Here is a 56,715-nt window from a genome sequence, read left to right on the forward strand (position 1 = left end):
ACCCACGTAACTACACCGATCCTGAAGGTGGTAAAGGTAACGTCAATGGTCATATTATCCGCTTTAAAGAAGAGAATACTGCAGCAACATCATTTGAATGGGATATCTATCTATTTGGTGCTGAAGCAAGTATGGATCCGACAATTAACCTTTCTAATTTAAGCGATGCAAACGACTTCTCAAGTCCAGATGGTATGTGGTTTGACCCACGTGGTGTTCTTTGGATTCAAACAGATGATGGCGCATATACAGATGTTACAAACTGTATGATGTTAGCAGCACTACCTGGTCAAGTTGGTGATGGCGGTGTTGTAAAAACTGTTGGTGATCAAAGTACAATTGCTGGTGCTCAAGTCACCGATAAAAACTTACGTCGCTTCCTTGTTGGGCCAAAAGAATGTGAAATTACAGGTGTAACCATGACACCTGACTACAAAGCAATCTTTATTAACGTTCAGCACCCAGGTGAAGATTCAAAGAGTTTTGATGCGCCAAGCAGCCATTGGCCTGCAACACAAACTGACATGAACAATAAAACTGCACGTCCTCGTTCAGCAACGGTTGTCATCACCCGTAAAGACGGCAAAGCAATTGCTGGATAACATCCATAAATTAAAAATGCCGACATCACGTCGGCATTTTTTATGCCTCAATGTTCAACTGTTGCTGCACAATATCTCCCTTTTGCTCACCATATTGTGTTTTTTCCAGCCATGTAAATTGCTGCGCCTGCATACGTAAAAAATTGGAACAACGTGTACCGTAAAGTGGACTTTGAATAAAAGTCGATGACAACAACGCTTCCATCTCCAATGAAATCCCTGTTTGCGGTAACAATTCAGATGCAACTTTGCGTTCATCTTGCAAAATATCCCACGCCGCAGCATTTAGCTCTGCCGTTGCAAGATCAGGCAATTGCAGCATCGGTAAAAACTCCTGCGTAAAGCGTTTGCGTAAGCGTGCAGTTTTCTCCCAAGGGTCACTCATCAATCCATTCGACACCACATAAACGCCTTTAGCTAAAACCTGCGGCGCTTCTCCACGGTTACTCATGTACACCGCTTGAGTGGTGTCACCCACAAATAAATTAAAACCTGCATATTCACATTGCTGTTTTTCTAAGGCTTGCGCAAAACGGATAGGCGTTTGCTCAGATTCTAAAAAAGCCTGAATAATATGCCCACGTGAAGTTGGATATTCACGAACATCATTCGCATCACGATAATTGGTAATCACAGCCCAGCGTCCCGATGGGGTAATGCCCATCCACGTACCGCCCGATTCTAAATCTTGCCCTGCAACAATTGGACTATCAGACCATGCTGCCAGTGCTGCTGTCGGACGCCGATAGAACTCATCTCGATTTGAAATCAAACACAGTGGTGTGTCTGTCAAGACCTGCCAAGCCAATGCCACAATACACATAATTTAAACTCTTGATCTTTACACATTGAATGTACAACATTTTTCATCACATTCAGCTAAAATCTGTGCAAAACAGAATCACAAGGAACAGGAATGCTCACCTATCCAAATATTGACCCCGTTGCTATTTCGCTCGGGCCTTTACAAGTCCATTGGTATGGCTTGATGTATTTACTGGCATTTTTATTTGCATGGGGTTTGGCAACTTACCGTGCCAAACAACGTGGCTGGACACCAGACATGGTTTCCGACCTGATTTTTTACGGCGCTTTGGGCGTGGTGATTGGTGGACGTGTCGGTTATGTGTTTTTCTACGGCTTTGAACAATTTTTGGAAAATCCACTGTGGTTATTCCAAGTCTGGACAGGCGGCATGAGTTTCCATGGCGGCTTTCTGGGCGTGATTTTAGCCATGCTGTTCTGGTGTAAAAAATACAAAATGACGTGGTTTCAAACTTTGGATTTTATTGCCCCATGTGTACCTACAGGTCTAATGTTTGGTCGTATTGGTAACTTTATTGGTGGTGAATTATATGGTCGCCCTGTGACCGATCCGAATTTTGCTTTGGGGATGATTTTCCCGACCGATCCTTTACAATTGGTACGTCATCCATCGCAATTGTATCAAGCCTTATGTGAAGGTCTAATCCTGTTTATTGTACTGTGGTGGTTTAGTTCAAAGCCACGTCCACGCATGGCAGTGTCTGCCCTATTCCTGATTGGTTATGGTTTGGCGCGCTTTGTTGTCGAATTTTTCCGCGAACCCGATCATGGTCAGCTCTTTATTGCATGGATGAGTAAGGGACAATTCCTGAGCTTACCAATGATTTTGGTCGGTTTCTGGATGATGTGGTATGCCTATCAAAAGAAAATTTATGATTGGGGGCCGCAAAAAAACAGCTAAGCTACTACCCATTTAAATGCAGGTTTCATCCATTCAGGCGAAGTCAATCTTCGCCTTTTTTATGCTACAGTGCTATCTATTACTTACACTTTTCAGACATCAATATCTCACATGCTTGAATTTTGGTTTAACCCACAGGTTGCGGTCACAAAGAAAATTGCCCTGCTGATGGTGATCGCGCTGGTCACTGCAGCGGTATACTTCTTAGAACCCTTAAAGCTCGATGCGATTTTAATGTTTCTGGCCACAGGTATTGTTTTTTTAATTTGTCGTTACTGCAAAATTCATTTTACTGCACAACATCCCACAGGTTGGTTGGCACGACTATTGACTTGGATTCCACTGGCGTTGTTACTCGCAATAATTTTCATGCAGATTCAACACGGTGAAATTTTACTGTCGGGCGCTCAAGGCATTGGCTTTACCGCTTTGGCTATTTGCCTGTTTTCGCCGTTGGCTTTACTGCATCAACATCACGCTTCCGACACACAATAAAGTCACAACTTTAAAAACTCTGCTATTATTCTTTCTGATTTACTGGGCATCGAATTGCCCAAACAAAAAATATTTCTTTTGCTTGACCAGAGAACGCTATGCGCCAGTATTTAGACCTACTCCAACATATTCTTGACCATGGTGGCGACAAAGGTGACCGTACCGGAACAGGCACACGTTCAGTGTTTGGGCACCAAATGCGTTTTAACCTTGCACAAGGTTTTCCACTGCTGACTACCAAAAAAGTACATTTCCGTTCTATCGTAATTGAGCTGTTATGGTTTTTAAAAGGCGATACCAACGTCAAATATCTACAAGAACATAAAGTCAGTATTTGGGATGAATGGTCTACCGCAGAACAAACCGCGCGCTTTGGTCGTCCTGAAGGTGAACTTGGCCCAGTGTACGGACATCAATGGCGTAATTTTGGTGCAACACAAAAAGCCGATGGTCTGTATGAGCAAGATGGTTTTGACCAAATTGCATGGTTAATCAATGAAATTAAAACCAATCCAAATTCACGTCGTTTAATCGTGTCAGGCTGGAACCCGAAAGAAGCAGGTCAAGTTGCTTTACCGCCTTGCCATACTTTATTCCAGTTTTTTGTGCACAACGGCAAACTCTCATGCCAGCTATATCAACGCAGTGCCGATGTGTTTTTAGGCGTGCCTTTTAATATTGCCAGCTATGCTTTACTAACCCACATGATCGCGCAAGTCTGTGATTTAGAAGTCGGAGATTTTGTCTGGACAGGTGGCGATACGCATTTATATGCCAACCACTTTGAACAGGCACAGTTACAGCTAAGCCGTGAACCACTGGCGTTATGTCAGTTAAAACTCAATCCTGAAATCAAAGATATTTTCGATTTTAAATTTGAAGATATTGAAATTGTAGGCTATGAGTCACATCCTGCAATTAAAGCACCTGTCGCTGTTTAATTGCCTGTTGCTAGATTTATCATCTCAACATTTAAATTGCCCCAACGTCCCCAAAAGATGCTTGGCAGACTAAGAAAATACGAGCCTAATTATGTCATTTCAAAATTTAGAAGTTGTACACGTAGTCGCTATGGATCAACAACGCTGCATTGGTCAGGGTAACCAATTGCCGTGGCATATTTCGGCAGACTTAAAACACTTCAAAGAAATCACCCAAGGTGGCGTGGTGATTATGGGACGCAAAACCTTGGAGTCGATGGGACGCACCCTGCCTAAACGTGTCAATTGGGTGATTACCCGCGACCCAAACTGGGCATTTGAAGGCACAAAAGTGGCGCATAGCATTGAAGATGCCTTGCAACAAGCCGTTGCCGATGTTCAAGCCTCAGAAAAACCAAACACTTTATTTATTATTGGTGGTGGTGAAATTTTTAGCCAAACTATGCCGATTGCTGACCGTTTGGAACTGACGCATATTGAACTAGATGTTCAGGGAGATGCGCATTATCCTGCCATTCCTGCCGAGTTTAAAAAAGTGGCCTCAGAACAGCATGTCGATGAAAAATCAGGGATTGCCTTTGAGTTTGCCCGCTATCAAAAATAATGCTGACAGCCTTGGCAATATTTGATTATGATGACTTAAACGGAATTTAACTTTGCCTCAGGAATGGCGGATGCTGCATTTCATCTTCAGTTTAGGTGTCGTTCTTTCTTCTATTTGGCTCAGTATGGCCTTGTGGATTCATCAGCCTTTGGGTTGGTTAATGAGCCGTGTGCTGATTGGGACTTGGCTAGCCTTCACCCTCAGCATTTTGGGCATTTATATCACTCAGCATTTGCTCAGTCGCAATCAGGATATTTTGGTTTATCTTTTGGGTTTTACCTTGGGGCTGTTTTGGTATTTTGGGATGGATGCCAAGCAAGACCGTGACTGGAACCCTGAAGTAGCCCGTATGCTGCATTATGAACAAGTACAAGATCAGGTCACGCTGCACAATGTCCGCAATTTTGACTGGCATGCCGATGGTCGCTATACCGAACGTTGGGAAACCCGCCAATTTAACCTGAAACAGATTACGGGGGTGAATATCATCACCTCTTACTGGATGGGGCCAAAAATTGCGCATACCTTAGTCAGTTTTGACTTTGCCGATCAAGCGCCACTCACCTTTTCCATTGAAATTCGCAAAGAAAAACACGAAGAGTTTTCTGCGATTGGTGGCTTCTTTCGGCAATATGAACTCAGCCTTGTCGCTGCCGATGAAAAAGATATCATCTACACCCGCAGCAATATTCGGGGTGAGCAAGTTTATTTTTTCCCGATCCAGCTCAATCCACAAGAAGCACAAGCACTGTTTCAGGAATATCTGCATAAAGCCGATGCTTTAGCCGCCAAAGCGCATTGGTATAATACGTTGACCAGTAATTGCACCACGCTGCTGTTTGACATGATTCAGGCAGTATCTCAAAAACGTTTCCCTGCCGACTATCGTCTGTTTGCTTCGGGTTATTTACCCAATTATTTATATGATTTGCATGCGCTGGATCATCGTTGGGATATGCAAACTTGGTATCAACGTGCCCACATTAACCCACGTGTGGAAAACTTAAAAGATATCCACAGCCAAGACTTTTCCGCGCTCATTCGACAAGGCGTGCAGCTCGATTCTTCAGCAAACATCAGCACGCCTTATTCGCATCCGACTTATCAGAACAAAGTGCTGCCCTGACCTATTTTGGTCATTTTGCGCAGATACAATCAATTCAGAGAAAAAACCACACCATATCTTGGAAAAAGTTGCAGCAAACATACAAATTTAACTAGAGCCACGGCGCATAATTTGTTTAGATAGCAACAATTTCAAAAAATTAGAGATCATTCCATGCTAAAAAAATACTTCGGGATCACCTTATTGGGTGCAATGATTGCTTTATCAGGATGTGAAACTATGCCAACTCAAACGAGTGCAAGCCAAATTAGCGCAATCAATCAAGCCAACTTAGTACAACGTACATGGACTGCTACGCAATTGGGCAACAGCATGTTAAAAACAGAAGCAAACCGCCAAAACTTGCCATATTTAAACTTTGATGCCGCCACACAAACAGTCACAGGTTCAGATAGTTGTAACCGACTCAGCGGTAGTTATGTCGCAGGACGTGACACCCTACAATTGGGGCAATTGGCAACCACGCGAATGGCTTGCTTAAATAACAACAACTTAGATCAGAAATTTCATGAAGCCCTAAATAAAGTGACGCATTATCAGGTCTATGGTAAAACCCTGAAATTGCTAGATCGCCATGGAAATTTACTGATTCAATTTGAAACACCAACGGCTGCACGTTAACGGCTAAGCCTAATAATAGACAGGCTTAAAATGGTTTATTCATAAAATATAAGGACAAAATCATGCAACAAGCATTGTTTGGTGGCGGATGTTTCTGGTGTGTCGAAGCCGTATTTTTACAACTGCAAGGCGTAGAAAAAGTCACCAGCGGTTATGCAGGTGGACATACCTTAAACCCAAGCTATGAAGATATTTGCCGTGGCGACAGCGGACATGCAGAAGTCATTTTGATTGATTTTGATGAGCAGCAGATCAGCTATTCACAATTACTTGAGGTGTTTTTTGCCACACACGACCCAACCACATTAAACCGTCAGGGCAATGATGTCGGCACACAATACCGCTCTGTGATTTATTATTTAGATGCTACACAGCAACAAGCTGCCGCCGAGATGATTGCAGCCTTACAAGCTGAAGGTGTGAATGTTGTGACTGAACTCAGTGCAGCACCTGAATTTTACCCTGCAGAAGACTATCATCAGAATTTCTTTGCCAAAAATCCAAATCAGGGCTACTGCAATTTTTCCATTCCACCGAAACTGAATAAATTACGCAGTAAATTTCAGCATTTACTGAAAGTATAACCATTGGATTTAAAAGCAAGTACAAAACGGTGATACTCATCTTTTGATGACATCACCGTTTACACCACTATTTATTTTACAAAAGTCGTCCAGACAAATGCCTGAGTACGTCCTTGTAAGGTCATCTTCAACTGATCGCCCGACTGTAATGCTGCCACCCCTGCAGGTGTACCAGTCATTACCACATCACCAGGTTCTAAACTAAATACTTGGCTAATATCTGCCAACAATGCCGCAATATCAAAAATCAATAAACTGGTATCGCCTTGCTGACGTAATTCATCATTAATGTCCAAACGATATTGCACGTTTTTCCAGTCCTGAATTTCCGATACATCCACCCAATCTGCCAACACACAAGAACCGTCAAACGCTTTGGCTCGTTCCCACGGCTGTCCTTTTTTCTTAAGTTCATCCTGCAATTCACGCAAAGTTAAATCCAAGCCCAAAGTCACTGCACTTACAGCATCCAATACTTTGGTAGGATCTGTGTCTGCATTTAAAGGCTGGTCAATGCGTAAACTCAATTCACATTCATAGTGACAATTGCCCCAGACCTTATTCCACGTAATCCCATCACTTAAACTGCGTAAACTGCTTGGCGGTTTAATAAATAACACAGGATGATCAGGTACAGCATTACCTAATTCTTTGGCATGGTCTGCATAACTGCGACCGACACAGACAATTTTAGATGGACGTGTACTCATGATCATCCTCGAATAACTCGTAAATTGGGAAAATTAGAACTTACTTTTTAAAAGTATTTTCAAAAACCGTTTGTTCTGCAGGCAGATTAAATGCACGTTTCGGTACAATCACCACTGTACGATTTTTTAATTCCAGCATATAGGTGAGTTTACCCACAGCGAAATTTTGCACCTCGTTATAATGAAATACCTGTTTACGACCATTGGCATACAGCTCGGCATAGTCCTGAAATAAATCAATGCCTTGCTCGCTTTTTCCAAATTGGTATTTTACAAACTGGCGTTTAAACATCATTGGCAAAAACCAATAACGCATTAAAGTTTGCAAGATTAAAAAGAAAGCACCGAGTGCAACATAATAGCGACCTACCCCATCGAAGCCCAAATAAAAGCCCCAAGCAATAATCGCCACACTAATCAACGGTGTAATAAAACGGGTAAATTGTTTTTTACCAAAAGTCGCAAGGGCAAAGCCGTCTTGAGATTCTTCTAAATTTAAAAAATAGCGCAAAGACAATGCTGGCTGCGTGTCAGACATAAGCTCATCATCAAGTCATTCAAATTGAGCTAAATCTTACACTAGATTGAGCACTTTCCTTATTTTTTTCGTGTTTATTCGCTCAAAGCCAGACGTAAAACAATGGTCATGCTTTTGACACAAAAATTTCATCATTTTTAGATAGTGTAGATGCAAAAAAACCGCATCAAAAGTGCGGTTTTTTATTTCAAGTTGGTGCGCTCAGAGAGATTCGAACTCCCGACCCCTTAGTTCGTAGCCAAGTGCTCTATCCAGCTGAGCTATGAGCGCGACGACTTGATGGGGTGCATTATACGTGTTTTTTTCTGGCTGTTAAGTATTAATTCATCATTTTGCAATCAAATGCACAGATATTGGACGATTCAAAAGAATTTTAACGTAAAACCATGAGTACGCTATTCTTTTTAATAAACTGATTATTGTTTGAGTTTACTAAATTTCAGGCACAAAAAAGCCGCATTTAAGCGGTTGATTGTTTAAGTTGGTGCGCTCAGAGAGATTCGAACTCCCGACCCCTTAGTTCGTAGCCAAGTGCTCTATCCAGCTGAGCTATGAGCGCATTACTTGTGTGCCAATTTAGGCGATACGTTACTGTTCGGTTTACTTATTGGTGCGCTCAGAGAGATTCGAACTCCCGACCCCTTAGTTCGTAGCCAAGTGCTCTATCCAGCTGAGCTATGAGCGCGACATAAGTAAAGCGTGGCGGTGAGAGAGGGATTCGAACCCTCGATACAGTTACCCGTATGCGTCCTTAGCAGGGACGTGGTTTCAGCCACTCACCCATCTCACCGTAACGTGCCGCCATAATACAAATTAAGTGCTAGCACTGCAAGCTTCGATACCACAATTTTTGCATATTTTTGCTCAATTAAATATTTTTTAAACAATTTTCAGGATTCATCACCAGAATTACGCCTGAACTTTTGGCAATCGCTGCACAAAAACTAGAAACATCGTAAAATAACGACAGAAAACACATTATTGCAATCATTTACGTGCAGTCTTTCCGTACATGACTTATGCTAAACCTATCTTCTGACATGAAGTTTATTCCATGATGAAAAATTGGGTCGATCCTGAAGCGAAAGCTGAAGCCGAACGCTACGAAAATCCTATTCCAAGCCGTACCTTAATCTTAGAAACCATTGAAACCTTGCAAGCGGCACAGTCACATGCAGACTTGGTAGAGCATTTTGCGATTGCCGATCAAAAAAGTATTGATGCCCTGAGCCATCGTTTAATTGCCATGGTACGTGATGGTCAGCTCATGAAAGATGGATTCAAGTTCCAGCTGGCTGCAGAACAACCGACTCATGACGCCACGGTTTACATCAACAGTAAAGGTTTAGGCACAGCCAATATTGCAGGTCATGAAGATATTTTATTGCCTGAACGCGAACTACGTTTGGTGTTTAATGGCGATCAAGTCAAAGTCCGCCAGACATCGGTAGATCGTAAAGGCAAGGCATGGGGGTTTATTACCGAAGTCACCCAGCGTCGTGTCAAACAAATCATTGGTAAATTGTCAGAATACGATGGTGAATATTTTATTCAGCCTGCCCAGCCAAATAGCCATCAACCCATTACCCTTGAAAAAGAATTAATTGAACATGCCCAAGTTAAATTGGGCGATTCTGTGCGCATTGCGATTGACGACTATCCAACCCGCGAAGAATTTGCCACAGGACATATTATTCAGTCGATGGCAGACAAAGCCGAAACTGAAATTATTATTCCGCAAACCATTTTAGAATTTGGTCTGCCGTATGAATTTCCTGAAGATGTCATTCAAGAAGCCGAAAGCTTTCAAGAACCGACAGCCCAAGACCGTGAAGGACGTGTTGATTTACGCGATTTAGCCTTAGTGACTATTGATGGTGAAGATGCCCGCGACTTTGACGATGCGGTATACGCCGAAAAACGTCCAGGCGGTGGTTACCGTGTCGTAGTCGCAATTGCCGATGTCAGCCATTACGTCCGCACAGGCAAACCGTTGGATGATGAAGCTCAGGAACGTGGGACTTCAGTCTATTTCCCGCATTTTGTATTGCCGATGTTGCCTGAAGCTTTATCGAATGGCTTATGTTCGCTGAATCCGCAGGTTGACCGTTTGTGTATGGTCTGCGATTTAAAACTGTCACGCGCAGGTCGTGTCACAGGTTTTGAATTTTATCCATCGGTCATGCATTCCAAAGCACGTTTAACCTATACTCAAGTGGCACAATATTTTGAGGGTGATAGTGCGGCAATTCCTGAAGATCGGGAAATGCGCAAATCATTAAATACCCTGTTCCAACTGTATCAAGTGCTTAAAGGCTTACGTGCCGAACGTCATGCCATGGAATTTGAAACCATTGAAACCTACATGACCTTTGATGAGTTAGGTGGAATTAAAGAAATTTTGCCGCGCAGCCGTAACGATGCGCATAAACTGATTGAAGAATGTATGTTACTCGCCAACGTCGCAGCAGCAGAATATGCACTCAAACATGATGTGCCGATGCTGTACCGTGTGCATGAACCGCCAGAGTTTTCACGTATTCAAAAAGTCCGTGATTTTGTCAAATTACTTGGGCTACATTTTCCAGAACAACCCACTCAGGCCGACTATCAAGCGGTGATTGAAGCCACTAAAGATCGTATTGATGCACCAAGTATTCACGCGGTGTTATTACGCTCAATGATGCAAGCCTATTATGGTGCCAACAATGCAGGACACTTTGGTTTAGCTTATGATGCCTACACGCATTTCACTTCACCAATCCGTCGCTACCCTGACCTATTGTTGCATCGTGCCATTAAAGCGCATTTAAAACAAAAACCATCACCACTTTCGGGCGCAGCTTTAGATGATGCAGGCGAACATTATTCTGCAACTGAACGTCGTGCCGATGAAGCCTCACGCTCTGTCACCACATGGCTAAAATGCCACTATATGCAGCAGCATTTGGGTGGAGAATTTGTGGGCGTAATTTCTGCAGTAGCCGAATTTGGTTTATTTGTTACTCTCAAAGACCTTTATGTCGATGGCATGATTCATGTCAGCCAGTTGGGCGATGACTTCTTTGTATTTGACCAAGCCAGCCAAAGTCTAATTGGACAAGTACGTGGTCAAAGCTTTAGCTTGGGCGATGAAGTTAAAATTAAAGTCGCGGCTGTCAATTTAGAAGATCGCAAAATTGATTTTGAGCTCATGCAGCAACTCACCCATGCAGGTCGTGCTATTCGTATGCGCGCACCGCGCGTGGCAAAACCGTTCAGCCGTGAAGCCACCGAAGAAGTTTTTTCTGAGCGTCCAAGCAAGGCGACTTTAAGTGAAAACGGTGAGCAACCTGTGCCGAAGAAAAAACCAAAAAGCAAACCGAGTTCTTACGGTAAAAAAACCTCAGCGAAGTCGGAAATCAAACCGAAAGACAAAGCCAAAAAAAAGACCAAGGTGAAAAAGAAAAAATCCAATGCCAAAGCAAAGGGTGAGTAAATTTTACTAAATAAAAAAGAGTGCTACGGTGCTCTTTTTCATTTAATATATCTCTATAAAAATAAACCACTTAAAAATCATGACATCACAGAAAATTACTAAATACTATTACCATGAATATGTAATATGCTTAGTCTTTGTACTTAGTATTTCAGCACTGATTGCTCTCTTTTTTATAGACTTCACCCCAACAAATCAAGTCAAAATCACAGCCTTCATTGTTGCAACGTTGATTTATTTGGCTGTTTTGATCTACTTTTATGTTCTGCATAGATACGGACAATGGATCATTCCACGTACATGGACAAATGTACAAAAAAAGCCAAAATTCTATTTTTTACTCCTCTTCCCTATTTTTGTAATTCTGTTTCTTTACTTAAATCTAGTTGTCTATCCTCCTCTGCTTCATACCCTAGTTTTGGGTACACCTACTGTGGTGACATTGGAAGCAAGCGCTGTTAAAAAACATGGTAAAAAAGGAAGTGTCTACTATTCTATTGAAACACCGTATGACTCTACTGGTATGTTTCGAATCAATGTAGATGAATATGAACACTACAAAAATCAAAATCTATTCATAAAATTATCGGTCATTGAGGGGCGCTTTGGCACCTACATCCAAGATATTCAATCTATCCACGGTGAAACAAGAGCGAATAAATAGCACCCAAGGCTTGATTTATCCTTCTAGAAGCCTTACTTCTACAAATAACACAGGAAATAAATCGGCAGACCGACATGACATTAGAAAAGGCAACTTTGCCTGTTCCACAATTTGATCAAATTACCCTGGCAGATTTAAAACAAAAAATTGAGCATGCCATTCAGCAGGGACAAAACTTTTTAAATAATCTGACTGCAGTACCTGAAAATACGACGGCGCAATTAAATGTTTTAGAACAGATTGATCAGCTCGAAAATAACATGAGCGAAGCATGGGGCGTGCTGTCACATTTAAATGCGGTCATGAATAATCCTGAAACCCGCGAAGTGTATCAAGCGCTGTTACCAAGTTTAAGCGACTACTACACTCAATTGGGTCAGCACACGGTGTTGTATCAAAGCTATCAACATATTCACGACGCCAACACCTTTAAAGATTTGCCTGCTGCACAACAAAGCGCAATTCAACTGGCATTGCGCGACTTTAAACTGTCAGGTGTGGCCTTAGAAGGTGAAGCTAAAAAACGCTATGCTGAAATTTCAGCGCGTTTATCGCAACTGTCATCAGACTTTTCCAATCATGTATTGGATGCCACCCAAGCCTATTACAAAGTATTGTCCGAAGATCAGCTCAAAGGTTTACCGCCAAGCAGCGTTGAATTGCTGAAACAATATGGTCAGCAACGCGAATTGGAACAAGCTGTGGCAACACTGGATATTCCTGCCTATTTAGCCATTATGACCTATGCCGATGATCGTGCTTTGCGCGAAACCTTGTATCAGGCATACACTACTCGCGCGTCCGATCAATCAGCCCAGTCTGAATTTGACAACACCCCGATCATGGAAGAAATCTTGCGTTTACGTCAAGAAATGGCGCAATTGCTCGGTTTTAACAACTATGCAGAATTATCCCTTGCCAGCAAAATGGCACCAAGTGTCGAAGCAGTCGATCAATTCCTGCGTGAACTGGCAGAACATGCTCGTGCACCTGCAGAACAAGAAATTGCCGAACTCAAAGCCATTGCCGCCCAAGATGGGATTGATACCTTACAACCGTGGGATACAGGCTACTATTCTGAAAAATTAAAATTACAGCAATTTAACCTTTCACAAGAAATGTTAAAACCATATTTCCCTGCACCGAAAGTGGTTGAAGGTCTATTTAGCATCGTCAAGCGTTTATACGATGTCGATATTATTGAGCGCGCTGCCCCTGTTTGGCATCCTGATGCACGTTATTTTGAACTTGAAGATCAAGGTCAAGTGATTGGTGGTTTTTACTTTGATCTATATGCCCGTACAGGCAAACGCGGCGGCGCATGGATGAGTGGTTTCCGTTCACGCATGCAATTGGCACAAGGTTTACAAAAACCAATTTGCTATATGGTGTGTAACTTTACCCCACCTGTTGCAGACCAACCCGCGCTTTTAACGCATGATGAAGTCATCACCCTATTCCATGAATTTGGACATGGCTTACATCACATGCTAACTGAAGTAGATAATATTGCTGTGGCAGGTACACATGGTGTCGCTTGGGATGCGGTGGAATTACCAAGCCAATTCATGGAATTTTGGACTTGGGATCAAGATAGTTTAGATATGCTGAGTGCGCATATTGAAACCCAAGACACCCTGCCAGAACACCTGCTTAAAGCACTGTTAGATGCACGTTTCTTCCAGTCGGGAATGCAGAGCCTGCGCCAAATTGAATTTGCCCTGTTCGATTTAAGTATTCATCGCAGCAACCCTGCTTTAAATGCGGAACAGATTCAAGCCATGCTAGATGATATTCGTCAAAACTATGCCGTTGCGCCAACTACAGCTTACAACCGCTTCCAGCACAGCTTCAGCCATATTTTCGCAGGCGGCTATGCTGCAGGATATTATTCATACAAATGGGCAGAGGTTTTGGCCAGCGATGCCTTTGATCGCTTTGAAAATGAAGGGCTATTTAACACCGAAACTGGCAAGCAGTTTAGACAGTTTATTCTAGCAGTTGGCGGAAAAGATTCAGCGCTTGACGCATTTATCAATTTCCGCGGACGCGAGCCAAAAATAGACGCACTATTACGTCATCAAGGTTGGACGAACATAGTCAAAAACGCTTAAACTAAGAACTTTAGATGAAGTTAGGGGAGTCGTGATGACCATTAAACGTCGTTTCATTGCAGGCGCAAAATGTCCGAAATGTCAGGCGATGGATCGGGTTGTCATGCTCACCGCTGACGAAGCTGAATGGATCGAATGTATCGAGTGTGATTATACGGAAAACCGTCCAACACATATTGATGAACCTGAAATCCCAGAGGTTTCAGATGAAATTGGGGTGATCCAGTTTAAGCCGCGTCAGTCAAAGTAAAACAATAAGGTTCAACAACGCATGACTGAAGATCAACGACATAACCCTAAGCTTTTATGGGCGATTACGGGTGGGTTAATTATTGTCATTATTGCCGTATTTATCTTTCAATGGATGGGCGATAGCGACAATACTGCGCCTATAGAAACTGCCCCAACTACGGCGTCTGTAGCGAAAGCTGTACCTGCTGAAGCAACGCCATTGCAAGAAGATGAAGCAGCACCAAAACAGTTGGTCACAGAAGATTTACTCAAAGCACCTATATCTGAGAATGCAGCGCTTGCCAAAGAAGAAGTGGCTAAATTAGATGACATTCAAAATCAGCTGAATGATCAACGTGCCTTATTAAAACAGCAACATAACGATGCTGATGAATTGATTAAACTGAAAGAAGAACAAATCAAAATACTGGAAGCCCAACTGGCACAGTAAGCCTCCTCTGCTTCACATCAGTCATTTTAAAATACGATAAAGGGTCAGTGTTGTAGCCAATTTAAGCTAGAATAGCCAGAGGTTATTCTGGCTTTATTTGTATGACATCTTCTGGTTCTGCCCAACAAAATTTGCTCAAAGCAATTATGCTGTTGACCTGCTCTGCCTTTCTGTTTTCACTCATGGGAGTGTGCGTTCGTTACGCCTCAGAAACGGTAGATAATGCCACAGTGGTATTTTTCCGTAATTTCATTGGTTTGTTTATTTTTATCCCGCTCATTTTCAATAAAGGCTTGGGCTTTTTTAAAACTGAAAAGTTATGGATGCACACTTGGCGTTCGGTAGTCGGATTAACCGCCATGTATGGTTTTTTCTACGCGATTGCCAATCTAAAACTGTCCAATGCGATGGTCTTCACCTATTCATCGCCTATTTTTATTCCCTTAATTGCATGGCTATTCCTTAAAGAAAAAATCACCAAACCAATGCTATGGGCTGCGTTCATTGGTTTATTTGGCGTGTTATTTGTCGCCAAACCCGATGCAGGTATGTTTAATAGCATGTCCGCAATTGGACTCAGTGCCAGTTTTTTAGCAGCGATGGCTTTTGTCACGGTACGCGCCCTGACTCAAACCGAACCGCCTGAACGCATTGTGTTTTATTTTTGCATGATTGGGACACTCATTTCTGTTGTACCGATGTTCTGGTCATGGCGTCCTTACAACTTAAAAGAATTGAGTTTTTTAATTGGTGCAGGATTGCTGGCCAATATCAGTCAGATCTTTATGTCCAATGCCTACCGTCTTGCCCCTGCTGGGCAAATTGGCCCTGTCAATTACATTGCGATTATTTTTGCAGGGATTTGGGGCTTTAGCTTTTGGCATGAAACGCCAGACTTATTTAGTTTAATTGGCTTTGCCCTAATTTTGCTTGCCATTATTTTGTGCAGTCCACTGTTACAAAAACACCTGAATCATCACTCCCCGCATTCATAATGCTGCTTTGTATTCCCTGCATATCAACCTATTAAAAAAACACCCCGTAGTGAACCACAGGGTGTTTTTAAATAATAAGATGACAGTGATTAAGTATCCATGTGCTTATTCATACCAGCCGAATAGCTTGAACGCATACGGTGCATAGGCAATAATCAACATCGCAGGAAGCATCACAATCATAGGCAAAATCCAACGCTCATAACGATAATAGAACGATTTATGACGAACTTCTGCATCGGCTGCAGCGACTTCTTCATCTCCAATCGACTGCCTTGCCAATAAGTGATTCAGCGCTACAGGTGGCGTCACATAGCCTAATTCAAAACCAATTAGGGTAATCATCCAGAAATGCGCAGGATGTATCCCATATTGATAAGCTACAGGCGCAACCGTTGCAGAAATTAGAATCACCGCACCGAATGGATCCATAATCATGCCCACAAAAATCATCAAGGCAACAATCAGGCTAATCACAATAAAGATGCTGCTAATGTCGGTTGGGAACGCTTCCATAATTTCAATGCGTTCTAAATAGCCACCTACACTGACTGAAAGCGCCATCAAAATTACCAATGCCCCAATATGTCCCACCGTTTCACTGGTCGATAAATGCAGAGCTTTGAAGAAACCATACTGACGCAATGGTGAATCAGGTGCAGTCAATAATGAGCGCTCAGATGAAGCTGCTGTCTGTTGTGCTACAGGCTTGTGATCTAAAGTCTGATCCCACTGCCCCATCGCTGGAATAGGCGCAGGTTCATGGCGCAATTTATCAAACAACACCATCATCAATAAAATAACCGGCATCATTACAGGTGCAGTAAACTCATTCATATTGGTGTCTAAAGCATATTTATAGAACAACCAAATCAACACAAAAATGAGGATATATGGTAGTACAGGGCCAAAAGCACGTAAGGACAATGGCGCAGCTATGTTCGGTGCAGCAATGCGGAATTTATTTTCAGCAAAGAACAACGAAATCACTAAAAATAGGGTTGAAGTCAGTAGGAACACATACAAACCATAGTGATACAGCATGTCCGTTGTGACTTCTTTATTCAGCGATGCCACCACAACAATCAATAGGCATGGACGAAGCACGACCCCCATTGAACCCGACATAGCTGTTGCCGCCAGTGCAAACTGACGTCGTCCACCCGCATTCCAAACTTCTTTATAAATGATCGCACCTGCAGCAATGACAAAAATCCCCGATGCACCGGTATAAGCCGTTGGTAATGCAGCAGCAATCAGAATCAGCCAGGTTAAAGTTTCAGGTGCCAAATTCCACGGACGCAGAATATTCAGGAACAAATCCACAATTCGGGTTTGTTTGAGCAACATCCCCGCCCAAATAAACAAAGCCAAGTTCAAGAAAATACTAGAGAATTCGACCAGTTGCCCTAGGTAAATCCCTTGCCCCATTGGATAATCCATCAGGAAGGTAAAAGAGAAACCCGTACTAATTGCCATATAGGCATACAAAGGTACGCTCAGGAAAGCAAGACCTAAACTACCGCCTTCACGGGTCGGTGCAGGTGGCTTAATAAGCTGGAATAAACTAATTAAAGTCAGAGTTGCAAACAGAATCATCCACATCCAGTAAATGATTTGCGTTTCACCACTCATCGGTACGCCTGAATTGAGTACTGAACGATATTGACTGATACTTGACGAGGTTAAGAAACCATTCGCCACCACCATTAAGGTCGAATACACCTTGAAGTCAATTTTGGTCGCAGGGCCACGTAAACCAATGTGATGGGTCTTTAAAGTGGCACTAATTGCAGCAAAGACCACCATCAATACCAATAAAATGGCACGGTTTTCAGTACCAAATTTAAAAATACCAAAAAAAGAGGTTTCAATGGTTCGATACATTTTCAAGCTTGGATGGGCTTGAATATGCTGAATCGCCTGATCATGAAATTGAAATTTTTCTTCACAAATTTGTTTGGCTGCTAAAATGGAAGCGCGGACATCTGATTCAGAGGCAGTACCAAAAATATCGGCAAACTCATCAGCAGCATTGGCTTGCATTTGGGCATGTACTTGTGCATCGATATCGGGGTTGCGTTCGCAGTCAGGTGCAGTGGGTTCGGCACGCAAAAATGAATACTGCATACCCGTTGCAGGGTCACCGTATAGGCGTTCACCCATGCGCAACAACTGACCATGTACCATTTCACCTGTACCAATAATAAGTGTCAGTAGCAACAAGATCAAAATAACGAATGTAGAAATCCATTCTGTCCATATATGTCTGAGCAAAGCCAAGCCAGACCTGCGTTGTCCGTTATTGTGCATATATTTTCCTGTTTTTATTCTATGCAGAAACCGAGACACTCGAATTTCTGTCTGTCCTTATTCAACGGAATATCCATCTTCCATTGAGCATTTTTGTATTCAGTTTAAATGTGAATGAACGTCGTTATTTTTAAAATGACAATATAGATTTTCTTTTAAGTAAAAATGGTCAATTGTGAGATTTCTTGTGAGCCCTTTTTGCCATCATTTTGATGTAATTTTAATGCGGATCAATGCAATAGGCCCAAATAATATAAGCCAGTGCAAAAATTACTCCCCAAATCACCCCCAATAAATGTGCCTCAACTAATACAGGACTGCCGATTAATTCTGCTGTACCCAAACTGCCCACTGTATTTTCCCAAATCAGTTTAGATAAAATAAGCAGCAAGACCAATGTGGCAAAGCCACGTTCTTTTTTATAAAGCAAATGCACACATGCCACCGCCACATAAGCACCATGCAACACCCCAGAAAGTCCTGCATAGGCATCAATATCGGCAAGGAAGTAATAGAAACTCAGACTAATCGCTGGCGGTAGTACCAACAAAAGCGCCACAAAGTGCCATACTTTGGCATGCGGAAAAATAAAAGGTAAACAGGCAAAGGCGATCATATTAAGCAAATAATGAATCCAGCCCACATGCACCCAATGCCCTGTCCATAAGCGCCAGAATTCATCCAATAAATGTGTAGACCAATAAATAAAATGCTCTGCAAAAATCTGCAAACATGCCGAAACCGACATACATGTCGCAATAAACACAATTTTTCGACTGAGAAATTGAGATGAATATTGCATAGGCGCTTGCATCCTCCAAATTATTCTTGTTATGTGCTTCGGCAAACGGATTGCCCAATCCTAAAACCTCTGGTCAATATTGAATTGGGCAATCTTGATATTTTTACAATTGAGCTGCCGTATCCTCATTAAATAAATCATCTAATTCAGAAGAATTATCTTGCTCATCCCAGAAACGCTGCTGATCACCCGTACGCACACCTGTATGTTCAGTCCAGTAACGGTCTGAAATTCCTTGTACCATGCTTCCCGCCATGGCATCAATCAATTTAAATTGTGGATTTACAGGTTTTTCGTCACTGCGTGCATTAGAAAAGGCTTTGAGTGCGTCGCGGATTTTGGCATCTTCACCACTGGCTTGGGCAGCAACCGCGTATAAAGCGTGTGATAAACGCACGCCTTTATTTTCACCGATTTGCATCGACTGCTTTAAGGTTTGATACGGATCAGGTTTGCCATCTCCCGCACCTGGAAGCAAAGTCCAAATTACGGCACGTGTAGCCTCTGGTGCGCCCCAGAATTTTTCATTGTTTAAACAGGTCATACCACGTTCAACAATCGCGGCAATATCTTTAGGCACATGCACTGCCCCGCCTGAATTAATATCATTGGTCATGGCTTGCAAGCCACTCAACATCCCCAACATATACACAGTTTGATCAATATCACTGTTCATTTTTGGACAACCTTCGCCCAAAGGTTTCCGATATTTCTTTTCCCAACGATGCTGAAACAATTGATAGCCTGTGTATTGGCGCTGTGCCGCCAAAGCCGCCCAACGTTTTTGCTGAATCCGCGCATCTTGCGCTTCGCCCACTTGCCCTGCTTTTGCTGCACGTAAATAACGCAATTCAGCATCCAAAGCTTTTTCTTCGGCACAAATACCCGCAGCCGAATACATTAGTACCGCAACACGGGTTGGGTCTGCGCCCATATCTTTAGTCGCCATAATGGCAGGGGTTAAGGAATTACCAGAATTACACACCATTTCAGCATCTTCCATCGCTAAAATTGGCGGCACAATATGTTTTTCAGTAAATCCAAGTGCGACATTGGCACCTGTTTTGATCACTTGTGAACAACCTGATAATAATAAACTTGTGATTGCAAATACGGCCACACCCTGGCCTATTTTTTGGACTTGCGACATTTTCCTGTCCTCTATAATTGTGTTTATGTCCATTGCAACAAACATAGCAGAAGCAATATCTGAATAAAAGCGTCTACTTGCTGCTTCAGATGGATAACTTTGCCATGTTTTAAAGTGACTAAAATTGACTGAAATCTGTCATCCGACAAAATTTAGGCAAAAAAAAGTAGCATTGCGACGGTTCAGCACATGCTACTTATTAACTGATGCCCAATTCGGGCTTATCTTAAAAAATCTTTCGACTAAATTTAAATGTGCACATTTCAGGAATCTGATTTGTATTGATCTACACTTGTCTGGAATGAATATAACTGAAAATAGGGATATGTGTAATCTTTTATGCCAATATAAAATGACTGATCAGGACACGAAAAATAGATGATAATTTTATCTTTATGATACTTATAGTTTTTTATTATTATAAAAATATACAGCTGTCTGTAAATTAGAGCATTTTCGCCAATACTTTTAGAGCCTTCCATTCCGCCTTGGAAACCTGATCACACCAAATCACCAGAGGTTTAAAGGCTTGCTGAAATTCCATGACGATATAAATTTGATGATCTATCACTTGACGCAGTTGCACACGCTGAATTTCAATTTGGCGAGCTGTGCTTTTAATCTGTTGTGATACTACACGAGGCGCGAGATAGGAAATTGACCATTCACGGTCATCTAATTGATCTAAACCAACAATTCGGTTTGCACGAACAAATTTAAAATATGTCCAGCCCATAATGACAATACATACAACGCTAAGCCATGGCTTTAACACTTGTAGTAAAAGCCAAACGATGAGTAGAGCGATCATCAGCTGAAACACTATTGCGATGACACTAGGTTTCAGCTGAAACTGCTGCTTAGCCATGCACATAATGCTTTAGTTTACGGATAAAATCTTTCAACTCAGGACGTGGTGGCTCAGACACTTCCATAAACCAATCCAATAAATCTGGGTCTTCCTGCTCAACCAAATCGGCAAACATTTGTTTTTCTTCCGCACTGGCAGTCAAATAATGATTTTTCACATACGGGTCAAAATAGACATCAATTTCCTTTAAACCACGACGGGCACGGTAAATCACTTTGCGTTCTTCTAAGCTGATGTCATCACTCATGCGGTTTCCCCATTAAAATTAAACTCAGGCTAGTTTAACCGACCCCTTTTAAAGTTTCGATGACTTTTATGCAGCATTGACCAAAAGCATCATCTTTCATTTGCAATTGAAACTTTTGCACCTTGTTGCCCCCTATAAATTCTTCTAAGGTGAATTCAAAATAACAACATCAGGAAGATAAAACCATGCAATCTGCCGCAATTCGCCCCATTGCCAATATGTTACCGCGCACCTTATTCAGTGCTGAACACGACAGTTTTCGTGATTTGGTACGAAAATTCTATTTGCAGGAAGTCATCCCCCATACTGAAAAATTTGAAGCGCAGCAGCATGTAGACCGTGAGCTATGGCGTAAAGCAGGTACTTTGGGTTTGCTGTGTAGCACCATGCCTGAAGAATATGCAGGTTCAGGGGTAGACCGCTTATACAGCATGATTTTGATTGAAGAACAAGCCTATGCAGGTGACAGTGCTACCGGTTTTTCACTGCATTCAGATATTGTCGCCAATTACATTAATAACTTTGGCACAACTGAACAAAAACAACACTGGTTACCCCGCATGGCCACAGGCGAAGTGATAACCGCGATTGCCATGACCGAACCCAGTACAGGTTCAGACTTACAAGCTGTGCGTACCTCTGCGGTATTGGATGGCGATGAATACGTGATTAATGGTTCTAAAATTTTTATTACCAACGGCTATTTGTGCGACATGGCGATTGTGGTATGTAAAACAGCGAACACAGACAAAGGTTCAGCCAATCTGTCTTTAATATTGGTAGAAGCAGACCGTGCGGGATTTAGCAAAGGCAAACCACTGAATAAAATTGGTATGAAAGGTCAGGACACTTGCGAATTATTTTTTGATAATGTCCGCGTGCCTCGCAGCAATTTATTAGGTGCAGAAGGCATGGGCTTTATCATGCTGATGAAAGAACTGGCTTGGGAACGCTTAATTGTCGCGATTATTTGCCAAGCAGGTGCAGAAGCTGCTTTTGCACATACACTGCAATATACTCAGCAACGTCAAGCCTTTGGCAAAAGTATTCATAGCTTTCAAAATACGCGCTTTAAACTGGCAGAATTACGCACCGAAATTGATTTCTGTCGTGCTTTTTTAGATCAATGTATGCAGTTACAACTTCAAGATCAGCTCAGTGTTGAAGCTGCAGCGGCCGCCAAATATAAAATTTCAGAGATGTACTCCAAAGTGGTGGATGAATGTCTACAACTGCATGGTGGTTATGGCTATATGCTTGAGTATCCAATTGCACGTGCTTACTTAGACAATCGGGCCAATCGTATTTATGCAGGCACCAATGAAATTATGAAAGAGCTGATTTCACGTTCTTTATAAAATTTCCACCTCAACATAAAAATGGCACAAGCAATTTTAAATTTCTTGTGCCATATTATTTTTGCACCCAACGATTTAAGACACTAATTTAGGTTTACGCTGCTGTGCAGGCACAGCTTGTTTGAATTTTAAAATACCATCTTCAAAACTTGCTTGTTTTAAAGTTTTGCGATCTTCTAAGTAATTGTTGGTCACTCGCCATGGCGCATGTTTGCCTTGCTTTGGCATCACATCAGCAGCACGCGCGATATAGCCCGAACTCAAACTGCCCATCACCGTATCTTCCAATAACTCTGTTTGGTCACCTTGAGGAATTACCTCGTCATAACCTTGTCGATCCATATAATTGAGCAAACGACAAATATAATCCGCAGCCACATCCACTTTAAGCGTCCAAGAGGCATTAATATAGCCAATAATCATCGCCATATTCGGTACATCGCTGATCATCACACCTTGATATAGCATGTGCTTCGAGGTGTCTAAAGGCACACCATCAATTGTGGCTTGAATACCGCCTAGAATCTGAATATTCAAACCTGTCGCAGACACAATAATATCGGCATCCAAATGTTTACCCGATTTTAATTGCACACCTGTTTCAGTAAAACTTGCAATTTGATTGGTTTCAATCGAGGCATGCCCTTCGCGTAAAATCTTAAATAAATCACCATCAGGCACAACACATAAACGCTGATCCCACGGATTATAATGTGGCGTGAAATGCTTCATATCTACCTTGCCCTTGAGCTGCATTTGGATAGATTTCAGCAACAAAGTCCGCAGTAATTTCGGCTGTTTTTGTGCTAAAGCATAAATGGCGCGTTGCATGCCAATATTACGTGCGCGCGTGATTTTGTAAGCAACATCTTCAGGCAAAACTTTACGCATTTGCTGATAAACAAAATCCATTGCAGGCACTGAAGCAATATAAGTCGGCGAGCGTTGTAGCATGGTGACATGCGCTGCACCACCTTTTGACATAGCAGGTACTAAGGTGATTGCAGTTGCGCCACTGCCAATAATTAAGACCTTTTTACCACGATAATCTAAATTTTCAGGCCAATGCTGTGGGTGGATAAATGTACCTTTAAATGCCTGCTGATTGGGGAAATCTGGCTGAAAACCTTGATCGTAGTTGTAATAGCCTGTACAGCCTAAAACGAAATTAGCCACCCAAGTTTCAATCTGTTGTTCTGCATTTTCTATGCGTAACGTCCACTTACGTGTTTGAGAGTCATAATTGGCGGATAGCACACGATGCTGAAAATGAATTTTTGAATGTAAGGCTTTTTCTTGAATGACTTCTGCTAAATAACCTTTGATAGATGCGCCATCGGCTAGTACATTGGTTTTCTTCCAAGGCTTAAAATTATAACCAAAGGTCGACATATCCGAATCTGAACGAATGCCCGGATATTGGAATAAATCCCAAGTGCCACCAAAACTTTGACGACGCTCAATAATTTCAAAAGAACGCTGTGGGCAATTTTGACTTAAATGTGCAGCTACACCAATGCCCGAAATCCCTGCACCAATAATTAATATATCAACCTGCTTATCCATGTTTTATTGTCCAGCTTGAATGATGCTTTTTATTAAAGCACAAATTTGACAATACACAATGTCAAGTTTGGCAAAAGTTGCTAAAATTTATATCAATTCGGGACAATTACATCATTTTTTGAGATTCAACTTATTTTTTACATAAAAAAAAGACCGGTAAAACCGGTCTTTTCTGAACAACGTGCGTTATTCTTGGCAAAATTATTTAACTTCGCGATCTACAAGCTCAACGTAAGCCATCGGTGCAGCATCACCCGCACGGAAGCCCGCTTTAAGAACACGTAGATACCCGCCGTTACGCTCTTTGTAACGAGGGCCAAGAACGGTAAATAATTTACCAACAGTTGCTGCTGAACGAGTACGAGCAAACGCTAAACGACGGTTTGCTACTGTATCGTTTTTAGCTAAAGTGATTAAAGGCTCAGCAACACGACGTAATTCTTTTGCTTTAGGAACAGTTGTTTTGATTAACTCGTGTTCGAACAAAGAATTAGCCAAGTTTTGGAACATCGCTTTGCGATGGCTGCTTGTACGGCCTAATTTCACACCACTATTACGATGACGCATGGTGATAGTCCTACTTAATTAACGGCTACGATAGGCGAAACGATCGTCCATACGGAGACTAGCCGGTGGCCAGTTCTCTAAACGCATGCCGAGCTGTAAGCCTTTAGAAGCCAGAACATCTTTGATCTCTGTAAGCGATTTTTTACCCAAGTTAGGCGTTTTAAGTAGCTCAACCTCAGTACGCTGTACAAGATCACCAATGTAGTAAATATTTTCTGCTTTCAAACAGTTAGCAGAACGAACAGTAAGCTCTAGATCATCTACTGGACGAAGCAAGATTGGGTCAACTTCTTCACGAGGCTCTTGAGCAACAGGAGCTTGATCTTTCTGAAGATCAACAAAAATTGCAATTTGTTGTTGCAAGATTGTTGCCGCTTTGCGGATCGCTTCTTCTGGATCAACTGTACCATTGGTTTCAAGATCAATGATCAACTTGTCAAGGTCAGTACGTTGTTCTACACGCGCATTTTCTACGATGTAAGACACACGTTTGATTGGGCTATAAGAAGCATCTAACTGCAAACGACCTACAGGGCGAGTTTCGCCTTCTGGGAAACGTGAATCAGATGTTTCATAACCACGACCTTGAGCAACTTTCAGGCGCATTTTTAAATTGCCTGTAGCACTTAAAGTGCCAATCAAGTGTTCAGGGTTAACCACTTCAACATTATGCGGTAAACGAAGGTCTGCAGCAGTTACATCGCCTGGACCTTGTTTTTCCAATGTCAAATAAGCTTCATTTTGATCGAACAGCTTAATAGACAATCCTTTCAGGTTCAGCAAGAGCTCGACGATGTCCTGCTGCAAGCCTTCCAAAGTACTGTACTCGTGCTCGACACCTTCAATTTCAACTTCTACCACAGCTGCGCCAGGTAAAGAAGAAAGAAGGATGCGACGTAAAGCATTACCAAGAGTGTGACCAAAGCCACGCTCTAATGGTTCTAGAATAACTTTTGCCGAGGTCCCGCTTGCCGCTTCGACCTTGATCGCTTGCGGAGTAAGAAACTCATTTGCAGTACGCGTCATTATTGCTACCTCAAGGATTATTTAGAATACAATTCTACAATCAAGCTTTCGTTGATTTCAGCAGGTAAATCAGAACGATCTGGTGCAGCTTTAAACGTACCTTCAAATTTAGAATGGTCAACTTCCATCCATGAAGGGATACCACGTTGAGCAGCCAATTCAATTGCGTTTTTAATACGTAATTGTTGTTTTGCACCTTCGTGAACTGCAATTACATCACCAGCTTTAACTTGAATAGACGCAATGTTAACACGACGACCATTTAAAGTAATGCTACGGTGAGATACAAGCTGACGAGCTTCTGCACGTGTAGAACCAAAACCCATGCGATAAACAACGTTATCAAGACGGCTTTCGAGCAATTTCAACAAGTTTTCACCTGTTGCGCCTTTCACACGAGCAGCTTCTTTATAGTAGTTACTAAATTGACGCTCTAAAACACCGTACATACGACGTACTTTTTGTTTTTCACGTAATTGTAGTGAGTACTCAGATTGCTTACCACCACGAGCCCCGCCATGTTGGCCAGGAGCTTTAGCGTGTTTTTTAGTTTTGACGTCAAATGGTTTAACGCCGGATTTTAGTTGCAGGTCTGTCCCTTCGCGGCGAGAGAGTTTGCATTTTGGACCAATATAACGAGCCATGAATGTTTCTCCTTACACGCGACGTTTTTTAGGTGGACGGCAACCGTTGTGAGGGATTGGAGTCACATCGGTAATGCTGTTAATTTTATAACCCACTGCACCTAATGCACGAACCGCAGACTCACGACCTGGACCAGGACCTTTAACAAGGACGTCCAAGTTTTTCAAACCGTAATCTAAAGCAGCTTTACCAGCAACTTCAGCAGCTACCTGAGCAGCGAACGGAGTTGATTTACGTGATCCACGGAAGCCTTGTCCACCTGAGGTAGCCCAAGCCAGTGCATTACCTTGACGATCGGTAATGGTCACAATGGTGTTATTAAAAGAAGCGTGAATGTGTGCAACACCTTCAGAGACGGTACGAGTGACCTTCTTGCGTGTGCGAGTATCTTTAGCCATCTTTTAGCTTCCAGAAATCTTATTTCTTAATCGGTTTGCGCGGACCTTTACGGGTACGTGCGTTAGTTTTGGTGCGTTGACCACGGACAGGCAAGCTGCGACGATGACGAAGACCGCGGTAGCAGCCTAAATCCATTAAACGTTTAATGTTCATGGAAATTTCGCGACGTAAGTCACCTTCGGTCGGAACCTTAGCAACTTCTGCACGAATCGCATCAAGCTGAGCGTCATCTAATTCACGGATCTTTGTTGTTGGTGCGATACCAGCAGCAGCTAAGATAGTCTTAGCAGTGTGGCGACCAATACCAAAGATATAAGTGAGAGAGATAACAGCGTGCTTGTTATCCGGAATGTTTACACCGGCAATACGAGCCATTCAATTTTCTCCAAAAAGGCAGTTAAGATAATCAACCGCCCCACAAAAATCTTGAGGGGCGGATAATAACCTAATTAGCCTACTGAAATCAACAGGTCTTAATCAAATTAACCTTGACGCTGCTTATGACGAGGTTCTGCGCTGCAAATTACGCGAATAACCCCATTACGACGGATAACTTTGCAGCTACCACAAATTTTCTTTACAGAAGCTTGTACTTTCATGATGAAACCTCTAAGTGCGCTTATCCCTTAGGATGAGCAGTCGTTTTTCTCATTAACGTTTGATTATCGTACTGGTGCGAGGTGAGATGTGCTTGAAGCTGAGCCATAAAGTCCATCACAACCACTACAACGATTAATAATGATGTACCACCTAAGCTAAATGGAATTCCAAATGAGCTTTGTAGAATCATCGGCATTAAGCAGACTACAGTGATGTAAATCGCGCCAATAAAGGTCAAACGACTGAGAATATGATCTAAGTAACGAGCAGTTTGCTCACCTGGGCGAATACCAGGCACATAAGCTCCGCTGCGTTTCAAGTTTTCCGAAACTTCTTTAGGGCTGAAAACCAGCGCAGTGTAGAAGTAACAGAAAAAGATAATTAACGCACCAAAGAGCACCAAATACAACGGTTGTCCAGGCGACAATACCAATGCCAAGTCTTGTAGACTACGCTTGATTAATCCAGCACTAGGATCCGCACTGCCGACCCATTGACCTAAGCTCGCTGGGAACAAAAGCAATGAACTGGCAAAAATTGCTGGAATCACACCTGCCATATTAATTTTTAATGGCAAATGCGTTTGCTGAGCAGTAAATACACGACGACCTTGTTGTTTTTGAGCATAGTTTACTGGAATACGACGCTGCGCCTTCTCAATAAACACAATTGCTGCAAGTACACCCAAAGACAATAAACCAAAAATTGCCAAACCAATCAGGCTTGACTGGCCACTATCAATAGATGTGAAGGATTGCATAATTAAATTAGGCAAGCCTGCAACAATACCTGCGAAAATGATCATGGAAATACCATTGCCCACTCCGCGTTCGGTAATTTGTTCACCCAACCACATTAAGAACATTGTGCCTGCAACCAAAGAGGTCACAGCTGGAACGTAAAAAGCCAGACCTGACGTTAAGGTAATACCTTGACCAATCAGACCTGCACACATCCCAATCGCTTGCACAAGTGCAAGAAACAATGTGCCTTGGCGCGTATATTGATTAATTTTGCGTTTGCCTTGCTCGCCTTCTTTTTTCAAAGCTTCAAGCGAAGGAACCACGGTAGACATCAACTGTACGATAATCGAAGCAGAAATGTATGGCATGATCCCTAAAGCAAGAATCGACATCCGCTCTAATGCACCACCCGAAAACATGTTAAACAAACCAAGGATTGTACCTTGGTTTGCATTAAACAATTGTTCAAGTGCGGCATTATTAATGCCTGGTACTGGAATATGCGCTCCTAGTCGAAATACCAACAACGCACCAATGAGAAACATCATTCGGCGTATAATTTCACGGTATTTCACGTGAAATGGTTGGCCTTTCATCATGTGAACATGACCTGAAGAACTAGGAGACATAGACACTGGGGATTACTCCTCGACTTTACCGCCAGCCGCTTCAACAGCAGCTTTAGCGCCTTTAGTCACAGCAACACCTTGAATAGTGAATGCGCGAGTAATTTCACCAGAAAGTACGATACGAGCACGAGCCATATCTTTACGTACAACGTTCGCTGCTTTTAAAGTTTCAAGGCTAACGATGTCGCCTTCCACTTTAGCAAGCTCAGATAAACGTACTTCAGCAGTTTTCAAAGCGATTTGGCTAGTGAAACCGAATTTAGGTAAACGACGATATAACGCAGTTTGACCACCTTCGAATCCAGGACGTGTACCACCGCTCTTACGTGAGTTTTGACCTTTGATACCACGACCACCAGTCTTACCAACGCCAGAACCGATACCACGGCCTAGACGACGGGCTTCACGCTTAGCACCTTCTGCAGGTGCAAGTTCATTTAAACGCAGAGTCATGGCTTATTCCTCTACACTAACCATATAGTAGACTTGGTTGATCATACCACGGTTAGAAGGCGTATCTTGCACTTCTACAGTATGACCAATACGACGCAGACCTAAACCTTTAAGGCTAAGCTTGTGATTTTTCAAGCGGTGCGATGCAGATTTAGTCTGGGTAACTTTAATCGTTTTCATGATTGATTACCCTTGAATTTGTTCTACTGAAAGACCACGTTTCGCAGCAACCTTTTCAGGAGTTGTCATGTCACGCAAACCGTTAAAAGTTGCGTTCACTACGTTTGCAGCGTTAGTAGAACCACGGCATTTAGTCAATACGTTACGTACACCTGCAGCTTCTAAAACTGCACGCATAGAACCACCCGCAATTACACCAGTACCTTCAGATGCTGGTTGCATGTAAACACGGCTTGCACCATGACGCGCATGAATCGGGTGTTGTAAAGTACCATCTGCCAATTCGATAGTGATCATGTTACGACGTGCAGCTTCAAGTGCTTTAGAAATAGCAGCTGGAACTTCACGTGCTTTACCACGACCAAAACCTACGCGACCATTACCATCACCCACAACAGTTAATGCTGTGAAAGAGAAGATACGACCACCTTTAACAACTTTGGCTACGCGATCAACGGCAACCAGCTTTTCAACAAGACCTTCGTTTTGTTCAACTTTAGCCATGATTAGAACTCCAAGCCGTTTTCACGAGCAGCATCAGCCAAGGCTTTGATACGACCATGATATTTAAAACCAGAACGGTCAAACGCAACTTTAGTTACGCCAGCTGCTTTCGCGCGTTCTGCAATTAAAGCACCTACTTTTTGAGCTGCTTCAACGTTACCAGTTGTACCAGCACGTAAAGTAGCATCTAAAGTTGAAGCTTGCGCTAAAACTTTGCCACCATCTGCTGAAATAACTTGAGCATAGATGTGACGCGGCGTGCGGTTTACACACAAACGAGTCGCACCCAATGCACGGATGTGCAAGCGTGTGCTTTTCGCACGACGCAAACGGGATTGTTTCTTTTCGTTCATAAGAACCTCGCGCCTTATTTCTTCTTAGCTTCTTTACGAAGAACAACTTCATCCGAATAACGAACACCTTTACCTTTATATGGCTCTGGTGGACGGTATCCACGGATATCCGCAGCAACTTGACCTAAAGCTGCTTTGTCAGCAGATTTAAGGATAATTTCAGTTGCAGTTGGAGTTTCTGCAGTTACACCTTCAGGAAGGGTGTAATCGATTGGGTGTGAAAAACCAAGGTTAAGGTTAACAACGTTACCTTTTACCGCAGCTTTATAACCAACACCAATCAATTGTAACTTACGTTCGAAGCCTTCGCTCACACCTTTTACAAGATTGTTAAGCACAGCGCGAGCAGTACCAGCTTGCATCCAAGCGTCTTTCGACTCAGCTTTAGGAGCAATAGCTAAAATACCGTCTTCCTGTTTTAGCTCGACCAGCGCATGCAGGTTGAAAGACAATGTACCTTTGCTGCCTTTCACTTCGACCTGCCGGCCGTTCTGAGTAACTGTAACACCGTTAGGTACAGTTACTGGGGCTTTAGCCACACGAGACATGAGGAATCACCTATTATTAAGAAACAAAAGCAATAACTTCACCACCGATACCTGCAGCACGTGCAGCGCGATCAGTCATGATGCCTTTGCTTGTAGAAACGATTGCAATACCTAAACCTTGCTTAACGCTTGGAAGTGCATCTTTACCGCGATACTGACGTAGACCTGGACGGCTTACGCGTTTCACAGTTTCGATAACTGGTTTGCCTTCATAGTATTTTAAAGTAATCGTTAATGTAGGTTTGCCTTCGTTGTCAGCCACTTCTACATTTGCGATATAACCTTCTTGTTGAAGTACGTTTGCAATAGCAACCTTCAACTTAGAATTAGGCATAGAAACAGTTTGTTTCTTTGCCATTTGAGCGTTACGAACACGCGTTAGCATGTCGGCAACGGTATCTTGCATACTCATTTATAGTGCTCCTTACCAGCTTGCCTTAACAACGCCCGGTACATCACCTTGCATTACTGTGTCACGTAATTTGTTACGGCTTAAACCGAACTTACGGAAGTAACCATGAGGACGACCAGTTAAACCACAACGGTTACGAAGACGTACTGGAGACGCATTACGTGGTAATGCTTGTAATTTCATCATCGCTTCGAAACGCTCTTCGTCGCTTGCATTTACGTTTGCAATCGTTGCTTTTAATTCAGCACGTTTTGCAGCGTATTTAGCAACAGTAGCTTCGCGTTTCAATTCGCGATTAATCATACCTTTCTTAGCCATATCGACCTCTTATTTGAACGGGAAGCCGAATGCACGCATAAGCGCACGGCCTTCGTCATCGGTGCGAGCAGTCGTAGTGATGGTGATGTCCATACCACGAATTTGATCAATCTTATCGAAATCGATTTCAGGGAACATGATTTGTTCCTTGAGACCCATAGAGTAGTTACCACGACCATCGAATGATTTCGAAGAGAAACCACGGAAGTCACGGATACGAGGGATCGCGATAGAGATCAAACGGTCTAAGAATTCGTACATACGTTCGCCGCGTAAAGTAACTTTACAACCAATCGGCCAACCATCACGGATTTTAAAACCAGCGATTGATTTACGAGCTAATGTTAAAACTGGTTTTTGACCAGCAATAGCTTGCATATCAGAAAGAGCGCCATCTAACAATTTCTTGTCAGCAGCTGCAGCACCAACACCCATGTTGATGGTAATTTTAGTGATGCGAGGGATCTCCATCACATTCTTAACGCCCAATTGTTCTTGTAATTGAGCCTTAAGTTCGTCGTTGTAACGTGTTTTAAGTCTGGCCATTGCCTATTTCAACCTATTACTTCGCCACCGCCACTGATTCACCATTCGATTTATAAACGCGAGTTTTCACGCCATCAATCGTTTGGTAACCAACACGGTCAGCCTTTTGGGTTGTAGCATTAAAAATTGCCACGTTTGAGATATGAAGCGAAGCTTCCTGCGTTACGATACCGCCTTCAGCGCCCGTAGCACGGTTTGGCTTCTGGTGCTTCTTAACCAAGTTAAGACCTTCGACCTTAACACGGTCATTAGAAACTGACAGAACAGTACCCTGTTTGCCTTTTTCTTTACCTGCGATCACAATTACTTGATCGCCTTTTTTAATCTTAGCCATGATTGCCTCTTATAGAACTTCAGGAGCCAATGAAATGATTTTCATGAACTGTTCAGTACGAAGTTCACGAGTCACTGGTCCGAAAATACGAGTTGCAATCGGTGCTTTGTTGTTATTCAAAATAACAGCAGCGTTATCATCAAAACGGATCACAGAACCGTCTGGACGACGAATACCGAACTTTGTACGTACAACAACAGCATTCATCACGTCACCTTTTTTAACACGCGCGCGTGGAATAGCTTCTTTTACAGTAACTTTAATAATGTCGCCAACAGAAGCATAACGACGATGTGAACCACCTAGTACTTTAATACATTGTACGCGGCGAGCACCACTGTTGTCAGCTACGTCAAGCATCGTTTCGGTTTGAATCATTGCCCTACTCCAAAACCGAGCATCACCGGTCACAATTTCGAAAGGCTCAAAGAGTACTCGAAATTGACCGATGATGCAACAAGAACGTTAATTACTCAGCAGCAGCTTCAACAACTTCAACTAAAGTCCATGACTTAGTTTTAGACATTGGGCGGCTTTCTTTGATGGTTACAACATCACCAATCTTGGCGGTATTGTTCTCATCATGAGCGTGTAATTTGGTTGAACGGCGAATCAATTTGCCATACAACGGGTGTTGAACTTGGCGTTCAATAAGGACAACAATAGATTTTTCCATTTTGTCGCTTACAACTTTGCCAGTTAACGTGCGGACTGTATTTTGACTCATTGCCCGTTCCCCTGTTTTTCGGTAAGGAGGGTCTTGATGCGTGCAATAGTTTTACGAGTAAGCGCAACTTCATGCGATTTACCCAATTGACCAGTTGCTTTCGCCATACGAAGACGGAATTGGTTAAGCTGTTGCTCATCAAGCAAAGCTGTCAACTCTTCTACCGACTTTTCACGTAGATCTTTAGTTTTCATTACATTACCGTCCGAGTCACGATAGTGGTTTTAAACGGAAGTTTAGCAGCAGCAAGCGTAAATGCTTCACGCGCCAATTCTTCGTTCACACCATCAATTTCGTACAAGACTTTACCTGGTTTGATTTGACAAACCCAATATTCCACAGAACCTTTACCTTTACCCATACGCACTTCAAGAGGCTTAGAAGTAATTGGTTTGTCTGGGAATACACGGATAAAGATCTTACCACCACGCTTAATACGACGGCTGATTGTACGACGTGCCGCTTCAATTTGACGCGCAGTCATTTGACCACGTTCAACTGATTTAAGAGCGATAGTACCGAAAGATACTGAGCTACCACGGTGCGCTAAGCCAGTGTTACGGCCTTTTTGCACCTTACGGAATTTAGTACGTTTAGGTTGCAACATGGATTATTCTCCTTTTTCAGCAGAACGATCATTGCGACGACCACGACGCTCTTGACCTTCACCACGACCGCGACCGCGTTTAGCTGGACGTTCTTCAGCAGGTGCTGGGTTCATGACTTGCTTCATGCCACCCAAGATTTCACCACGGAATACCCAAACTTTAACGCCAATCGTACCGTAAGTAGTTTCAGCACGCATAGTTGCATAGTCGATGTCCGCACGAAGTGTATGCAAAGGTACACGACCTTCACGATACCATTCAGTACGTGCAATCTCTGCACCACCTAAACGACCAGAAACTTCAACTTTGATACCTTTAGCACCAGCACGCATAGAGTTCTGTACCGCACGCTTCATAGCACGACGGAACATTACACGCTTTTCTAATTGAGAAGCGATTGCTTCAGCAACTAAACGTGCATCTAAGTCTGGACGGTCAATTTCGTTGATGCTTACTTGCGCAGGAACACCCATAATAGATGTTAATTCGCGTTGTAATTTCTCAATGTCTTCGCCTTTTTTACCGATTACGATACCAGGACGCGCAGTGCTAATCGTTACTTTAGCAGCACCCGTTGGACGTTCGATAAGAATATTGCTTACCATTGCGTTCTTAAGTTTTTTAGTTAAAAACTCACGAACTTGAAGGTCTTTAAGCAAGTATTCAGCGTATTGTTTCGGATTCGCATACCAGTTAGCGTTATGACGTTTCACAACACCTAGGCGGATACCGATTGGATGAACCTTCTGACCCATATCAAACCCCTACCTTAACGGTGATGTGACAAGTACGCTTAGTAATACGATCTGCACGGCCTTTAGCACGTGGCATAATACGTTTAAGGCTCATGCCTTCGTCAACGTAAATCGTAGATACTTTAAGGTCGTCTACATCTAAACTGTTATTGTGTTCAGCATTTGCAATTGCAGATTCCAATGCTTTCTTAACTAAAACAGCAGCTTTTTTGTTGCTGAAGTTTAAAATGTTAAGTGCATGCGCAACAGATTTGCCGCGGATAAGATCTGCAACCAAACGTGCTTTTTGTGCCGAGATAGCGGCACCGCGTAATTTAGCAGTTACTTCCATCATAGCACCTATTAACGTTTAGACTTCTTGTCAACACCGTGACCACGATAGGTACGAGTTGGCGCGAATTCACCGAGTTTATGACCAACCATGTGTTCAGAGATAATCACTGGAACATGGTTACGACCATTGTGAACAGAAATTGTTAAACCAACAAAATCTGGGAGGATCATCGAACGACGCGACCAAGTTTTGATCGGCTTACGGTTATTAGCCGCGATTGCCGCTTCAACCTTAGCGAACAAGTGCGCATCGACGAATGGGCCTTTTTTCAGAGAACGAGGCATTGTCAGATTCCTTTACTTGTTACTTAACGCGACGGTCGCGAATAATCATCTTAGTCGTACGCTTGTTGGTACGTGTCTTGTACCCTTTAGCTTTTTGACCCCATGGGCTTACAGGTTGGATACCTTTAGTACGCCCTTCACCACCACCGTGCGGGTGATCAACCGGGTTCATTGCCATACCACGAACGGTAGGACGAACACCACGCCAGCGCGAAGCACCTGCTTTACCAAGTGAACGAAGGTTGCTTTCTGAGTTAGATACTTCACCTAACACAGCGCGACATTCAACGTGCACTTTACGCATTTCGCCTGAACGTAGACGAACGATAGCGTATGAACCGTCACGACCCAACAATTGAACTGAAGTACCAGCAGAACGCGCTAATTGAGCACCTTTACCGATTTTAAGTTCGATGTTGTGAAGAGTAGCACCGATTGGCATGTTACGAAGTGGCAAGCAGTTACCTGGGCGGATTGGAGCATCGTTACCAGATTGAACTTGATCACCAGCACGTAAACCTTTAGGCGCAATAATATAACGACGTTCACCGTCAGCATACTTCAACAATGCGATGTGTGCAGTACGGTTTGGATCGTATTCAATACGCTCTACAACAGCAGGAATGCCATCTTTGTTACGTTTGAAGTCTACGATACGGTAGTGTTGCTTATGACCACCACCAACGTGACGTGTAGTAATGTGACCGTTGTTGTTACGACCACCAGTACGTTTTTTAGCTTCTACCAACGGCGCATAAGGCGCACCTTTGTGAAGATGGTCGTGAACGACTTTCTCTACAAAGCGACGTCCTGGAGACGTTGGCTTACATTTTTGAATCGGCATAAATTTCGTCCTTATTCCGCTGCGCTTTCAGCGGTATCGCCCAAGTCAGCCATTTCAACATCTTGGCCAGCTTTCAGGGTGACGTATGCTTTTTTAACATCAGAACGGCGTCCCAATGTACGACCAAAGCGCTTAGTCTTACCTTTAGTGATAGTCGTGTTAACTTTAACAACTTCCACACCAAATAATTGCTCAACTGCTTTTTTGATTTCAAGTTTGTTTGCATTTAATGCAACTTTGAACACTTGAACACCAGCAGTTTCGCCTAAAACTTGTGCTTTTTCTGAAAATACAGGTCCTTGTAGGACTTGATATAAACGTTCGTTGTTCATCCGAGTTCTACCTCAATTTTCTTAGCAGCAGCAACAGACATTACAACTTTGTCGAACGCGATCAAGCTAACAGGATCGATTGCAGTAGCATCAACCACATCAACGTGTGGAAGGTTACGCGCTGCAAGATATAGATTCTCATCTACAGCTTCAGTTACGATCAATGCGCGAGTTGCATTCAAGTCGTTAAGTTTTGCAAGCAACTCTTTAGTTTTAGGAGCTTCAACAGCAAACTCTTCAACCAATACAAGACGATCTTGGCGAACAAGTTCAGCTAAGATACATTGCATTGCACCGCGGTACATTTTGCGGTTAACTTTTTGAGACCAATCTTGTGGACGAGCAGCAAAAGTTTTACCACCACCAACCCAGATTGGGCTACGAATAGAACCAGCACGAGCGCGGCCAGTACCTTTTTGACGGAATGGTTTTTTACCACCGCCAGCAACGTCTGCACGTGATTTCTGAGCTTTAGAGCCTTGACGACCACCAGCTAAGTAAGCTGTAACAACTTGGTGTACAAGTGCTTCATTGAATTCACGACCGAACGCAACTTCAGATAACTCAACAGCAGAGCCGGAAACAGTATTTAAATTCACGTTATTTCCCCTCAAGCCTTGATCGTAGGACGTACAGTTACGTCACCACCAGTCGCACCAGGAATCGCACCCTTAACAACAAGAACTGAACGCTCTGTGTCGATAGATACAATTTCAAGACCCTGTACAGTTACGCGCTCAGCACCTAAATGGCCAGCCATTTTTTTGCCTTTGAATACGCGACCAGGAGTCTGGTTTTGACCTGTAGAACCTAGAACACGGTGAGAAACAGAGTTACCGTGAGTAGCGTCTTGAGTACGGAAGTTCCAACGCTTAACACCACCCTGGAAACCCTTACCTTTAGACTGACCAGTTACGTCAACGATCTGACCTACTGTGAACAAATCCACACCGATAGTTCCGCCAACTTCACGACCTTCAAGGTCAGCTTCTGTAGCACGGAATTCTTGAACTAAACGACCAGCAGCAACACCCGCTTTAGCGAAGTGACCTTTCTGAGCGTTAGTTACGCGAGATTCGCGACGTTCACCAGTAGTAACCTGAATTGCTTGATAACCATCTGTTTCAAGCGTTTTGATTTGAGTGATGCGGTTAGGATCAACCTCAATCACTGTAACAGGTACAGAAACACCAGCATCTGTAAAGATACGGGTCATACCGCACTTGCGACCGACTAAACCAATAGCCATGTGCATAAACCTCTAAAAAAGCGGCCTAATTAACTTAGAGTGTTAATTAACCGAAAGCCTTAACCCAATGCAATCTGAACATCAACACCAGCTGCTAGATCTAATTTCATCAACGCATCAACAGTTTTATCTGTAGGTTGAACAATGTCGATCAAACGCTTGTAAGTACGGATTTCATACTGGTCGCGTGCATCTTTGTTTACGTGTGGTGATGTTAAAACGTTGAAGCGTTCGATGCGAGTTGGCATCGGGATTGGACCACAAACTTGTGCGCCAGTACGCTTAGCGGTTTCTACGATTTCTTGAGCAGATTGATCGATCAGACGATGATCAAAAGACTTCAAACGGATACGAATTCTCTGGTTAGACATACCAGTTAACTCCAAGCCAAATATATAAAGAATCACCCTTGACGCATCTCACCCCACTAATTTAAGGCAAGTGTCAAAGGCAGTGAATTATCACTAAGGTCATGATCGATGCCACGACTGTCACGATGTTAACTACTTTCTTCGCAGTTAACCCCCTTGCATAAAGGGTCGCCCATTATAACGATTGTTTAATGCATAAGCAAATCTCTTTTTGGCTTTATTGCTTTATTTTTCACGCTCTGCCGATTTCTCTTTTTAAAATATACGATTAGCACTTTATATATGAGTTAAGCAGCATTCCTATCCAATTATTGAGTGTAAATGTAGGTAATCTGCTTTTTGACCATTTCCTCTACCTTGACAGCGCAAATCATCCTCACCATGACTAACTTTCATTTTTTGTGTTCACTCCACAATCCATGACTTTATTCCCTAAGTTTGCTTTGTGCTAAAACATAATCTATTGCACGATTCATTAATTGGTTGCCTGCCTGAAATTGTGCTGCAGACATCTGTTTTAATTCATGCGCGGGTTGTACATACATGCCTGAAAATGCAGGTTTCATTTCAGCATTGTCCAAAAACAACTGCAAAGCCCGTGGGGTAATTTCTGGATGGAACTGAAATCCTAGTACGTTTTTCCCAATTTGATACAGTTGATTGGTGCAAGCGGCATTACTGGCAAGTCTTACCGCGCCCTTAGGTAATTCAAAAGTTTCGCCATGCCACTGCATCACTGAGATTTGATCAGGCATTTGGAAACAGCTTTCTGGTATATTTTCGACTTTATAGACAGGATGCCAACCGCGCTCCTGTTCAGGATTAGGACTCACTGCTGCACCCAACGCATTGGCAATCATCTGCCCACCTAAACACAAACCGATTGCAGGTTTACCCATCGCCAAATAACGCCTAATCCAGCGTTTTTCTGTTTTTAACCATGGGTAATGTACTTCATCATTTACACTCATGGCACCGCCCATCACAATTAACAGGTCAATATCTTCAACTTTGGGTAAGGCTTCAATTTCAATATTTTGCTCAGGCGGTAAAGCAAAAAATTCGGTTGCAGTGATATGCACCCCCATCTGCTTTAAATAGTCATAGCAACTTCCAAAACCTTCACCTGCACTATGCTGAAAATAATGCACGCTTAGTGGTGCTTTCATCTGGATCATCCTTTGTATTTTCTATACTTCAGCTTCTGCAAAAATAGCGCCAAGTTCAAGGCATGTCTTGTAGTGCAGCTTTTTATAGCCTAAAGCCAGTATTTCTCTTAAGCTAAACTCAATATTTGCTTATTTTCTGAGTGAACCTGTGAAGAAAAATGCTCAAACTGCTTTAATTCATGCACCAAGACGTGCCCCACAATATATTCAAACGGTACAGCCTCCCCTATTTCGTGCATCGACCATTATCTTTGAAAACACAGATGCACTGTTTAATCGACACTGGACTGATGCTTATGATTATAGCTATGGCACACATGGCACACCGACGACCTTTACGTTAGGTGATCACATCGCGCAGATCGAAGGCGGTCTGTATCACCTGCTGGCGCCGAGCGGCCTCTCTGCGATTAATCTGGTCAATTCCTGCTTGTTAAGCCAGGGTGATGAGGTCTGGGTTCCGGACAATATTTATGGTCCGAATATGGAGCATCTGCGTAATCTGCAGCAGCGTTATGGCATTGCCGTCAAGGTCTATAACCCGTTGGAGGTAGAAAGCTTTAGCCCAAGCGATAAAGCCAAACTGTTATGGCTCGAAGCGGCTGGTTCGGTGACACTGGAGTTTCCGGACTTAATTGGTCTGGTAAAAAAAGCCCAAGCCCATAACATTCTGACTGCACTGGACAATACCTGGGGTGCAGGTCTTGCCTTTAATGCTTTTGATTTTGGCAATGAACATTTAAGTGTCGATATGACCGTGCATGCCCTGACCAAATACCCAAGTGGTGGTGGTGACATTTTAATGGGGTCTGTCGTGACCCGTGATCAACACTTACATCATCAACTGTTTCGTATGCATGCCATTCAAGGTATTTGCGTATCGGGGGATGATGTCGCGCAAGTACAACGCAGTTTGGCTTCGATGCAACTACGTTATGAGCACCAAGCAAAAAGCACAATTGAATTACTCAACTGGCTGAAACTACAACCACAATTTGCTCAGGTGTTGCACCCTGCCGATGCCACATCTGCGGGGCATGCGTATTGGAAAGAAATTTGCCGCGATGGACACAGCGCAGGTTTGGTCAGCGTGATTTTTGACAATAACTACAAGTTGCAAGATATTCGCAATTTCTGTGACAGCTTAAAACTGTTTAAGCTTGGCTTTAGCTGGGGTGGTCCTGTCAGTCTGGTCATGCTATATAACTTAAAAGAAATGCGTGTGCTTGAACATTCACATTTGAAGGAGGGTTTTCTGGTTCGTTTCTGTATTGGTCTGGAACATCCGGAAGATCTGATTCAGGATATTCAACAAGCTTTAAAAGTCTTAGCTTAAATATCGACATAAAAAATTGGGCAATTTGCCCAATTTTTTACATTATTGTTTCGCTTTACTTAAAGTAATCATAGCTTACTGAAACAGTCTCACCTGCTTTTGGTAAAGCTGTTCCATAGAACACTAAACTTACGCCAGAATTACTATAAACTAGATCAAAGCCTTGTCGATGTGTTGTATCACGCGCAACATTTTGACCATTTACTGTCACTTTAACAGTTGAAGGTACTGGTACCTGTTTTAAACTAAACTGACTTGCAAGACCGGTTGCTACACGAATAATGTCATCAAATACTACATTCCAGCTTGTGGCATCCGCACAAATTGAAGCAGAAGCCCCACCAGTCAACCGTGCAATCTCTTTAAAATGACCACCGCCCTCTGCTGATCCACCTTGACCATTACATTCGAATCCTGGTGTACTCCAAGAAATTGTAGGATCTGCAAAAGTTGGACGAATATGATCAGATGTACCTACAATCGAAAAGTAGGTAGTGTTTGTAGACAAGAAATAATTTTTATAATCATTAAAATCTCGTCGTGTATAGTTACTATATACTGGGCTGGACTGCCAATATGTTTCATTTTCAGGCTCATCTGAAACAAACACCACTAAATTCTTCACGTTTGGACGGTCAAAACCAGTCAAATCTGCTTCACGAACGCAGTAAAAACCTGTTTCAGTAGCTGAACCATAAGTTCCAGGTTGAGCCAAGGTTGCCCACTCTTGCTCTGCATCAGGTGTATTTCTATCAATAAAATTAGTCGTTTTATCTTTTAAAGTTCTAAGCGACTTACATGCGTACGCATCCTGCGTATTCACTGCTAAACGATAATCTACACCTGCTTGATTCAATGATTTAAAGAACTGTGCAGCACCATTAGCCAAGTTACGCTGTTCTTCAGACATTGAACCTGAAGAATCAATATTCCATAAAATGTCAACCGCATTTGCAGATTGTGTTGTTTGAGTAAAAGTTTCTTTTACTGTAGCCACCTCAATAACCGCATTGCTACTTAAAGCACTAGCAATATTCAAATCACCATATACTTGGTTAACTTGATCACTATTACTCGCTACGTAAGTATTTCCCCAAATATAACCTAATTGGTTTGCAAGCCAAAAAGATAGATTGAGACGTAATTTTTTATCACTTGCTTGTACGGCTACAGGAGTAGTAACAGATGAATTTGAATTTAATACAGATAACAACAGATCACGAACTTTAGTCAGTTCATTGGCATTAGAAAAATCAATATCCAAGATTACATTAACCACTTCACCTTGAGCATTCGTAGATACACGATTAGTTAAAATATTGACTTTTGCATTTTGCTGGATAAGAGCATCAGTAAATGCAGCTAAATAGAATTTACTAAATTCATCTAAATTTTGATTTAATACAACGGATCTCACTTTCGCTTGATTCTGTGCCGATGAAGCAGTTAAATCAACCTGTGAAGCAAATCCAGCTGCTTTTGTCACATTATCATCTAACAATAAAACAGTCCGACCTGATGTTAATGCTGTCTCTGTAAAATATTTAGGATTCACTGCACCAAAAACTGCAATATTTGCCTTTTCACTTACTACAGTTGCAACATCTTGAATAGTAGTAAGCGTTTCGTCTGGCTGTTCTGGTGGAACTGGATCAGTAGGCTTTGTAGATATTGAGCTATCTGAATCACCACCACATGCCGTTAAAAATACAGATGTTCCCACTAACATTGCTAATAATTGTTTGTTAAGTTTCATTTATACCCTCTAACCGTTTTCAAACTATTTAATAAAAGCTATTAAATTAAAATTTTATTTTTCATAATGTTATTAAAAATAAAATGAATGGTGAATATTACAAAAAAAATGGATACAATTTCAACAATAAAGTAAAAATACCTTAACATGTAACACAATAAACCAAAAAAGAGGCTTAAATCACGAATCCGTGCATAAGGGAAATTTAAGTATTCCAAAAGACAAAAATTTATATAGAGGTTTTCAAGTCAATGAATACACCAATCGTTATTGCTAAAAAAACCGCCGATACCACACAGGATATCGTGCTGCATTCTCAGCTTGCCAACCGTCATGGCCTGATTGCTGGGGCAACAGGTACCGGCAAGACCGTAACATTAAAGGTACTGGCAGAAAGTTTTTCCCGCATTGGTGTCCCAGTCTTTCTGGCCGATGCCAAAGGCGATGTTTCCAGTCTAGCCAAAGCAGGTAGCATCAGTCCAAAGTTCGATGCACGTATTCAGAGCTTAGGTATCGAAAGCATTCCGTTTGCAGCATCTCCTGTGGTGTTTTGGGATTTATTTGCCGAACAGGGTCATCCAATTCGTACCACCATTTCTGAAATTGGCCCGTTATTATTGGCGCAAATGCTGAACTTGAATGATACCCAAGAAGGCGTGTTGTCTGCGGTATTCCGTATTGCCGATGATCAGGGCTTATTGCTGATTGATTTTAAGGACTTAAAAGCCATGCTGACCTATGTCAGCGAGCATGCCAGTGAATTTAAAGCCGAGTATGGCAATCTTTCTCCGGCCAGTTTGGGTGCGATTCAGCGTAATTTACTGGCTTTAGCCGATCAGGGCGGTGATAAATTCTTTGGTGAACCAAGTTTGGATATTTTGGATTTTATTCAAACTGACAGTCAGGGACGCGGCAATATTAATGTTTTGGCTGCAGACAAACTCATGAACACGCCAAAACTGTACGCCACCTTTTTATTATGGATGTTATCAGAACTGTTTGAACAATTGCCTGAAGTGGGCGATATGGACAAGCCAAAACTGGTGTTCTTTTTTGATGAAGCACACTTGTTATTTGACAATGCCAGCAGCGCGCTACAAGAAAAAATTGAACAAGTGGTACGCTTAATTCGCTCTAAAGGCGTGGGGATTTATTTTGTGACCCAAAACCCGCTGGACTTGCCTGAAAGCGTATTGGGACAATTGGGTAACCGTGTTCAGCATGCCTTACGTGCTTTTACACCCAAAGACCAAAAAGCAGTAAAAACTGCCGCAGATACATTCCGTGCCAACCCAGACTTTAAAGTTGAACAAGCCATTACCGAACTTGCGGTAGGTGAAGCCTTAATTAGTTGCTTAGATGAACAAGGCACACCACAAATTGTAGAACGTGCTTGGGTAATGCCACCCTACTCATCGTTTAGCCCAATTAGCACAGAAGAACGTCAAGCCTGTATCAGCCAAAGTGTTATTGCAGGTGTTTATGAGCAGCAGCTAGATCGTGAAAGTGCTTATGAAATGCTGCAACAAAAAGTTGAACAACGTCAGCAACAAACGGCAGCAGCAGAACAAGCTAAAATTGAAGCCAAAGAAGCTGAAGCTCGCGCCAAGCAAGAGGCTAAAGAGGCCGAGGCACTGGCCAAACAACAAGCGCGCGAGCAAGAACGTCTAGCCCGCGAACAGCAAAAAGAAGCAGAACGCGCTGCCAAACAGCGTGAAAAACTGACTCAGGATATTGTGGGTACCTTTGCCAAAAGCGCAGCACGCAGCTTAGGCGGTTCTACAGGGCAGAAAATTGTACGAGGTTTGTTAGGGTCATTATTTGGTAAGAAATAGCATGTTATAAACGATGAGGTTTGTATAGATTTCATTCATGGATGCACCATCCAAAACCTAAATGAACACTTACAAACCTCTCGCTGTCACATCTACAAACCCCATAAAAACTTTAAAAATAATGGGATATTTTTATAATCCATATTTTTTTTAAGGTTTCACAAAAAAATGTTTGCAATCCTTATTTATAAGATGTATTTTGAATACATCTTATAAATAACAGCCATGAGAGATCGAACATGACTCCACAGCAAATTGACCTTGTAAAAGCAACTGTTCCTGTACTCCGTGAAAATGGTGTCGCACTGACTGGTTATTTCTATAACCGCATGTTGGGGAATAATCCTGATCTAAAAGAAACCTTTAACATGGGTCACCAACGTAGTGGTGCGCAGGCTCAAGCGCTTGCAGGTGCTGTATTGGCTTATGCTGAAAACATTGAAGATCCTTCTGTGCTTGCGCCTGTGATTGAATTGATTGCCCACAAACACGTGAGCTTAAACATTCAAGCACCTGACTATAATATTGTGGGCGAAAACCTACTTCACTCTATTAGCGAAGTATTAAATATTTCAATGGAAGATCCTCTAATTGATGCATGGGCAGCTGCTTATGGTCAGTTAGCAGAAGTGTTTATTAATGCTGAACGTGCAATCTACGAACAACACGAACAAACTAAAGGCAGCTGGTTAGGCTGGCGTAATTTCAAAATTGCCAAGAAAGTTGTAGAAAGTGACGAAATCACTTCAATCTACTTTGAGCCAGTAGATGGCGGCGATTTACCAAAATACGAAGCAGGTCAATATATTTCAGTACGTGTATTTGTTCCTGAACTTGGCTTGAAGCAACCACGTCAATACACACTATCGACTAGCCCACAACAAGATTACTTACGCATTTCTGTAAAACGTGAGCCAGGCAATGGTGCAGATAAAGTTGCAGGTTGGGTATCGAACGTATTGCACCAATTACCAGAAGGTTCTGAAGTTGAAGTATCTGCACCAACAGGTAACTTCTTCCTCATCGACAGCAACAAACGTAATGTCTTCATTAGTGGTGGCGTAGGCTTAACACCAATGATTGCGATGTTGAATCAATTAGTGACTTTAGATGTACCACAACCTGTGACATTCATTCACGCATGTCGTAGCAAACAAGTGCATGCGATGAAACAGCATCTTCAAGACTTAACTGCGAAATGTCCACGTATTCATACGTTGACTGCGTATGAGTTCCCGAACGAAGGTGATGTACTGGGTCAAGATTACGATGTTGCTGGTCGTTTAGACCTCAGCACTGTAGATGCAGCGCTGTTACCAGCCGATGCAGATTACTACTTATGTGGTCCAATGCCATTCATGGCAGAACAGCGCAAAGCTTTACTTGCGCGTGGCATCAAAGATGAGCAAATCCATAGCGAAGCGTTTGGTACAGGTGGTGTTCGCCACTAATCTAAAGCGTTAAAAGCTAATAGGTAAGGCTAGTCTAGTTATGCTAGACTAGCCTTAATTTATTTGTATTTAAAAAAACATCTGTGCGATCATGCAATTAAATAAATTCACCGACTATGCGCTGCGTATTTTAATGTATATCTCGCGTCCTCGAGATGTACCCTATACCATTGCGGAAATTGCACAGGATTTGCATGTTTCCCAGAACCATCTGGTAAAAATCGTTCACTTTATGGGTAAGCAAGGATGGCTAATTACCACTCGTGGTAAAGGTGGCGGGATTCGCTTGCATCCTGAAGCATTGCCTTTGCGTTTAGGTCATGTGGTGAGAATCCTGCAAGGTGAAAATCAAATTGTAGAGTGTAATACCCCGCCCTGCGTGCTGCGTGCGCAATGTGGACTAAAAGGCATTCTCAATCAGGCAATGGAACAGTTTTATCAAAGCTTAGATCAATACAGCTTGGGTGAAGTGCTACAGCCTGTACCCAATTTACAGTTCAGTACACAATCTCCAATCCCGCTGATTCATCTTTAAAGTAACTTAAACGGTCAAAGCAATATCATCCTAGATGTTGCTTTTTTCGGGCATTCAGGGCGCAAAGGTCGCTTGCCTGTATGACTTGCTTTATAATGCCTGTTTGTAGACCATGAATTGAAGTTAAGTTATGCACCATAGCAGAGGAAAATCGAAAAACAGTAAGGCAGCAGCACAGCCACGGCAGAAAATTAGCTACGAGAAAAAAGTAGACCCTGCCATTACTGAATACTCTGTTCGCGCCTTAAACTGGCTGCGTAAAGCCGAGTTTTTAATGAGTGCGCCTAAACTGAATTTATGTGTAGAAGATACTGGCTACGAAGTGGCTTTTGCAGGACGCTCCAACGCAGGTAAGTCCAGTGCAATTAATGCTTTAACCAATCAAAAACAATTGGCACGTGCTTCTAAAAAACCGGGTCGTACTCAAATGATCAACTTCTTTAGTTTGGGCAACCCCGAACAGCGTTTGGTCGATTTACCCGGTTATGGTTATGCAGCCGTACCTGAAGCCATGAAAATTGTGTGGCAAAAAGAACTCGAAAATTATTTGATTCATCGTAAAAGTTTACAAGGCTTGGTGTTACTGATGGATATTCGCCATCCCTTACAGCACTTTGATGTGATGATGCTGGAGTGGGCATATTCACGTAAATTGTTCGTGCATGTATTGCTCACCAAATCGGACAAACTCAACCGCGGCCCTGCCAATAAAGTATTGCTTGAAGTCAAACAGCAGTTGAAAAAGATGAAACTAGATTTCTCGATTCAATTATTTTCATCACTCAACAAACAAGGTTTGGAAGAGCTTGCGAGTGTGATGGGCGGTCGTTTGAACTTCACCTTAGAACAAGCGCATCAATTTGATTTAGACAGCATTCCAGAAGCGACTGGCGATGATGTTGATGTTGATGTTGATGTTGATGTTGATGTTGATCAGCCTGAATCTTTAGATATAGACGATCCAGCCACATCTGATACCAAAACCAAATAGTCCGTTAAATTACTGACTATTGGTCGATAACATAAAGTCCTATTCGTTCAATCTCGAATAGGACTTTTTATTTGTATGTCCACTTTCAGTTTTACGCCGTAATCACAATCTCTCTCACCACCAAAGTTGCACTTTACAACGCAGCCAGAAATGCCCTACTGTCAAGATCATAACAATTAGACATTAAACAATTACATGCGATAAGGAGATCAAACATGCAAGCACACATTTCAGTGATTACCTTAGCGGTAGAAGATTTACAACGTGCACTCGACTTTTACCGCGACGGCTTAGGACTTGTAACTGAAGGCATTATTGGACAGGAATTTGAACCAGGTGCGGTGGTCTTTTTTGAACTGCAAGCAGGCTTAAAACTGACTTTATGGTCTAAACAAAGTTTACAACAAGATACAGGCTTAACAGGTACAGCCAGCAGTGCTGCACAAATCACTTTAGGACATAATGTACATAGCCCACTCGAGGTCGATCAGGTATTGAAACAAGCAAAAAATGCAGGTGCGAAAATTTTAAAACCTGCACAGAGCACCTTTTACGGCGGTTATGCAGGTTATTTTCAGGACTTAGATGGTCATATTTGGGAAGTGGCCTACAGCCCATGTTGGGATTAATCTGCTTTGGCTCATGTCTTTACATAGCACAATAAAACAGGATGATGCTGAAAACTTGATTCGATTTTAAACCCATTATCAGGAATGCAGTGCAGGGTCATCACGAGTATGCCGATCGACCACCACACTAATCATCATATCGCCCTGCACATTGACCACAGTACGCACAGTATCCAACAAACGGTCGATCGGCAATAAAATCGCAATCGCTTCTGCAGGCAAGCCCACCGATTGTAATACCATAATCATCGTCACCATACCTGCGCTTGGAATACCAGGCGCGCCCAAAGAAGCGATCATGGCTGTGGCACAGACAATTAATTGCTGTCCTAAACTTAAATCCAGCCCCATTAAATTGGCAACAAACAAAGCCGCTGCAGCTTCATACAATGCCGTTCCATCCATATTCAGTTGTGTACCTAACGGGATCACAAAGCCTGCAGTTTGCGGACGCACACCTAAATTTTCCTGCGCACATTTCATCGAAAGTGGCATAGTGGCAGAACTGGAACTGGTGGCAAAAGCCGTAATTAAGGCAGCACGTGTGCCTTTAAAAAAGGTGATCGGATCCATTTTGCCAAATATCCACAACAGCAAAGGCAAGACCACCACACCATGAAAAATCGTGGTGCCCGTGACCACTGCAGCAAACTCTGCCAAACGACTCAGGACTGAAATATCTTCGGTTGCAACCAACTTAGCCAATAAAGCAAAAATCCCCAAAGGTGCCAGTTTCATTACCCAGCCAATCATCAACATCATAATTTCAAAAAATTGCTGACTTAGTTTACGTACCGTTTTAAAGTGCTCCCCGCCTTTGACCAGCGCCACACCCACCAATAAGGCAAATATCACCACTGCCAAAACATTACCCTCGGCAAAAGCTTTAAACGGATTGATTAAGGTGTTTTGAATGAAATTGGTAAAAAACGAAGACGGCGTAAGCGTGTCTGGGCTTTGATGCTGCGCCATAGCATCTTGAAACATCACAATATCTACGCCTTTACCCACTGCAAATAAATGCGCACACGCCAAACCTAAAATTAAAGCCAAAGTCGTGGTGGTGACACAACACGCCAACGTAATTTTCCAGACTCGACTCAATTGCCCTATAGCCTGTAAGTTCGACACACCGACCACAATTGAGCTAAAAATTAGTGGGATCAGCAGCATTTTCAGTAAACCAATAAAAATACTGCTCATTAAACCAATGCCATACAAACTGGCGCTAAAAAATGTGCTGTCTGGAAATAGATTCAGAATAAAACCAAACACCACACCCAAAATTGCGGCAATTAGAATTTGTGTATTGAGGCTCATACGCAATTGAGTTTTTTAATGTGATGTGTGGACTATGCCATGTGGCTGAAATTGAATCGAGTATTATTTTTCTAGCGCACTTTGATTAGGTTCAGATCGTGCTTCAGGATGTAAAAAAGCCGACATGAATGTCGGCTGATGAATGTAGATTTTAAAGGCTATATTTTATTGCGTTTCGATTTCACGTAAACGAATCAAGCCTTCCTGACTGGTGCTACACACCAATTCACCATTTTGCCACATGCGCCCAAAGTTCAAACCACGCGAACTAGTGCTAATGGTGGCTTCCATGTCGTACAGCATCCAGTCATCCACACGGAACGGTTTATGGAAATACATGGCATGGTCAATACTGGCACACTGCAAACTTGGTGATAAATAGCTCAAACCATGCGGACGCAGTGCTGTGGTCATTAACGTGAAGTCTGAATAAAATGCCGCAATTGCCTGATGCAAAGACACTTCATCCACCTCTGGTGAAATGCTGTCATGGGTACGAATGTAGTGTGCATAAGCAGGTTCTTCAGGCTGCGGTAAAAATGGATTGCTCGGATTAATCGGGCGAATCTCCACCAAGCGATCACGCATAAAACTGGCACGCACATTTTCAGGTACAAACTCGACAATATGCTGTTTGAGTTCCGCTTCGTTTTTTAAAGCTTCTGCTGCAGGATAGTTTGGCTCTGAAATTTGATAATTCAGACCGTCTTCCAACGGCGCAAAGGACACCATCGCAGTAAAAATGGTACGCCCATGCTGAATGGCACGTACTTGACGGCTAGAAAAACTTTTACCATCACGCAAACGGTCAACTTCATAAATAATAGGTGCGTTGACATCGCCACCAAACAAGAAATAGGCATGCAATGAGTGCGCAGGACGATCAGTGGTATAAGATGCAGCACGTAAAGCCTGTCCCAAAACCTGTCCACCAAAAACACGTTTACCCACCAAGTTACGACTGATACCTCGGTAGATATTTTCTTCTAACTTTTCTAAACAAAGAAGTTCAACCAGCTCTTGTGTGAGTGCGTTCATAACTAACCTATGTATGGCGGAAATTGGGGATGCGGGATCGAAGTCGATGAAAAAATAAATCGTCAAAATAAACTGACTATTTTAAGCCTGCTATTTTGCCATAGATTCTGCATCTTTTACCCATCAAAGACTGACCGCTGTGTCACAACTTAGCCGATCAATTTTGCTAAAAATACGATTTTCAACGATAAAATCTAACAATATTCATGCAAATTATCTAAAAATGCAGCGCGATTATTAGATACAATGACGCAAAATAAATTCCCTACTGGCTAGGGACTTAGGTGATGAAGTAGGAGTGAATATGTCCAAGCGTGGTTTTGGTCAAATGTATCGTCAGCTTTCTGGTAAGCTGCTTGACCTTGTGGTGACACCGCATGTTTTGGGTGAAGTCCCTGTCAAGGATGCGCAAAGTGTAGACTCAAATGCCACTCGCACCAAGATAACTTGCTACGTATTGCAAAATCACTCACGCAGCAATGCCTTGGTGGTCGATGGCGAAACACGTCGCTTAAAACTCACGCCTGCGCTTGATCCATTGGTGATGGGTTCACATAAAGAAAAAGCCTCGATTCTGTTTTTACAGCATCACGATGAGAACAACCTACTCAATCTACCACCTTATGCTTTTCCGCCACGCTTGTTACGTTTAATTGAACAATTAGAACAACACCCAGAACTTGATATTGAATTGGTACCTGTGACCGTGTTGTGGGGACGTTCTCCAGACAAAGAGGATTCGTGGTTTAAACTACTGTTTACCGATACGTGGGCAACGCCTGGCACAGTCAAGCAGTTAATGAATATTGGGGTGCATGGTCGTCAGTCTTATTTGGAATTTCACGAGCCACAATCATTACGCGCTTTAATTGAACATGCCAAAACTGAGCATCCGAACCTGTCGCCTGCGACCTTTATTGTTAACACTCTAAATAATTACTTAGATGGACAACGTGAAGTCGTACTTGGCCCAGACTTGTCTGACCGCCGCAATGTCATGCTCAGTCTGATTAAATCTCCCGATGTGCAAGATGCCATTCGTCGTGAAAGTTTACGCAGTAAAATTAGCGTGATTGAAGCCGAGCGTCGTGCGATTGGTTATTTAAATGAAATCGTGTCGGACTACTCTCATGCAGCGGTACGCTTTGCCGATATGGCACTGACCCGCTTATGGACACAATTGTACGATGGCGTGGAAGTGCATAATTTTAGTACCGTGCGCGAACTGGCCAAAGACTATGAAATTATCTATACCCCATGTCACCGCAGTCATATCGACTATTTATTGCTGTCTTATGTGATTTACAAACGCGGCATGATGGTGCCGTACATTGCTGCGGGCGATAACCTGAATATGCCATTTGTAGGTCAATTGCTTCGTGGTGGCGGTGCGTTTTTTATCCGTCGTACTTTCCGTGGCAACGGCTTATACACAACCGTCTTTAAAGAATATTTATTCAGTATTTTGTCGCGTAACACGCCGCTTGAATACTTTATTGAAGGTGGACGTTCACGTACAGGCCGCTTGTTGCCACCAAAAACAGGCATGCTCGCCATGACCATTCACAGTCATTTGCGTGGTCGTGCTAAACCGATTGCTTTTGTGCCAACTTATATTGGTTATGAACGCCTGATGGAAGGTTCAACCTATGTCGGTGAAATGCAAGGCAAGCCAAAAGAATCTGAATCGCTAATGGGCATTTTAAAAACCATTCGCAAGATTGAACGGATTTTTGGCAAGGTGCATGTCAATTTTGGCGAACCTGTGTTTTTAGATGATGTTCTAAAACAACACGATGCCGAACACATCAGCATTGAAAAAAATGATGATCCTATTCCACCACAAGTGTCAGATGCAGTGAATACTTCGGCACATGCGATTTTGGAAAACATTAACCGTGCTGCGGTAATTAACCCGGTATCTTTGTTATCGCTGATTTTACTGGCAACACCAAAACATACCTTGGATGAAGAAATTTGTGTGAAGCAGTTAGACACTTACCGTAATCTGCTCACTGCCCTGCCTTATGATGAGCGCACTCAAGTCACACCATTATCAGGTAAAGAAATTATTGCCTACGGCTTAAAACTCAAACTGATTAAACGAGTGCAGCACGTTTTGGGCGATATTATCGCGATTGAAGACCATCAGGCGGTGTTACTCACCTACTTCCGCAACAATATTTTGCATGCCTTTGTCTTACCATCTTTAATTGCAGCATTGGTGAAACATAATGGTTCGATTCGTCGTGGTGATTTAATCAACGTCATTCGTACTTTATATCCGTTCCTGAAAGCTGAGTTGTTCTTGAAATGGCAAGATCAGGAACTCAAAGAACGGATTTGTGCCTATGTAGAAGCGTTAATTCAGGCCAAATTGATTTCTGAAGATGCGGAAGGCAACTTAATTTCACCTGCACCAAATAGTGAAGACCATAACCAATTGGTAGTATTGGCTGCACCTGTAATGCAGAGTTTAGAGCGTTATTACATGACACTGGCGCTGATTACACAACGCGGCTCAGGCAATATTTCGGCACGTCAGGTCGAAGAACTCAGCCATTTGGTCGGTCAGCGTTTGTCGGTGCTGTATGAATTCAACTCACCTGAATTCTTTGACAAAGCCTTGTTCCAAAGCTTTATTAAAGTCTTAACTCAGCAAGGTTATATCAGCACCAACAGTGACAATGCGATTGTGTTTGATGATAACTTTAAAAACGTCGCACAATACGCCAATTTGGTGTTGGATGATGTGACTTTACAGATGCTGCAACACATCACCACCTTTAGCGATGAAGAATTGCGTGAGGCGTTAGAAGCACTTGCTGCACAACAAGCAAAAAAACGCTTGAAACGTAAGAAGAAGTAATTTTTAAGCTTCTTCTCTTACGCCATAAATGGCTCAGGCAGAAAGTTGGGGATGAGGGTGAATAAAAGCTCAATATTTGAGATTTTAAAAATCACCTCTCGCTAGCCCTTTCCTAGCAAGAGAACTTTTATTCTCCGATTTCAGGTGAATCACTTTGCGTAATTCTTAGATGATCAAAATAATCCTCATGTTTGCGCTGAAATCCTGTTTTCTCCATGCGCGTAGCAAAAATCCGCTTCCCTGTTTCTCTCTCACTTTCCAACACCAACTCAGGTAAATTGAATTCACGCTGAATCTTTAAAATCATTTCATGCAAAGGCTGAGCTTGGTTATTGCTGCAAATATAAACTGGTTCAGGATGTTCCACGTGAAGCAAATGTGCCAAAAAACTTGCCAAATCATCAATATGAATTCGGTTTGACCAATGTATATTTGGGTAACTTTGTGTGCTTTCCGCAAGTTTGAGCATGCGTGCAGTCGAAGTGCCATAAATACCCGAAGGACGTACGATCACACATTGTTCAGGATAAGCCTGTTGCCACAAGTGTTCCATCTGCAACAACAACTGCCCTTGTACATCATTCGGCTTAGGCACAGTATCATCATCAATACATTCACCTGCGTTTTCGCCATAAACCCGTGTAGATGACACCACAATAATTCGCTTTACAGGATGATCTTTTAATGCAGCGACAATCGGCTGCACAGAATCTACATAAGTCTGTTGATACGCTTCTACAGAACTCAAAACCGTATTCCGAGATGGTGCAAGTAATACATAAACGGCATCAACAGGTTGAGTCTGTGATAAATCGAGCTGTTGAATATCTTGAAGCAGATGCGTCATATCAGGATCTGTTTTCGGACTGCGGCTAATTGTGGTAATTTGATGACCGAGCGTAAATAGTTGTTTTGCAACACGCTGCGATGTTTTACCATAACCAATAAATAGAATATGCATTCAGCACCTAATCATAGCATTTGAAGTTGAGGGGACATGGCTGCAGTCCATCAGTTGCAAGGGGTAGGCTCTGCCTCTGCTGCATTACTCGAAAAACTAAATATTTTCACCACAGATGACTTGCTGTTTCATCTACCGCGTGACTATGAAGATCGTAGCACGATCATTCCCATGAACCAATTAAACGTGGGGCGCAGCTATTTACTCGAAGGTGTGGTTAAAGGGGTCGATTTTCCACCGGGTAAACGCAAGTCGATGGCGGTCAATTTAGAAGATGAATTTGGAAAAATCACCTTACGTTTTTATCATATTTATAAAGGTATTACAGATCGTGCCAAACTCGGCAATCGTTTAAGAGTATTTGGCGAAGTACGGGTTGGGGCGCGTGGTCTGGAAATGTATCACCCCGAATTACAACTGATTACTGAACATACCCCACTGCCTAAAACCCAACTGACTGCCATTTACCCAAGCACCGATGGGCTGACCCAAGCCAAATTACGTGAATACGTCAAACAGGCCTTGACACAGCATAGTGATGATTTGCCTGAACTCCTGCCTGAAAAAATGACCAATGGCTATGCACTCAAACAGGCGTTGGATTATATTCATCATCCACCTTTAAATGCCAATATGCTGCAATTGGCACAAGGCTCTCACCCTGCACAGCAACGCCTGATTTTTGAAGAATTGGTGGCGCATCAAGTCAGTTTACTGACCCGACGGGCTTATATTCAGCAAATTGCCTCACCTGCCTTTTCCCCAAGTCAAAAACTAGCGCCTGCGTTACTCGGCAACATGCCATTTCAAATGACAGGCGCACAGCAACGGGTTTCGCAAGAAGTCATGCAGGATTTGCAGCGTAATAAACCCATGCTGCGCTTGGTACAAGGTGATGTAGGTGCAGGTAAAACGCTGGTCGCTGCAGTCGCAGCGTGTCATGCGCTAGAAGAAGGTTGGCAAGTCGCGCTGATGGCACCCACTGAAATTTTGGCAGAACAACATTATCTGAACTTTCAAAAATGGTTTGAACCATTGGGCTTAACAGTGGCATGGTTGTCTGGCAAACAAAAAGGCAAAGCACGCGCAGCGGCTGAACTGAGCATTCAAGATGGTAGCGCCAATTTGGTGGTTGGGACACATGCGTTATTTCAGGACAATGTGCAATTTGCCAAATTAGGTTTGGTGATTATTGATGAACAACACCGTTTTGGGGTCGATCAACGTCTGGCTTTGCGCAATAAAGGTGCCAATCACACTACACCGCATCAATTGGTGATGACTGCAACGCCTATTCCGCGAACTTTAGCCATGTCCGCCTATGGCGATTTGGACACTTCGGTGATTGATGAACTACCGCCAGGACGTACACCTATTCAAACGGTGACTATTCCGCTAGATCGGCGTGAAGAAGTCTTACAACGCATTGCCAGCAATTGTGCCGAAGGCAAACAAGCCTATTGGGTCTGTACCTTGGTGGAACAGTCGGAAACCTTAGATGCGCAAGCTGCCGAGGCGACTTTTGCTGAAATTAAAGAACGCTTTCCTGAACTGAATATTGGGCTGGTACACGGCAAAATGAAAGCCGATGAAAAACAAGCCGTCATGCAGCAATTTAAAGACAATCAATTACAGTTGCTGATTGCCACCACAGTAATTGAGGTCGGGGTCGATGTACCGAATGCTTCAATTATGGTGATCGAAAATGCCGAGCGTTTAGGACTTTCACAGCTACATCAGCTACGTGGACGAGTCGGACGGGGTGCCAAAGCCAGTTTTTGTGCCCTGTTGTATAAAAATCCACTTTCGCAAAATGGACAAGAACGCTTGCGGATTATGCGGGAAACCAACGATGGTTTTGTGATTGCAGAAAAAGATTTAGAACTGCGCGGCCCAGGTGAACTCTTGGGAACCAAACAAACGGGAGATATGGGCTTTCGGGTGGCTAAATTAGAACGGGATGATCATTTGTTGGCACAGGCGCATCATGTGGCACAGCAAATTTTAAACGATTATCCTACACATGCCGAAGCTTTGCTAAAACGCTGGCTGCCTGAGGCACCACGTTATGCCTATGTTTAAACGGATTGCAGTCCTAAGATGACTCAGCCGATCAATCTACTACAATGCGGCATACAATGGCTGTGCCAACTGCAACCGTGTCAGCTCTGCCATAGCGACACGCAATGGCAACATTCGGTCTGTCAAACCTGTTGGCAACAATTGCCGTGGCGTAGCCAAGCGGTACAACGACAAGAAATGCAGATTCAAGTCACTTTTGATTATCACTATCCAATTAATCGCATCATTCAACAATTTAAATATGAACAGCAGTTACATTACCAACTGCTTTTAGTAGGCGCGCTAAAACAACTGTCTTATCCTAAAATCCAAGCCATTGTACCGATGCCAATTTCCACTGCCCGCTTGACTGAACGCGGCTACAATCAATCTTTATTGTTAGCAAAAGGACTAGCGCGGCATTTAAATGTCCCGATTTGGCAACCTGTGACCCGCTTACAACAGCACGCGCAAAAAGGCTTAAGTCGCTTAGAACGATTGGAAGACATCCAACAGCAATTTCAAATTCAGAATGCGCCTAAAATCCGTTTTCGTCGGGTTTTAATTGTGGATGATGTGGTCACGACGGGCAGTTCAATTCATGCACTCAAACAGCAGTTGCTCAAGCTCGGCTGTCAAAAAGTCGAGGCGGTTTGTCTGGCCAGTGCTGAATAAAAAAACTATTCGGTTGAATATGCTCAACGCATTAAAAAGTTGAACTTAAAATATAGAAGAATGATCAACTGCTCTTAATTTTGTTGTAAATATTGTTTTAACCACGGCATCACCACTTCACGGGTCAGCGGTGCCAACAAA

The 56,715-nt window shown here is 42.7% G+C and carries 67 protein-coding genes and 4 tRNA genes (2 of these 71 running past the window's edge); 24 read left to right on the top strand and 47 right to left on the bottom strand.

What is annotated here, in order from left to right; all coding sequences use genetic code 11:
- On the top strand, positions 1-602 hold the 3' end of the coding sequence (locus tag FTT78_RS07645; RefSeq protein WP_179995935.1) for a PhoX family phosphatase. Its footprint begins 1,714 nt before the window's first position; 602 of the gene's 2,316 nt are visible here — the last part of the coding sequence; the start codon falls outside the window, past its left edge; the stop codon is at positions 600-602.
- A 40-nt stretch (positions 603-642) separates the two neighbouring features.
- Here the strand turns inward: FTT78_RS07645 and FTT78_RS07650 are convergent, their stop codons facing one another.
- On the bottom strand, positions 643-1,425 hold the full coding sequence (locus tag FTT78_RS07650; RefSeq protein ID WP_004974805.1) for an NRDE family protein: 783 nt from the start codon (positions 1,423-1,425) through the stop codon (positions 643-645).
- A gap of 93 nt (positions 1,426-1,518) precedes the next feature.
- Between FTT78_RS07650 and lgt the strand changes: the two genes are divergently transcribed.
- The 7 genes from lgt to msrA all read left to right on the top strand — a co-directional run bounded on the left by lgt (position 1,519) and on the right by msrA (position 6,699).
- Complete coding sequence (gene lgt / locus FTT78_RS07655) at positions 1,519-2,328, top strand: prolipoprotein diacylglyceryl transferase (protein WP_096901379.1); 810 nt, start codon at positions 1,519-1,521, stop codon at positions 2,326-2,328.
- Positions 2,329-2,439: 111 nt separating this feature from the next.
- Complete coding sequence (locus FTT78_RS07660) at positions 2,440-2,823, top strand: AzlD domain-containing protein (RefSeq protein ID WP_004974797.1); 384 nt, start codon at positions 2,440-2,442, stop codon at positions 2,821-2,823.
- Between the two features lie 98 nt (positions 2,824-2,921).
- A complete protein-coding gene (gene thyA / locus FTT78_RS07665) occupies positions 2,922-3,764 on the top strand; it encodes a thymidylate synthase (protein ID WP_004974795.1) in 843 nt (280 codons plus the stop codon).
- Positions 3,765-3,855: 91 nt separating this feature from the next.
- Complete coding sequence (locus FTT78_RS07670; RefSeq protein WP_004974792.1) at positions 3,856-4,368, top strand: dihydrofolate reductase; 513 nt, start codon at positions 3,856-3,858, stop codon at positions 4,366-4,368.
- Between the two features lie 70 nt (positions 4,369-4,438).
- Entirely contained in the window at positions 4,439-5,494 is a 1,056-nt protein-coding gene (locus tag FTT78_RS07675) for a DUF4105 domain-containing protein (protein ID WP_180044017.1), read from the top strand.
- A 153-nt stretch (positions 5,495-5,647) separates the two neighbouring features.
- Entirely contained in the window at positions 5,648-6,115 is a 468-nt protein-coding gene (locus FTT78_RS07680; protein ID WP_004974787.1) for an META domain-containing protein, read from the top strand.
- A gap of 62 nt (positions 6,116-6,177) precedes the next feature.
- Positions 6,178-6,699, top strand: a complete 522-nt coding sequence (msrA, locus tag FTT78_RS07685) for a peptide-methionine (S)-S-oxide reductase MsrA (RefSeq protein WP_004974785.1) — start codon at positions 6,178-6,180, stop codon at positions 6,697-6,699.
- A gap of 71 nt (positions 6,700-6,770) precedes the next feature.
- Here msrA and FTT78_RS07690 read toward each other — a convergent pair whose 3' ends face one another.
- The 6 genes from FTT78_RS07690 to FTT78_RS07715 all read right to left on the bottom strand — a co-directional run bounded on the left by FTT78_RS07690 (position 6,771) and on the right by FTT78_RS07715 (position 8,737).
- Entirely contained in the window at positions 6,771-7,409 is a 639-nt protein-coding gene (locus FTT78_RS07690) for a fumarylacetoacetate hydrolase family protein (protein WP_180044019.1), read from the bottom strand.
- Between the two features lie 40 nt (positions 7,410-7,449).
- Positions 7,450-7,947, bottom strand: a complete 498-nt coding sequence (locus tag FTT78_RS07695; RefSeq protein WP_096901373.1) for a YcxB family protein — start codon at positions 7,945-7,947, stop codon at positions 7,450-7,452.
- Positions 7,948-8,140: 193 nt separating this feature from the next.
- A tRNA-Arg gene (locus FTT78_RS07700) sits at positions 8,141-8,217 on the bottom strand.
- A 212-nt stretch (positions 8,218-8,429) separates the two neighbouring features.
- Positions 8,430-8,506 (bottom strand) — tRNA-Arg (locus tag FTT78_RS07705).
- Positions 8,507-8,555: 49 nt separating this feature from the next.
- A tRNA-Arg gene (locus tag FTT78_RS07710) sits at positions 8,556-8,632 on the bottom strand.
- Between the two features lie 15 nt (positions 8,633-8,647).
- A tRNA-Ser gene (locus FTT78_RS07715) sits at positions 8,648-8,737 on the bottom strand.
- 264 nt (positions 8,738-9,001) lie between these two features.
- On the opposite strand from FTT78_RS07715, the gene rnr reads away from it, so the two are divergent.
- From rnr to FTT78_RS07745, 6 genes are all read left to right on the top strand, one after another.
- Complete coding sequence (gene rnr / locus FTT78_RS07720) at positions 9,002-11,425, top strand: ribonuclease R (protein ID WP_180044021.1); 2,424 nt, start codon at positions 9,002-9,004, stop codon at positions 11,423-11,425.
- Positions 11,426-11,504: 79 nt separating this feature from the next.
- Entirely contained in the window at positions 11,505-12,089 is a 585-nt protein-coding gene (locus FTT78_RS07725) for a hypothetical protein (protein WP_111885424.1), read from the top strand.
- Positions 12,090-12,163: 74 nt separating this feature from the next.
- Positions 12,164-14,203: a M3 family metallopeptidase gene (locus tag FTT78_RS07730; RefSeq protein WP_131260579.1), complete on the top strand. Its 2,040-nt coding sequence runs from the start codon at positions 12,164-12,166 to the stop codon at positions 14,201-14,203.
- A gap of 40 nt (positions 14,204-14,243) precedes the next feature.
- Complete coding sequence (locus FTT78_RS07735) at positions 14,244-14,453, top strand: YheV family putative zinc ribbon protein (protein WP_171324836.1); 210 nt, start codon at positions 14,244-14,246, stop codon at positions 14,451-14,453.
- Positions 14,454-14,474: 21 nt separating this feature from the next.
- On the top strand, positions 14,475-14,885 hold the full coding sequence (locus FTT78_RS07740) for a hypothetical protein (RefSeq protein WP_004974772.1): 411 nt from the start codon (positions 14,475-14,477) through the stop codon (positions 14,883-14,885).
- A 101-nt stretch (positions 14,886-14,986) separates the two neighbouring features.
- Positions 14,987-15,880 (top strand): DMT family transporter, encoded by an 894-nt coding sequence (locus FTT78_RS07745; RefSeq protein ID WP_004974770.1) that lies wholly within the window; start codon positions 14,987-14,989, stop codon positions 15,878-15,880.
- Between the two features lie 105 nt (positions 15,881-15,985).
- Here the strand turns inward: FTT78_RS07745 and FTT78_RS07750 are convergent, their stop codons facing one another.
- The 5 genes from FTT78_RS07750 to FTT78_RS07770 form a co-directional block, all read right to left on the bottom strand.
- Positions 15,986-18,193, bottom strand: a complete 2,208-nt coding sequence (locus FTT78_RS07750; protein WP_154320307.1) for a TRAP transporter large permease subunit — start codon at positions 18,191-18,193, stop codon at positions 15,986-15,988.
- Between the two features lie 220 nt (positions 18,194-18,413).
- Complete coding sequence (rrtA, locus tag FTT78_RS07755; RefSeq protein WP_179989929.1) at positions 18,414-18,995, bottom strand: rhombosortase; 582 nt, start codon at positions 18,993-18,995, stop codon at positions 18,414-18,416.
- Between the two features lie 103 nt (positions 18,996-19,098).
- Positions 19,099-20,145 (bottom strand): hypothetical protein, encoded by a 1,047-nt coding sequence (locus FTT78_RS07760; RefSeq protein WP_179989878.1) that lies wholly within the window; start codon positions 20,143-20,145, stop codon positions 19,099-19,101.
- A 445-nt stretch (positions 20,146-20,590) separates the two neighbouring features.
- Positions 20,591-21,013, bottom strand: a complete 423-nt coding sequence (locus FTT78_RS07765; RefSeq protein ID WP_096901367.1) for a protein YgfX — start codon at positions 21,011-21,013, stop codon at positions 20,591-20,593.
- Complete coding sequence (locus tag FTT78_RS07770) at positions 21,006-21,263, bottom strand: succinate dehydrogenase assembly factor 2 (protein WP_004974752.1); 258 nt, start codon at positions 21,261-21,263, stop codon at positions 21,006-21,008. The genes FTT78_RS07765 and FTT78_RS07770 overlap by 8 nt, the downstream gene beginning before the upstream one ends.
- Before the next feature lie 185 nt (positions 21,264-21,448).
- On the opposite strand from FTT78_RS07770, the gene FTT78_RS07775 reads away from it, so the two are divergent.
- A complete protein-coding gene (locus tag FTT78_RS07775) occupies positions 21,449-22,621 on the top strand; it encodes an acyl-CoA dehydrogenase family protein (protein WP_004974751.1) in 1,173 nt (390 codons plus the stop codon).
- A gap of 75 nt (positions 22,622-22,696) precedes the next feature.
- Here the strand turns inward: FTT78_RS07775 and FTT78_RS07780 are convergent, their stop codons facing one another.
- The 30 genes from FTT78_RS07780 to FTT78_RS07925 form a co-directional block, all read right to left on the bottom strand.
- Positions 22,697-24,187 (bottom strand): NAD(P)/FAD-dependent oxidoreductase, encoded by a 1,491-nt coding sequence (locus FTT78_RS07780; RefSeq protein WP_179988903.1) that lies wholly within the window; start codon positions 24,185-24,187, stop codon positions 22,697-22,699.
- Positions 24,188-24,388: 201 nt separating this feature from the next.
- Entirely contained in the window at positions 24,389-24,754 is a 366-nt protein-coding gene (gene rplQ / locus FTT78_RS07785; RefSeq protein WP_004974746.1) for a 50S ribosomal protein L17, read from the bottom strand.
- A gap of 18 nt (positions 24,755-24,772) precedes the next feature.
- The gene (locus tag FTT78_RS07790; RefSeq protein WP_004974745.1) at positions 24,773-25,780 is read right to left on the bottom strand and encodes a DNA-directed RNA polymerase subunit alpha; all 1,008 of its coding nucleotides are present in this window, start codon (positions 25,778-25,780) and stop codon (positions 24,773-24,775) included.
- A 17-nt stretch (positions 25,781-25,797) separates the two neighbouring features.
- Positions 25,798-26,424: a 30S ribosomal protein S4 gene (rpsD, locus tag FTT78_RS07795; RefSeq protein WP_004974744.1), complete on the bottom strand. Its 627-nt coding sequence runs from the start codon at positions 26,422-26,424 to the stop codon at positions 25,798-25,800.
- A 12-nt stretch (positions 26,425-26,436) separates the two neighbouring features.
- Positions 26,437-26,823 carry a 30S ribosomal protein S11 gene (rpsK, locus tag FTT78_RS07800; RefSeq protein WP_001040166.1) on the bottom strand — a complete coding sequence of 129 codons (387 nt, stop codon included), beginning with the start codon at positions 26,821-26,823 and terminating at the stop codon, positions 26,437-26,439.
- A gap of 19 nt (positions 26,824-26,842) precedes the next feature.
- A complete protein-coding gene (gene rpsM, locus FTT78_RS07805) occupies positions 26,843-27,199 on the bottom strand; it encodes a 30S ribosomal protein S13 (protein ID WP_004974734.1) in 357 nt (118 codons plus the stop codon).
- A gap of 107 nt (positions 27,200-27,306) precedes the next feature.
- Positions 27,307-27,423 (bottom strand): 50S ribosomal protein L36, encoded by a 117-nt coding sequence (gene rpmJ / locus FTT78_RS07810; RefSeq protein WP_000867907.1) that lies wholly within the window; start codon positions 27,421-27,423, stop codon positions 27,307-27,309.
- 20 nt (positions 27,424-27,443) lie between these two features.
- Positions 27,444-28,763 carry a preprotein translocase subunit SecY gene (secY, locus tag FTT78_RS07815; RefSeq protein WP_171062591.1) on the bottom strand — a complete coding sequence of 440 codons (1,320 nt, stop codon included), beginning with the start codon at positions 28,761-28,763 and terminating at the stop codon, positions 27,444-27,446.
- 45 nt (positions 28,764-28,808) lie between these two features.
- Entirely contained in the window at positions 28,809-29,249 is a 441-nt protein-coding gene (gene rplO, locus FTT78_RS07820) for a 50S ribosomal protein L15 (RefSeq protein WP_004974728.1), read from the bottom strand.
- Positions 29,250-29,252: 3 nt separating this feature from the next.
- Positions 29,253-29,429, bottom strand: coding sequence for a 50S ribosomal protein L30 (gene rpmD, locus FTT78_RS07825; protein WP_004786899.1), 177 nt, complete (start codon positions 29,427-29,429; stop codon positions 29,253-29,255).
- 6 nt (positions 29,430-29,435) lie between these two features.
- Positions 29,436-29,933: a 30S ribosomal protein S5 gene (rpsE, locus tag FTT78_RS07830; RefSeq protein WP_004974725.1), complete on the bottom strand. Its 498-nt coding sequence runs from the start codon at positions 29,931-29,933 to the stop codon at positions 29,436-29,438.
- A 2-nt stretch (positions 29,934-29,935) separates the two neighbouring features.
- Positions 29,936-30,286, bottom strand: coding sequence for a 50S ribosomal protein L18 (rplR, locus tag FTT78_RS07835; protein ID WP_004281497.1), 351 nt, complete (start codon positions 30,284-30,286; stop codon positions 29,936-29,938).
- Between the two features lie 14 nt (positions 30,287-30,300).
- Entirely contained in the window at positions 30,301-30,834 is a 534-nt protein-coding gene (gene rplF, locus FTT78_RS07840) for a 50S ribosomal protein L6 (protein WP_004974722.1), read from the bottom strand.
- Between the two features lie 16 nt (positions 30,835-30,850).
- Positions 30,851-31,246 carry a 30S ribosomal protein S8 gene (gene rpsH, locus FTT78_RS07845; protein ID WP_004974720.1) on the bottom strand — a complete coding sequence of 132 codons (396 nt, stop codon included), beginning with the start codon at positions 31,244-31,246 and terminating at the stop codon, positions 30,851-30,853.
- A gap of 12 nt (positions 31,247-31,258) precedes the next feature.
- The gene (gene rpsN / locus FTT78_RS07850) at positions 31,259-31,564 is read right to left on the bottom strand and encodes a 30S ribosomal protein S14 (protein ID WP_004825185.1); all 306 of its coding nucleotides are present in this window, start codon (positions 31,562-31,564) and stop codon (positions 31,259-31,261) included.
- 9 nt (positions 31,565-31,573) lie between these two features.
- A complete protein-coding gene (gene rplE / locus FTT78_RS07855; RefSeq protein ID WP_004974719.1) occupies positions 31,574-32,110 on the bottom strand; it encodes a 50S ribosomal protein L5 in 537 nt (178 codons plus the stop codon).
- Positions 32,111-32,126: 16 nt separating this feature from the next.
- A complete protein-coding gene (rplX, locus tag FTT78_RS07860; RefSeq protein WP_004974717.1) occupies positions 32,127-32,444 on the bottom strand; it encodes a 50S ribosomal protein L24 in 318 nt (105 codons plus the stop codon).
- Between the two features lie 9 nt (positions 32,445-32,453).
- On the bottom strand, positions 32,454-32,822 hold the full coding sequence (rplN, locus tag FTT78_RS07865; protein ID WP_001982634.1) for a 50S ribosomal protein L14: 369 nt from the start codon (positions 32,820-32,822) through the stop codon (positions 32,454-32,456).
- Between the two features lie 91 nt (positions 32,823-32,913).
- Positions 32,914-33,171, bottom strand: a complete 258-nt coding sequence (gene rpsQ, locus FTT78_RS07870; protein ID WP_004974714.1) for a 30S ribosomal protein S17 — start codon at positions 33,169-33,171, stop codon at positions 32,914-32,916.
- Positions 33,168-33,365, bottom strand: coding sequence for a 50S ribosomal protein L29 (gene rpmC / locus FTT78_RS07875; RefSeq protein WP_004650482.1), 198 nt, complete (start codon positions 33,363-33,365; stop codon positions 33,168-33,170). The genes rpsQ and rpmC overlap by 4 nt, the downstream gene beginning before the upstream one ends.
- Complete coding sequence (rplP, locus tag FTT78_RS07880) at positions 33,365-33,778, bottom strand: 50S ribosomal protein L16 (RefSeq protein WP_004691317.1); 414 nt, start codon at positions 33,776-33,778, stop codon at positions 33,365-33,367. The genes rpmC and rplP overlap by 1 nt, the downstream gene beginning before the upstream one ends.
- 3 nt (positions 33,779-33,781) lie before the next feature.
- The gene (gene rpsC, locus FTT78_RS07885; RefSeq protein WP_004974711.1) at positions 33,782-34,534 is read right to left on the bottom strand and encodes a 30S ribosomal protein S3; all 753 of its coding nucleotides are present in this window, start codon (positions 34,532-34,534) and stop codon (positions 33,782-33,784) included.
- A 1-nt stretch (position 34,535) separates the two neighbouring features.
- A complete protein-coding gene (gene rplV / locus FTT78_RS07890; RefSeq protein WP_001982638.1) occupies positions 34,536-34,865 on the bottom strand; it encodes a 50S ribosomal protein L22 in 330 nt (109 codons plus the stop codon).
- 11 nt (positions 34,866-34,876) lie between these two features.
- Positions 34,877-35,152 (bottom strand): 30S ribosomal protein S19, encoded by a 276-nt coding sequence (gene rpsS, locus FTT78_RS07895; RefSeq protein WP_004673001.1) that lies wholly within the window; start codon positions 35,150-35,152, stop codon positions 34,877-34,879.
- A 19-nt stretch (positions 35,153-35,171) separates the two neighbouring features.
- Positions 35,172-35,996 (bottom strand): 50S ribosomal protein L2, encoded by an 825-nt coding sequence (gene rplB, locus FTT78_RS07900; RefSeq protein WP_004974706.1) that lies wholly within the window; start codon positions 35,994-35,996, stop codon positions 35,172-35,174.
- An 11-nt stretch (positions 35,997-36,007) separates the two neighbouring features.
- Positions 36,008-36,328 (bottom strand): 50S ribosomal protein L23, encoded by a 321-nt coding sequence (gene rplW, locus FTT78_RS07905; protein ID WP_004974703.1) that lies wholly within the window; start codon positions 36,326-36,328, stop codon positions 36,008-36,010.
- Positions 36,325-36,927, bottom strand: coding sequence for a 50S ribosomal protein L4 (gene rplD / locus FTT78_RS07910; protein WP_004974702.1), 603 nt, complete (start codon positions 36,925-36,927; stop codon positions 36,325-36,327). Before rplD ends, rplW begins: the two co-directional genes overlap by 4 nt.
- Positions 36,928-36,938: 11 nt before the next feature.
- Positions 36,939-37,577 (bottom strand): 50S ribosomal protein L3, encoded by a 639-nt coding sequence (rplC, locus tag FTT78_RS07915; RefSeq protein WP_026438075.1) that lies wholly within the window; start codon positions 37,575-37,577, stop codon positions 36,939-36,941.
- A gap of 59 nt (positions 37,578-37,636) precedes the next feature.
- Positions 37,637-37,948 carry a 30S ribosomal protein S10 gene (rpsJ, locus tag FTT78_RS07920; protein ID WP_000070912.1) on the bottom strand — a complete coding sequence of 104 codons (312 nt, stop codon included), beginning with the start codon at positions 37,946-37,948 and terminating at the stop codon, positions 37,637-37,639.
- Positions 37,949-38,373: 425 nt separating this feature from the next.
- Positions 38,374-39,117: a type 1 glutamine amidotransferase gene (locus tag FTT78_RS07925; protein WP_180044023.1), complete on the bottom strand. Its 744-nt coding sequence runs from the start codon at positions 39,115-39,117 to the stop codon at positions 38,374-38,376.
- Between the two features lie 148 nt (positions 39,118-39,265).
- Here FTT78_RS07925 and FTT78_RS07930 point away from each other — a divergent pair, with 148 nt between their 5' ends.
- Positions 39,266-40,453 carry a PLP-dependent transferase gene (locus tag FTT78_RS07930; protein WP_179988904.1) on the top strand — a complete coding sequence of 396 codons (1,188 nt, stop codon included), beginning with the start codon at positions 39,266-39,268 and terminating at the stop codon, positions 40,451-40,453.
- 55 nt (positions 40,454-40,508) lie between these two features.
- Here FTT78_RS07930 and FTT78_RS13465 read toward each other — a convergent pair whose 3' ends face one another.
- Positions 40,509-42,209, bottom strand: coding sequence for a vWA domain-containing protein (locus FTT78_RS13465; RefSeq protein WP_225543809.1), 1,701 nt, complete (start codon positions 42,207-42,209; stop codon positions 40,509-40,511).
- 251 nt (positions 42,210-42,460) lie between these two features.
- Here FTT78_RS13465 and FTT78_RS07940 point away from each other — a divergent pair, with 251 nt between their 5' ends.
- The 5 genes from FTT78_RS07940 (at position 42,461) to FTT78_RS07960 (ending at position 47,650) form a co-directional block, all read left to right on the top strand.
- Positions 42,461-44,044, top strand: a complete 1,584-nt coding sequence (locus FTT78_RS07940; RefSeq protein ID WP_131260589.1) for a helicase HerA-like domain-containing protein — start codon at positions 42,461-42,463, stop codon at positions 44,042-44,044.
- A 239-nt stretch (positions 44,045-44,283) separates the two neighbouring features.
- Positions 44,284-45,495 carry an NO-inducible flavohemoprotein gene (hmpA, locus tag FTT78_RS07945; protein ID WP_004974691.1) on the top strand — a complete coding sequence of 404 codons (1,212 nt, stop codon included), beginning with the start codon at positions 44,284-44,286 and terminating at the stop codon, positions 45,493-45,495.
- 91 nt (positions 45,496-45,586) lie between these two features.
- Positions 45,587-46,030 carry an Rrf2 family transcriptional regulator gene (locus tag FTT78_RS07950; protein WP_004974689.1) on the top strand — a complete coding sequence of 148 codons (444 nt, stop codon included), beginning with the start codon at positions 45,587-45,589 and terminating at the stop codon, positions 46,028-46,030.
- Between the two features lie 130 nt (positions 46,031-46,160).
- Positions 46,161-47,021 (top strand): ribosome biogenesis GTP-binding protein YihA/YsxC, encoded by an 861-nt coding sequence (gene yihA / locus FTT78_RS07955; protein ID WP_179993942.1) that lies wholly within the window; start codon positions 46,161-46,163, stop codon positions 47,019-47,021.
- A gap of 215 nt (positions 47,022-47,236) precedes the next feature.
- The gene (locus FTT78_RS07960; protein ID WP_004974684.1) at positions 47,237-47,650 is read left to right on the top strand and encodes a VOC family protein; all 414 of its coding nucleotides are present in this window, start codon (positions 47,237-47,239) and stop codon (positions 47,648-47,650) included.
- Between the two features lie 78 nt (positions 47,651-47,728).
- Here the strand turns inward: FTT78_RS07960 and FTT78_RS07965 are convergent, their stop codons facing one another.
- On the bottom strand, positions 47,729-48,970 hold the full coding sequence (locus tag FTT78_RS07965) for a dicarboxylate/amino acid:cation symporter (protein WP_180044025.1): 1,242 nt from the start codon (positions 48,968-48,970) through the stop codon (positions 47,729-47,731).
- A gap of 165 nt (positions 48,971-49,135) precedes the next feature.
- On the bottom strand, positions 49,136-50,008 hold the full coding sequence (locus tag FTT78_RS07970; protein WP_154320299.1) for an acyl-CoA thioesterase II: 873 nt from the start codon (positions 50,006-50,008) through the stop codon (positions 49,136-49,138).
- 304 nt (positions 50,009-50,312) lie between these two features.
- On the opposite strand from FTT78_RS07970, the gene plsB reads away from it, so the two are divergent.
- Positions 50,313-52,877 carry a glycerol-3-phosphate 1-O-acyltransferase PlsB gene (gene plsB / locus FTT78_RS07975; RefSeq protein WP_180044027.1) on the top strand — a complete coding sequence of 855 codons (2,565 nt, stop codon included), beginning with the start codon at positions 50,313-50,315 and terminating at the stop codon, positions 52,875-52,877.
- A 127-nt stretch (positions 52,878-53,004) separates the two neighbouring features.
- On the opposite strand, the gene FTT78_RS07980 is transcribed toward plsB, so the two are convergent.
- The gene (locus tag FTT78_RS07980) at positions 53,005-53,838 is read right to left on the bottom strand and encodes an NAD-dependent epimerase/dehydratase family protein (protein WP_154320298.1); all 834 of its coding nucleotides are present in this window, start codon (positions 53,836-53,838) and stop codon (positions 53,005-53,007) included.
- A 36-nt stretch (positions 53,839-53,874) separates the two neighbouring features.
- Between FTT78_RS07980 and recG the strand changes: the two genes are divergently transcribed.
- Both recG and FTT78_RS07990 read left to right on the top strand, forming a co-directional pair.
- Positions 53,875-55,920 carry an ATP-dependent DNA helicase RecG gene (gene recG, locus FTT78_RS07985; RefSeq protein WP_180044029.1) on the top strand — a complete coding sequence of 682 codons (2,046 nt, stop codon included), beginning with the start codon at positions 53,875-53,877 and terminating at the stop codon, positions 55,918-55,920.
- Positions 55,921-55,938: 18 nt separating this feature from the next.
- Positions 55,939-56,574 (top strand): ComF family protein, encoded by a 636-nt coding sequence (locus FTT78_RS07990; protein WP_154320297.1) that lies wholly within the window; start codon positions 55,939-55,941, stop codon positions 56,572-56,574.
- A gap of 74 nt (positions 56,575-56,648) precedes the next feature.
- Here FTT78_RS07990 and FTT78_RS07995 read toward each other — a convergent pair whose 3' ends face one another.
- Positions 56,649-56,715, bottom strand: partial view of an NUDIX domain-containing protein gene (locus FTT78_RS07995; protein ID WP_004974664.1) — the 3' end only. 344 nt of this gene lie beyond the right edge of the window; 67 of the gene's 411 nt are visible here — the last part of the coding sequence; the start codon falls outside the window, past its right edge; it ends in the stop codon at positions 56,649-56,651.

The sequence above is a fragment of the Acinetobacter sp. YH01011 genome, from assembly GCF_013420785.1.
GTDB classification, from domain to species: domain Bacteria; phylum Pseudomonadota; class Gammaproteobacteria; order Pseudomonadales; family Moraxellaceae; genus Acinetobacter; species Acinetobacter towneri.

Coding starts and splice junctions, on each gene's coding strand:
- FTT78_RS07750 (WP_154320307.1), bottom strand. CDS start 18,193: ATGCACAATAACGGACAACGCAGGTCTGGCTTGGCTTTGCTCAGACAT.
- rpsE (WP_004974725.1), bottom strand. CDS start 29,933: ATGGCTAAAGTTGAACAAAACGAAGGTCTTGTTGAAAAGCTGGTTGCC.
- rrtA (WP_179989929.1), bottom strand. CDS start 18,995: ATGCAATATTCATCTCAATTTCTCAGTCGAAAAATTGTGTTTATTGCG.
- FTT78_RS07675 (WP_180044017.1), top strand. CDS start 4,439: ATGCTGCATTTCATCTTCAGTTTAGGTGTCGTTCTTTCTTCTATTTGG.
- FTT78_RS07970 (WP_154320299.1), bottom strand. CDS start 50,008: ATGAACGCACTCACACAAGAGCTGGTTGAACTTCTTTGTTTAGAAAAG.
- rpsH (WP_004974720.1), bottom strand. CDS start 31,246: ATGAGTATGCAAGATACCGTTGCCGACATGCTAACGCGTGTTCGTAAC.
- rplC (WP_026438075.1), bottom strand. CDS start 37,577: ATGGCTATTGGTTTAGTCGGTCGCAAGTGCGGTATGACCCGTATCTTT.
- FTT78_RS07765 (WP_096901367.1), bottom strand. CDS start 21,013: ATGGCTAAGCAGCAGTTTCAGCTGAAACCTAGTGTCATCGCAATAGTG.
- lgt (WP_096901379.1), top strand. CDS start 1,519: ATGCTCACCTATCCAAATATTGACCCCGTTGCTATTTCGCTCGGGCCT.
- FTT78_RS07725 (WP_111885424.1), top strand. CDS start 11,505: ATGACATCACAGAAAATTACTAAATACTATTACCATGAATATGTAATA.
- hmpA (WP_004974691.1), top strand. CDS start 44,284: ATGACTCCACAGCAAATTGACCTTGTAAAAGCAACTGTTCCTGTACTC.
- rpmC (WP_004650482.1), bottom strand. CDS start 33,365: ATGAAAACTAAAGATCTACGTGAAAAGTCGGTAGAAGAGTTGACAGCT.
- FTT78_RS07780 (WP_179988903.1), bottom strand. CDS start 24,187: ATGGATAAGCAGGTTGATATATTAATTATTGGTGCAGGGATTTCGGGC.
- rplE (WP_004974719.1), bottom strand. CDS start 32,110: ATGGCCAGACTTAAAACACGTTACAACGACGAACTTAAGGCTCAATTA.
- FTT78_RS07960 (WP_004974684.1), top strand. CDS start 47,237: ATGCAAGCACACATTTCAGTGATTACCTTAGCGGTAGAAGATTTACAA.
- yihA (WP_179993942.1), top strand. CDS start 46,161: ATGCACCATAGCAGAGGAAAATCGAAAAACAGTAAGGCAGCAGCACAG.
- FTT78_RS07950 (WP_004974689.1), top strand. CDS start 45,587: ATGCAATTAAATAAATTCACCGACTATGCGCTGCGTATTTTAATGTAT.
- rplF (WP_004974722.1), bottom strand. CDS start 30,834: ATGTCTCGTGTGGCTAAAGCCCCAGTAACTGTACCTAACGGTGTTACA.
- FTT78_RS07670 (WP_004974792.1), top strand. CDS start 3,856: ATGTCATTTCAAAATTTAGAAGTTGTACACGTAGTCGCTATGGATCAA.
- rplX (WP_004974717.1), bottom strand. CDS start 32,444: ATGGCTAAGATTAAAAAAGGCGATCAAGTAATTGTGATCGCAGGTAAA.
- thyA (WP_004974795.1), top strand. CDS start 2,922: ATGCGCCAGTATTTAGACCTACTCCAACATATTCTTGACCATGGTGGC.
- rplP (WP_004691317.1), bottom strand. CDS start 33,778: ATGTTGCAACCTAAACGTACTAAATTCCGTAAGGTGCAAAAAGGCCGT.
- rplQ (WP_004974746.1), bottom strand. CDS start 24,754: ATGCGTCATCGTAATAGTGGTGTGAAATTAGGCCGTACAAGCAGCCAT.
- msrA (WP_004974785.1), top strand. CDS start 6,178: ATGCAACAAGCATTGTTTGGTGGCGGATGTTTCTGGTGTGTCGAAGCC.
- secY (WP_171062591.1), bottom strand. CDS start 28,763: ATGAAAGGCCAACCATTTCACGTGAAATACCGTGAAATTATACGCCGA.
- rplB (WP_004974706.1), bottom strand. CDS start 35,996: ATGCCGATTCAAAAATGTAAGCCAACGTCTCCAGGACGTCGCTTTGTA.
- FTT78_RS07660 (WP_004974797.1), top strand. CDS start 2,440: ATGCTTGAATTTTGGTTTAACCCACAGGTTGCGGTCACAAAGAAAATT.
- rpmD (WP_004786899.1), bottom strand. CDS start 29,429: ATGAAAACGATTAAAGTTACCCAGACTAAATCTGCATCGCACCGCTTG.
- FTT78_RS07775 (WP_004974751.1), top strand. CDS start 21,449: ATGCAATCTGCCGCAATTCGCCCCATTGCCAATATGTTACCGCGCACC.
- FTT78_RS07745 (WP_004974770.1), top strand. CDS start 14,987: ATGACATCTTCTGGTTCTGCCCAACAAAATTTGCTCAAAGCAATTATG.
- rplV (WP_001982638.1), bottom strand. CDS start 34,865: ATGGAAGTAACTGCTAAATTACGCGGTGCCGCTATCTCGGCACAAAAA.
- rpsM (WP_004974734.1), bottom strand. CDS start 27,199: ATGGCTCGTATTGCCGGTGTAAACATTCCGGATAACAAGCACGCTGTT.
- FTT78_RS07925 (WP_180044023.1), bottom strand. CDS start 39,117: ATGAAAGCACCACTAAGCGTGCATTATTTTCAGCATAGTGCAGGTGAA.
- rpsQ (WP_004974714.1), bottom strand. CDS start 33,171: ATGAGTCAAAATACAGTCCGCACGTTAACTGGCAAAGTTGTAAGCGAC.
- rplR (WP_004281497.1), bottom strand. CDS start 30,286: ATGAACGAAAAGAAACAATCCCGTTTGCGTCGTGCGAAAAGCACACGC.
- FTT78_RS07770 (WP_004974752.1), bottom strand. CDS start 21,263: ATGAGTGATGACATCAGCTTAGAAGAACGCAAAGTGATTTACCGTGCC.
- rplN (WP_001982634.1), bottom strand. CDS start 32,822: ATGATTCAAACCGAAACGATGCTTGACGTAGCTGACAACAGTGGTGCT.
- FTT78_RS07760 (WP_179989878.1), bottom strand. CDS start 20,145: ATGTCGCAAGTCCAAAAAATAGGCCAGGGTGTGGCCGTATTTGCAATC.
- FTT78_RS07965 (WP_180044025.1), bottom strand. CDS start 48,970: ATGAGCCTCAATACACAAATTCTAATTGCCGCAATTTTGGGTGTGGTG.
- FTT78_RS07740 (WP_004974772.1), top strand. CDS start 14,475: ATGACTGAAGATCAACGACATAACCCTAAGCTTTTATGGGCGATTACG.
- FTT78_RS07680 (WP_004974787.1), top strand. CDS start 5,648: ATGCTAAAAAAATACTTCGGGATCACCTTATTGGGTGCAATGATTGCT.
- FTT78_RS13465 (WP_225543809.1), bottom strand. CDS start 42,209: ATGAAACTTAACAAACAATTATTAGCAATGTTAGTGGGAACATCTGTA.
- FTT78_RS07690 (WP_180044019.1), bottom strand. CDS start 7,409: ATGAGTACACGTCCATCTAAAATTGTCTGTGTCGGTCGCAGTTATGCA.
- FTT78_RS07790 (WP_004974745.1), bottom strand. CDS start 25,780: ATGACGCGTACTGCAAATGAGTTTCTTACTCCGCAAGCGATCAAGGTC.
- plsB (WP_180044027.1), top strand. CDS start 50,313: ATGTCCAAGCGTGGTTTTGGTCAAATGTATCGTCAGCTTTCTGGTAAG.
- FTT78_RS07980 (WP_154320298.1), bottom strand. CDS start 53,838: ATGCATATTCTATTTATTGGTTATGGTAAAACATCGCAGCGTGTTGCA.
- FTT78_RS07730 (WP_131260579.1), top strand. CDS start 12,164: ATGACATTAGAAAAGGCAACTTTGCCTGTTCCACAATTTGATCAAATT.
- rpmJ (WP_000867907.1), bottom strand. CDS start 27,423: ATGAAAGTACAAGCTTCTGTAAAGAAAATTTGTGGTAGCTGCAAAGTT.
- rpsK (WP_001040166.1), bottom strand. CDS start 26,823: ATGGCTAAAGATACTCGCACACGCAAGAAGGTCACTCGTACCGTCTCT.
- FTT78_RS07940 (WP_131260589.1), top strand. CDS start 42,461: ATGAATACACCAATCGTTATTGCTAAAAAAACCGCCGATACCACACAG.
- recG (WP_180044029.1), top strand. CDS start 53,875: ATGGCTGCAGTCCATCAGTTGCAAGGGGTAGGCTCTGCCTCTGCTGCA.
- rpsC (WP_004974711.1), bottom strand. CDS start 34,534: ATGGGTCAGAAGGTTCATCCAATCGGTATCCGCCTAGGTGTTGTGAAA.
- rpsD (WP_004974744.1), bottom strand. CDS start 26,424: ATGGCTCGTTATATTGGTCCAAAATGCAAACTCTCTCGCCGCGAAGGG.
- rnr (WP_180044021.1), top strand. CDS start 9,002: ATGATGAAAAATTGGGTCGATCCTGAAGCGAAAGCTGAAGCCGAACGC.
- rpsN (WP_004825185.1), bottom strand. CDS start 31,564: ATGGCTAAGAAAGGTATGATTAATCGCGAATTGAAACGCGAAGCTACT.
- FTT78_RS07650 (WP_004974805.1), bottom strand. CDS start 1,425: ATGTGTATTGTGGCATTGGCTTGGCAGGTCTTGACAGACACACCACTG.
- rpsJ (WP_000070912.1), bottom strand. CDS start 37,948: ATGTCTAACCAGAGAATTCGTATCCGTTTGAAGTCTTTTGATCATCGT.
- FTT78_RS07990 (WP_154320297.1), top strand. CDS start 55,939: ATGACTCAGCCGATCAATCTACTACAATGCGGCATACAATGGCTGTGC.
- rplW (WP_004974703.1), bottom strand. CDS start 36,328: ATGAACAACGAACGTTTATATCAAGTCCTACAAGGACCTGTATTTTCA.
- rplO (WP_004974728.1), bottom strand. CDS start 29,249: ATGACTCTGCGTTTAAATGAACTTGCACCTGCAGAAGGTGCTAAGCGT.
- rpsS (WP_004673001.1), bottom strand. CDS start 35,152: ATGCCTCGTTCTCTGAAAAAAGGCCCATTCGTCGATGCGCACTTGTTC.
- FTT78_RS07695 (WP_096901373.1), bottom strand. CDS start 7,947: ATGTCTGACACGCAGCCAGCATTGTCTTTGCGCTATTTTTTAAATTTA.